The 55430-nt window shown below is 72.4% G+C and carries 52 protein-coding genes and 2 pseudogenes (1 of these 54 cut by a window edge); 23 read left to right on the plus strand and 31 right to left on the minus strand.

The genetic code is table 11. The annotated features are described in order from the left end of the window. Nucleotides 1-206: 206 nt before the first annotated feature. Nucleotides 207-686 (plus strand): peptide deformylase, encoded by a 480-nt coding sequence (gene def / locus FHS22_RS12730; protein WP_184941351.1) that lies wholly within the window; start codon nt 207-209, stop codon nt 684-686. Between the two features lie 100 nt (nt 687-786). On the opposite strand, the gene mshC is transcribed toward def, so the two are convergent. From mshC to FHS22_RS12755, 5 genes are all read right to left on the minus strand, one after another. Next, nucleotides 787-2010 carry a cysteine--1-D-myo-inosityl 2-amino-2-deoxy-alpha-D-glucopyranoside ligase gene (mshC, locus tag FHS22_RS12735; protein WP_184941353.1) on the minus strand — a complete coding sequence of 408 codons (1224 nt, stop codon included), beginning with the start codon at nt 2008-2010 and terminating at the stop codon, nt 787-789. A 90-nt stretch (nt 2011-2100) separates the two neighbouring features. Then, nucleotides 2101-2817, minus strand: a complete 717-nt coding sequence (locus tag FHS22_RS12740) for an NRDE family protein (RefSeq protein ID WP_184941355.1) — start codon at nt 2815-2817, stop codon at nt 2101-2103. A gap of 64 nt (nt 2818-2881) precedes the next feature. After that, nucleotides 2882-3643, minus strand: coding sequence for an SCO1664 family protein (locus FHS22_RS12745; RefSeq protein WP_184941357.1), 762 nt, complete (start codon nt 3641-3643; stop codon nt 2882-2884). Next, on the minus strand, nt 3640-4200 hold the full coding sequence (locus FHS22_RS12750; RefSeq protein ID WP_184941359.1) for a DUF3090 domain-containing protein: 561 nt from the start codon (nt 4198-4200) through the stop codon (nt 3640-3642). Before FHS22_RS12750 ends, FHS22_RS12745 begins: the two co-directional genes overlap by 4 nt. Nucleotides 4201-4210: 10 nt before the next feature. Continuing rightward, on the minus strand, nt 4211-4909 hold the full coding sequence (locus FHS22_RS12755; RefSeq protein WP_184941360.1) for a histidine phosphatase family protein: 699 nt from the start codon (nt 4907-4909) through the stop codon (nt 4211-4213). A gap of 65 nt (nt 4910-4974) precedes the next feature. On the opposite strand from FHS22_RS12755, the gene FHS22_RS12760 reads away from it, so the two are divergent. Together FHS22_RS12760 and FHS22_RS12765 are read left to right on the plus strand one after the other, a co-directional pair. Further along, entirely contained in the window at nt 4975-5919 is a 945-nt protein-coding gene (locus tag FHS22_RS12760) for an aldo/keto reductase (RefSeq protein ID WP_184941362.1), read from the plus strand. A gap of 173 nt (nt 5920-6092) precedes the next feature. Beyond that, a complete protein-coding gene (locus FHS22_RS12765; protein WP_184941364.1) occupies nt 6093-6962 on the plus strand; it encodes a hypothetical protein in 870 nt (289 codons plus the stop codon). A gap of 89 nt (nt 6963-7051) precedes the next feature. Here the strand turns inward: FHS22_RS12765 and fabI are convergent, their stop codons facing one another. Both fabI and FHS22_RS12775 read right to left on the minus strand, forming a co-directional pair. Then, nucleotides 7052-7816, minus strand: a complete 765-nt coding sequence (fabI, locus tag FHS22_RS12770; RefSeq protein WP_184941366.1) for an enoyl-ACP reductase FabI — start codon at nt 7814-7816, stop codon at nt 7052-7054. Nucleotides 7817-7934: 118 nt separating this feature from the next. Further along, nucleotides 7935-8639 carry a beta-ketoacyl-ACP reductase gene (locus FHS22_RS12775; RefSeq protein ID WP_184941367.1) on the minus strand — a complete coding sequence of 235 codons (705 nt, stop codon included), beginning with the start codon at nt 8637-8639 and terminating at the stop codon, nt 7935-7937. A gap of 77 nt (nt 8640-8716) precedes the next feature. Here FHS22_RS12775 and FHS22_RS12780 point away from each other — a divergent pair, with 77 nt between their 5' ends. After that, nucleotides 8717-10216 (plus strand): TldD/PmbA family protein, encoded by a 1500-nt coding sequence (locus FHS22_RS12780; RefSeq protein WP_184941369.1) that lies wholly within the window; start codon nt 8717-8719, stop codon nt 10214-10216. Nucleotides 10217-10269: 53 nt separating this feature from the next. Then, nucleotides 10270-11637 (plus strand): metallopeptidase TldD-related protein, encoded by a 1368-nt coding sequence (locus tag FHS22_RS12785; RefSeq protein WP_184941677.1) that lies wholly within the window; start codon nt 10270-10272, stop codon nt 11635-11637. Nucleotides 11638-11698: 61 nt separating this feature from the next. Here the strand turns inward: FHS22_RS12785 and FHS22_RS12790 are convergent, their stop codons facing one another. After that, nucleotides 11699-12793: a linear amide C-N hydrolase gene (locus FHS22_RS12790; protein ID WP_184941371.1), complete on the minus strand. Its 1095-nt coding sequence runs from the start codon at nt 12791-12793 to the stop codon at nt 11699-11701. 75 nt (nt 12794-12868) lie between these two features. Continuing rightward, nucleotides 12869-13081, minus strand: a complete 213-nt coding sequence (locus tag FHS22_RS12795) for a dodecin (RefSeq protein WP_184941372.1) — start codon at nt 13079-13081, stop codon at nt 12869-12871. 98 nt (nt 13082-13179) lie between these two features. Here FHS22_RS12795 and FHS22_RS12800 point away from each other — a divergent pair, with 98 nt between their 5' ends. After that, nucleotides 13180-13467, plus strand: a complete 288-nt coding sequence (locus tag FHS22_RS12800) for a DUF3099 domain-containing protein (RefSeq protein ID WP_338047728.1) — start codon at nt 13180-13182, stop codon at nt 13465-13467. Between the two features lie 215 nt (nt 13468-13682). On the opposite strand, the gene FHS22_RS12805 is transcribed toward FHS22_RS12800, so the two are convergent. The 7 genes from FHS22_RS12805 to FHS22_RS37300 all read right to left on the minus strand — a co-directional run bounded on the left by FHS22_RS12805 (nt 13683) and on the right by FHS22_RS37300 (nt 19062). Then, nucleotides 13683-13934 (minus strand): DUF6457 domain-containing protein, encoded by a 252-nt coding sequence (locus FHS22_RS12805; protein ID WP_338047741.1) that lies wholly within the window; start codon nt 13932-13934, stop codon nt 13683-13685. A gap of 2 nt (nt 13935-13936) precedes the next feature. Then, complete coding sequence (gene mobA, locus FHS22_RS12810; RefSeq protein WP_184941378.1) at nt 13937-14548, minus strand: molybdenum cofactor guanylyltransferase; 612 nt, start codon at nt 14546-14548, stop codon at nt 13937-13939. A gap of 49 nt (nt 14549-14597) precedes the next feature. Then, nucleotides 14598-15266 (minus strand): GAP family protein, encoded by a 669-nt coding sequence (locus FHS22_RS12815; protein ID WP_184941379.1) that lies wholly within the window; start codon nt 15264-15266, stop codon nt 14598-14600. A gap of 122 nt (nt 15267-15388) precedes the next feature. Further along, nucleotides 15389-16378, minus strand: coding sequence for a GTP 3',8-cyclase MoaA (gene moaA, locus FHS22_RS12820; protein WP_184941381.1), 990 nt, complete (start codon nt 16376-16378; stop codon nt 15389-15391). Between the two features lie 160 nt (nt 16379-16538). Continuing rightward, complete coding sequence (locus tag FHS22_RS12825; protein ID WP_184941383.1) at nt 16539-17000, minus strand: hypothetical protein; 462 nt, start codon at nt 16998-17000, stop codon at nt 16539-16541. Continuing rightward, a complete protein-coding gene (locus tag FHS22_RS37295) occupies nt 16997-17572 on the minus strand; it encodes a sigma-70 family RNA polymerase sigma factor (protein WP_221473583.1) in 576 nt (191 codons plus the stop codon). Before FHS22_RS37295 ends, FHS22_RS12825 begins: the two co-directional genes overlap by 4 nt. Before the next feature lie 59 nt (nt 17573-17631). Further along, on the minus strand, nt 17632-19062 hold the full coding sequence (locus tag FHS22_RS37300) for a S8/S53 family peptidase (RefSeq protein WP_221473584.1): 1431 nt from the start codon (nt 19060-19062) through the stop codon (nt 17632-17634). Between the two features lie 88 nt (nt 19063-19150). Here FHS22_RS37300 and FHS22_RS39215 point away from each other — a divergent pair, with 88 nt between their 5' ends. Continuing rightward, nucleotides 19151-21754 carry a CHAT domain-containing protein gene (locus tag FHS22_RS39215; RefSeq protein ID WP_184941384.1) on the plus strand — a complete coding sequence of 868 codons (2604 nt, stop codon included), beginning with the start codon at nt 19151-19153 and terminating at the stop codon, nt 21752-21754. Between the two features lie 90 nt (nt 21755-21844). Here FHS22_RS39215 and FHS22_RS12840 read toward each other — a convergent pair whose 3' ends face one another. Beyond that, the gene (locus FHS22_RS12840) at nt 21845-22798 is read right to left on the minus strand and encodes an NAD(P)-dependent alcohol dehydrogenase (protein WP_184941386.1); all 954 of its coding nucleotides are present in this window, start codon (nt 22796-22798) and stop codon (nt 21845-21847) included. 702 nt (nt 22799-23500) lie between these two features. Beyond that, nucleotides 23501-24196: a TetR/AcrR family transcriptional regulator gene (locus tag FHS22_RS12845; protein WP_184941387.1), complete on the minus strand. Its 696-nt coding sequence runs from the start codon at nt 24194-24196 to the stop codon at nt 23501-23503. A 109-nt stretch (nt 24197-24305) separates the two neighbouring features. On the opposite strand from FHS22_RS12845, the gene FHS22_RS12850 reads away from it, so the two are divergent. The 4 genes from FHS22_RS12850 (at nt 24306) to FHS22_RS12865 (ending at nt 26086) form a co-directional block, all read left to right on the plus strand. Further along, nucleotides 24306-25040 (plus strand): SDR family oxidoreductase, encoded by a 735-nt coding sequence (locus FHS22_RS12850; RefSeq protein WP_184941389.1) that lies wholly within the window; start codon nt 24306-24308, stop codon nt 25038-25040. Continuing rightward, nucleotides 25040-25318, plus strand: coding sequence for a hypothetical protein (locus FHS22_RS12855; protein WP_184941391.1), 279 nt, complete (start codon nt 25040-25042; stop codon nt 25316-25318). The genes FHS22_RS12850 and FHS22_RS12855 overlap by 1 nt, the downstream gene beginning before the upstream one ends. A gap of 27 nt (nt 25319-25345) precedes the next feature. Further along, a complete protein-coding gene (locus FHS22_RS12860) occupies nt 25346-25552 on the plus strand; it encodes a tautomerase family protein (protein ID WP_184941393.1) in 207 nt (68 codons plus the stop codon). Nucleotides 25553-25735: 183 nt separating this feature from the next. Further along, nucleotides 25736-26086, plus strand: a complete 351-nt coding sequence (locus tag FHS22_RS12865) for a hypothetical protein (RefSeq protein ID WP_184941395.1) — start codon at nt 25736-25738, stop codon at nt 26084-26086. Between the two features lie 484 nt (nt 26087-26570). On the opposite strand, the gene FHS22_RS12870 is transcribed toward FHS22_RS12865, so the two are convergent. The 3 genes from FHS22_RS12870 to FHS22_RS38960 form a co-directional block, all read right to left on the minus strand. After that, nucleotides 26571-27602, minus strand: coding sequence for a hypothetical protein (locus FHS22_RS12870; RefSeq protein WP_184941396.1), 1032 nt, complete (start codon nt 27600-27602; stop codon nt 26571-26573). A gap of 228 nt (nt 27603-27830) precedes the next feature. Further along, complete coding sequence (locus tag FHS22_RS12875; RefSeq protein WP_184941398.1) at nt 27831-28793, minus strand: NAD(P)H-dependent flavin oxidoreductase; 963 nt, start codon at nt 28791-28793, stop codon at nt 27831-27833. A gap of 470 nt (nt 28794-29263) precedes the next feature. Next, entirely contained in the window at nt 29264-30577 is a 1314-nt protein-coding gene (locus tag FHS22_RS38960; RefSeq protein ID WP_184941399.1) for a pentapeptide repeat-containing protein, read from the minus strand. 245 nt (nt 30578-30822) lie between these two features. Here FHS22_RS38960 and FHS22_RS12885 point away from each other — a divergent pair, with 245 nt between their 5' ends. The 4 genes from FHS22_RS12885 (at nt 30823) to FHS22_RS12900 (ending at nt 35216) form a co-directional block, all read left to right on the plus strand. Next, entirely contained in the window at nt 30823-31353 is a 531-nt protein-coding gene (locus tag FHS22_RS12885) for an RICIN domain-containing protein (protein ID WP_184941401.1), read from the plus strand. Between the two features lie 174 nt (nt 31354-31527). Next, a complete protein-coding gene (locus tag FHS22_RS12890; protein WP_184941403.1) occupies nt 31528-31806 on the plus strand; it encodes a hypothetical protein in 279 nt (92 codons plus the stop codon). Between the two features lie 294 nt (nt 31807-32100). Next, on the plus strand, nt 32101-33774 hold the full coding sequence (locus tag FHS22_RS12895) for a methyl-accepting chemotaxis protein (RefSeq protein WP_221473585.1): 1674 nt from the start codon (nt 32101-32103) through the stop codon (nt 33772-33774). A gap of 509 nt (nt 33775-34283) precedes the next feature. Continuing rightward, entirely contained in the window at nt 34284-35216 is a 933-nt protein-coding gene (locus tag FHS22_RS12900; protein ID WP_184941404.1) for a hypothetical protein, read from the plus strand. A gap of 143 nt (nt 35217-35359) precedes the next feature. Here the strand turns inward: FHS22_RS12900 and FHS22_RS39590 are convergent. Then, nucleotides 35360-35503: pseudogene (locus FHS22_RS39590) on the minus strand (winged helix DNA-binding domain-containing protein); the annotation flags it as partial. After that, on the minus strand, nt 35500-36486 hold the full coding sequence (locus FHS22_RS12905) for an MDR family NADP-dependent oxidoreductase (RefSeq protein WP_184941406.1): 987 nt from the start codon (nt 36484-36486) through the stop codon (nt 35500-35502). The pseudogene FHS22_RS39590 and the gene FHS22_RS12905, both read right to left, overlap by 4 nt. A gap of 61 nt (nt 36487-36547) precedes the next feature. On the opposite strand from FHS22_RS12905, the gene FHS22_RS12910 reads away from it, so the two are divergent. Both FHS22_RS12910 and FHS22_RS12915 read left to right on the plus strand, forming a co-directional pair. After that, nucleotides 36548-37582, plus strand: a complete 1035-nt coding sequence (locus tag FHS22_RS12910; protein WP_184941408.1) for a helix-turn-helix transcriptional regulator — start codon at nt 36548-36550, stop codon at nt 37580-37582. Between the two features lie 140 nt (nt 37583-37722). After that, nucleotides 37723-39099: a DUF3500 domain-containing protein gene (locus FHS22_RS12915; protein WP_184941410.1), complete on the plus strand. Its 1377-nt coding sequence runs from the start codon at nt 37723-37725 to the stop codon at nt 39097-39099. Between the two features lie 554 nt (nt 39100-39653). Here FHS22_RS12915 and FHS22_RS12920 read toward each other — a convergent pair. After that, entirely contained in the window at nt 39654-40130 is a 477-nt protein-coding gene (locus FHS22_RS12920; RefSeq protein WP_184941412.1) for a GyrI-like domain-containing protein, read from the minus strand. 294 nt (nt 40131-40424) lie between these two features. Here FHS22_RS12920 and FHS22_RS12925 point away from each other — a divergent pair. From FHS22_RS12925 to FHS22_RS12935, 3 genes and pseudogenes are all read left to right on the plus strand, one after another. After that, nucleotides 40425-40685, plus strand: a pseudogene (locus FHS22_RS12925) (YciI family protein); the annotation flags it as partial. Next, nucleotides 40682-41206, plus strand: a complete 525-nt coding sequence (locus tag FHS22_RS12930) for a sigma factor (protein ID WP_338047729.1) — start codon at nt 40682-40684, stop codon at nt 41204-41206. The pseudogene FHS22_RS12925 and the gene FHS22_RS12930, both read left to right, overlap by 4 nt. A 303-nt stretch (nt 41207-41509) precedes the next feature. Next, on the plus strand, nt 41510-42319 hold the full coding sequence (locus FHS22_RS12935; protein ID WP_184941414.1) for a class I SAM-dependent methyltransferase: 810 nt from the start codon (nt 41510-41512) through the stop codon (nt 42317-42319). Between the two features lie 90 nt (nt 42320-42409). Here the strand turns inward: FHS22_RS12935 and FHS22_RS12940 are convergent, their stop codons facing one another. Together FHS22_RS12940 and FHS22_RS12945 are read right to left on the minus strand one after the other, a co-directional pair. Further along, entirely contained in the window at nt 42410-43177 is a 768-nt protein-coding gene (locus tag FHS22_RS12940; protein ID WP_184941685.1) for a response regulator, read from the minus strand. Nucleotides 43178-43188: 11 nt separating this feature from the next. After that, entirely contained in the window at nt 43189-44400 is a 1212-nt protein-coding gene (locus FHS22_RS12945) for a sensor histidine kinase (protein WP_184941415.1), read from the minus strand. A 183-nt stretch (nt 44401-44583) separates the two neighbouring features. Between FHS22_RS12945 and FHS22_RS12950 the strand changes: the two genes are divergently transcribed. Beyond that, nucleotides 44584-44997 carry a MarR family winged helix-turn-helix transcriptional regulator gene (locus FHS22_RS12950; RefSeq protein ID WP_184941417.1) on the plus strand — a complete coding sequence of 138 codons (414 nt, stop codon included), beginning with the start codon at nt 44584-44586 and terminating at the stop codon, nt 44995-44997. A 104-nt stretch (nt 44998-45101) separates the two neighbouring features. Here the strand turns inward: FHS22_RS12950 and FHS22_RS12955 are convergent, their stop codons facing one another. Both FHS22_RS12955 and FHS22_RS12960 read right to left on the minus strand, forming a co-directional pair. Further along, entirely contained in the window at nt 45102-46184 is a 1083-nt protein-coding gene (locus tag FHS22_RS12955) for a lipocalin family protein (RefSeq protein WP_184941419.1), read from the minus strand. A gap of 375 nt (nt 46185-46559) precedes the next feature. Continuing rightward, the gene (locus FHS22_RS12960) at nt 46560-48329 is read right to left on the minus strand and encodes a sensor histidine kinase (RefSeq protein ID WP_184941421.1); all 1770 of its coding nucleotides are present in this window, start codon (nt 48327-48329) and stop codon (nt 46560-46562) included. Between the two features lie 318 nt (nt 48330-48647). On the opposite strand from FHS22_RS12960, the gene FHS22_RS12965 reads away from it, so the two are divergent. Next, nucleotides 48648-49058 carry an STAS domain-containing protein gene (locus FHS22_RS12965; protein WP_184941423.1) on the plus strand — a complete coding sequence of 137 codons (411 nt, stop codon included), beginning with the start codon at nt 48648-48650 and terminating at the stop codon, nt 49056-49058. A gap of 123 nt (nt 49059-49181) precedes the next feature. On the opposite strand, the gene FHS22_RS12970 is transcribed toward FHS22_RS12965, so the two are convergent. Together FHS22_RS12970 and FHS22_RS12975 are read right to left on the minus strand one after the other, a co-directional pair. Next, entirely contained in the window at nt 49182-51713 is a 2532-nt protein-coding gene (locus FHS22_RS12970; protein ID WP_184941425.1) for an ATP-binding protein, read from the minus strand. 166 nt (nt 51714-51879) lie between these two features. Next, nucleotides 51880-52803 (minus strand): LysR family transcriptional regulator, encoded by a 924-nt coding sequence (locus FHS22_RS12975; RefSeq protein ID WP_184941426.1) that lies wholly within the window; start codon nt 52801-52803, stop codon nt 51880-51882. Between the two features lie 73 nt (nt 52804-52876). Between FHS22_RS12975 and FHS22_RS12980 the strand changes: the two genes are divergently transcribed. After that, nucleotides 52877-53857: a DMT family transporter gene (locus FHS22_RS12980; RefSeq protein WP_184941428.1), complete on the plus strand. Its 981-nt coding sequence runs from the start codon at nt 52877-52879 to the stop codon at nt 53855-53857. Nucleotides 53858-54102: 245 nt separating this feature from the next. On the opposite strand, the gene FHS22_RS38965 is transcribed toward FHS22_RS12980, so the two are convergent. Further along, nucleotides 54103-55430 carry the 3' portion of a helix-turn-helix transcriptional regulator gene (locus tag FHS22_RS38965; RefSeq protein WP_184941430.1) on the minus strand. Its footprint extends 514 nt past the window's final position, so only the last 1328 of its 1842 coding nucleotides appear in the window; its start codon lies off the right edge, out of view — the gene reads right to left on this strand; its stop codon occupies nt 54103-54105.

A 55430-nucleotide genomic window follows, 5' to 3' on the forward strand; every position in this document is an offset into this window, starting at 1 on the left:
TCGGTCCCGAAATCTAGGAGGAAGGGATTACGCACGTTCACTCAATGTGATGGTGCGGGGTTACGTGCACCTAACCGCTGTAATGCGCAATGCATACGCCGCACGCCCGCAACATGCCGGAAACATGACCGGAAACCCAGGCCGGATTGAACACGGCCGACAATGGGAATCATCCGCACGCCGTTTCGTCACCTCGGGGAGTGCGCGTGACCGTTCAGCCGATCCGCCTGTTCGGCGACCCCTCGCTACGGACCGTAGCCGAGCCCGTGACCACCTTCGACCGCGAGCTGCGCGGCCTGGTCAAATCCCTGACCGCCACCATGCGCGCCGGTGCGGGCCGCGCGGGCCTGGCGGCCCCGCAGATCGGCGTCCCGCTCCGGGTCGTCGTCTACGAGTTCGACGGCCGCTCAGGCCACCTGGTCAACCCCCGCCTGGAGCTGTCCGAGCGGAAGATCACAGCCGACGAGGCCTGCCTGTCCGCCCCCGGTCTGTGGTGGCCGCTGGAGCGTTCCTACCTGGTCACCGCGCGCGGCCGCGACATGTTCGGCAAGCCCGTCACCGTGCGCGCCCTCGGTGTGCTGGCCCGGGTCCTGCAGCACGAGGCCGACCACCTCGACGGCGTGCTGCTCGCCGACCGCCTGTCCGAGGAGGAGCGCGCCCGGTTCCTGCAGGCCGCCTCCTCCTGAGCGGCGGCCTCTCCGCGCGGGCGGTACGGGAGCCGGGCGGCCGCCGTACCGGCTGTCCGGGACGGCGCGACCGGCCGGGGCCGGTCGCGGTCCGGCCGGGCTACAGCCCGACGCCGAGCAGGGCGTCGGTGACGTCCCTGACGAGGGCGGGCGCCTGCGGGTCGGTGCCGCCCTCCGACAGCGCCCGTTCGGCCCAGCCGTCGACGGCGGCCAGGGCGCCGGGAGCGTCCAGGTCCTCGGCCATCCGGGCGCGGACCTCCCGCAGCAGGCCGTCCGCTCCGGGACCGGTCTCCAGCCCGACCGCCGAGCGCCAGCGCGCCAGCCGCACCTCTGCGGAGGCCAGCTGGTCGGCGGTCCACTCCCAGTCGGCGCGGTAGTGGTGCGCGAGCAGGGCCAGCCGGACGGCCATCGGGTCGGTCTCCTTGCGGAGCCGGGAGACGAAGACCAGGTTGCCCTTGGACTTGGACATCTTCTCGCCGTCGAGGGCGACCATGCCGGCGTGGACGTAGGCCTTGGCGAAGGGCCACTCGCCGGTGGCGACGTGGCCCTCGTGGGCACCGCACTCGTGGTGCGGGAAGATCAGGTCGGAGCCGCCGCCCGCGACGTCGAACCCGCTGCCGAGGTTGGCCAGGGCGATCGCGGTGCACTCGATGTGCCAGCCGGGCCTGCCCGGCCCGAACGGTGAGGGCCAGGACGGCTCGCCCGGACGCTCGGCGCGCCAGAGCAGCCAGTCGAGCGGGCTCTTCTTGCCCTCGCGGCCGGGGTCGCCGCCGCGCTCGCCGAACAGGGAGAGCATCTGCTCCTCGGGGTAGCCGGAGACCGCGCCGAACTTGGGGGCCGCGGCGACGTCGAAGTAGACGTCGCCGCCGAGCTCGTAGGTGGCCCCCTTGTCGCGCAGGCGCTCGATCAGCTCGGCGACCTGGCCGATCACCTCGGTGACGCCGACGTACTCGCGCGGCGGGAGGATCCGCAGCGCCTCCATGTCGGTCCGGAAGAGCTCGATCTCGCGCTCGGCGAGTTCCCGCCAGTCCTGGCCGGTCTGCTCGGCCCGCTCCAGCAGCGGATCGTCGACGTCGGTGGCGTTCTGGGTGAAGTGCACCTCGTGCCCGGCGTCCTGCCAGACGCGGCCGACCAGGTCGAAGGCGAGGTAGGTGTTGGCGTGCCCCAGGTGGGTGGCGTCGTAGGGGGTGATGCCGCAGACGTACATCCGCGCGGTGGGGCCGGGCCGGGTGGGGACGACCTCTCTCGCGGCGGTGTCGAACAGCCTCAGCGGAACACCAACACCGGGAAGCCGAGGGACCTTCGGCGCAGACCACGATCTCATGCAGTGAGCCTATCCAGCAGACAGACCGCCCGGATCACCCCGGGGCGGTGGATACACGACACCCAACTGCAACCGCCGGGGCGGTCCCGGTCATTCCGGCAGGACGCGGCGGAAGGACTCCGGATCGCGGGGATCACCGGTGAAGTCGTAGCGCATCCCGCCCGGGGTCAGGGCGAGCAGGGTGACCGAGAGGGAGCCGTAGGTCCTGCCGTCGGGGAGCTCGCGACGGACGATCATCGCCCGCGGATCCTCCGCCGCCAGTCCCGCCCCGGTGGCGAGGAAGGCCCATTCCCGCCAGGGGCCGTCCAGCGTTGCGGGGCGGGCGGCCTTGGCGAACAGGGGGCGGAAGAACGCGACGCGCTCGTTCTCCTCGCCCTGCTCCCAGCCGCTGTTGACAATCATGTGGGTCCCGGCCGGGAGCCGCTCGTGGCGGAGCCCGGTGCCGTCCCAGTGCCACAGGCGTGCCCCGCCCGCCTCGGCCAGCACGAGATGGAAGGGGTCGTACCGGCCCAGGTCGAGGTCGGGCAGGCGCCCTTCCGCCGCGACCAGCAGCGGGAGCTCGCCCCGGGAGCGGCGGCCGGAGGCGGGGGCGAGCACGCCGTGGCCGTTGAGCAGCGCCCCGGCCCGCCCGGCCGCGGGGTCGACCGCCAGCCAGGTCCCGCCCGCCTGGAGGTCGCGCCCGCCGACCAGCCCGGGCCAGTGCTCGGCAGGGGGGAGCCAGGGGCGGCCGGTGAACTCGTCGCGGACTCCGACCAGGATCAGGGGGATCTCGGCGTCCGGCTCGATGCTGACGGCGACCGTGCACATGCCCGGCAGGTTACGCCCCCGCCGCAGGACGCTCGCGGACGGGGGGCCGTCAGATGGGGGGCCGTCAGATGGGGGGCCAGGGGATGGCGGGCCAGTCCTGCGAGGGGCGGGGGTGCACGCCGGTGTCGAGGAGCCGCCGCACGCGGGCCCAGGTCGCCTCGACCTCGGCGAGGGTGACGAGCTCCCGCAGGCGGCGGCCGAGGCGGCCCTGCTCCAGATCGCGCTCCAGGCGGGCCAGGACGTTGACGGCCTCGCGGGGCAGGGGCTTGCCCCGCCACTGCCACAGCACGGTGCGGAGCTTGTCGTCGGTGGCGAAGCAGACGCCGTGGTCCACCCCGTAGACGTGCCCGTCGGCGAGCGGCAGGAGGTGACCGCCCTTGCGGTCGGCGTTGTTGACGACGGCGTCGAACACGGTCATCCGCCGCAGGGCCGGCTGGCGGCCGCGGATCAGGGCCATCAGGTCGGCCTCGGGATCGGTGTCGATCCACAACTGGCACATGCCGGGGCCGAAGGGGCCGTCGCGGTAGACCGTCGGCGGGACGATCCGCCAGCCGGTCGCGGCCGAGACCTCGAAGGCGGCGACCTCGCGGGCGGCCAGGGTGCCGTCGGGGAAGTCCCAGAGCGGCCGCTCGCCCCGGACCGGCTTGTAGACGCAGGCGGCCGCGAGCCCGCCCAGCCGGACCGAGCAGTAGAGGGTCATGTTCGTCGCCTCGACCAGGCGGCCGGCGACCTCGAGATGGCCGTCGCGCAGCAGCCGCAGCGCCGTCTCGTCGTCCAGCCCCCTCGCGGGCGCCGCACTCAGTGTGGGTTCGCTCTCCGCGCTCATCCGCCTCCTCCACCCGGTGAAGCGCTCTTACCCCGGTAACCGTTGAGCCGCACGCAGATATGCCCCTCGGCGTCGAGCGGCTGCCCGCACAGCGGGCAGGGCGGGCGCCCGGCGGCGACGAGGGCCAGCGCGCGCCTGCTGAAAGCCCTGGCCTCGGCCGGGCCGATGCGGACCCGGAGCATCGCCGGCTCGGCGAGGGGCGGCTCGAACTCCTCCTCGTCGGGGACGGCCTCCTGGGCCTCGATCACCACCTGGGAGGCCTCCGAGTCCCAGCCGAGGGTCATCGTGCCGACCCGGAAGTCCTCACTGATCGGCACGTCGAGCGGCGCGGTGTCGGCGGGACCCGCGGGGGCGGCGGGGATCTCGCCGCCGAGCCGCACCACCTCGTCGAGCAGGTCGTCGAGACGGTCCGCGAGGGCGGCGACCTGGAACTTCTCCAGTCCGACGGTGGTCAGGCGGCCCTGCCCGCGCGCCTGCAGGAAGAAGGTCCGCGCACCGGGCTGCCCCACGGCACCGGCGACGAACCTCTCGGGTGGGTCGTAGTCGAACACCGGCATGTCTCCGACCTTACGTGGTCCCGGATCCGCCGCCGACTGCGGCGTCGCTCCCGGTGGTGTTTTCTCCCCCGCCGGCGTTCTCCGAACCTTCGGCAGGCCTCAGTCCGGTCACATCTCCGCCCACGTCGTTGAGCCTGAGGACGAAGGGGCGCATGGGGGTGTAGCGGATGACCGTGAGCGAGGCGGGATCGGCCGCGATCCGCTGGAACTGGTCCAGATGGAGGCCCATGGCGTCGGCGACGAGCGCCTTGATGAGGTCTCCGTGGGTGCAGACGAGGTAGACGGCGCGGGGCCCCAGCCGGTCGTTCCACTCCCGTACGGCCGTCACCGCGCGGTACTGCACCGAGGATAGGGATTCTCCCCCCGGGAACGTCACCGCGCTCGGGTGCGCCTGCACGACCGGCCAGAGCGGGTCCTTGGCGAGCTCGGCGAGCGGGCGGCCGGTCCAGTCGCCGTAGCGGCACTCCCCGAACCGCTCGTCGGTCAGCGGCTGCGCGGCGCGGCCCGCGGCGACCGCGGCCGCGGTCTCCTGGCAGCGCTCCAGCGGGCTGGAGACGATCGCGTCCAGTTCCAGGGGCGCCAGCCGTACGGCGAGCGCCTCGGCCTGGGCCCGGCCGGCCTCGCTGAGGTGCACACCGGGGGTCCAGCCGGCGAGCACCGGACCGGTGAGCGGGGTCAGACCGTGTCTTGCCAGCAACAGCGTCGTCACGGCACCAAGTCTTGCAGCAGTCGCTCCCTCATTTTTAACCACCCTGGCGGTAACCTGGCCTGATCATGGAGCATCGCTATGTCGGCCGGAGCGGCCTGTCGGTGTCCCGCCTCGGGCTGGGGACGATGACCTGGGGCCGGGACACCGGCGCCGAGGAGGCCGCGGCCCAGCTCCGCACCTTCGCCGAGGCCGGCGGCACCCTCATCGACACCGCCGACGTCTACACGGCCGGTGAGGCCGAGCGGCTGCTCGGGCGGCTGATCCGCGACACGGTGCCGCGCTCGGAGCTGGTGCTGTCCACCAAGGCGGTGCTCACCCCGGCCGGGCGGCGCCCGCGCGACGCCTCCAGGAGGCACCTGGTCTCCGCCGTCGACGCCTCCCTGAGCCGCCTCGGGGTCAACGAGGTGGACCTGTGGCAGGTGCACGCCTTCGACCCGGAGGTCCCGCTGGAGGAGACCATGGCCGCGGTGGACGCGATCGTCTCCTCGGGCCGGGCGGCCTACGCCGGGGTCTGCGACTACACCGGCTGGCAGCTCGCCGCGGCGGCCGTCGGCCAGCGGGCCGTGCCCGGCAGGGCACCGATCGTCGCCGCCCAGGTCGAGTACTCCCTGCTCGCCAGGGAGCCCGAGCGCGACCTACTGCCCGCGGCCGAGCACGTCGGCGCCGGGGTCCTGGCCTGGTCGCCGCTGGGCCGGGGGGTGCTCACCGGCAAGTACCGCACGGGCATCCCCGCCGACTCCCGGGCCGCGACCCCGCACTTCGCCGACTTCGTCACGCCGTACCTCGACGAGCGGTGCCGCCGGGTCGTGGAGTCGGTCACGACCGCGGCGGAAGGGCTCGGCGTCTCGCCGCTGGCGGTGGCCCTGTCGTGGATCCGGGACCAGCCCGGCGTGGCCTCCGCCATCGTGGGCGCGCGCACCCACGCCCAGCTGGCGGGGATCCTGGAGACCGAGGACCTGACGCTGCCGGTGGCGATCAGGGAGGCGCTGGACGACGTGTCGGCGGACTGATGGAGACCGGGCCCCGCGGTCGAACGAGAGTCTTTCTCGCGTGTCACTAGTCGATACCGAATCGCAACTTTCCGTGGAAAACCCCGGCCTCCACACAAAACTGTCATTCAGGTGACAGGAGGGGTCGGCCGGGTAGCGGCGAGGTTCCGTCATTGACGCGCGGAGGGGGAAAGGTGCGATCTGCGATCTCGGCCGGGGCGCTGGCGCTGGCGCTGGGCGGGGGGATCCCCATGATCGCGGGAGTGCCCGCAGACTCCGCCCGGCAGCCCGACTGCGGCAGCGGCGGCGGGCTGCTGGGCGGGCTCACCGGCGGGATCTGCCAGGTCGTCGACACCGCCACCGACGTCGTCGACGGGCTGACCGGAGACGCCCTGGACCCGGTGACGGACGGTCTCGACGGCACCGCCGAAACGCTGAACGACACCGCGGGCGGCGGATCGGAGGAGAGACCGGAGCCGAAGGCCACGGCCTCCGCCGGTCCCGGCGCAGCGGAGGGGTCCGGCGGGGAGCCCGCCGAGGAGAAGGGCCTGCTGCCCAAGGTCCTCGGCGACACCTGCCTTCCCCTGGTGGCCTCCGCCTCGTGCGACGACTCCGGGTCCGCTCCCCCGCCGGAGCAGGAGGGGCGGCCGGACTCCTCGTCCGAGTCCGGCTCCACCCGGACCGGCAAGGCGGAGAAGGAAGAGCGGAAGGAGGAGGAGAAGGAGGCGGTCCCGCCGTCCCCCGCCGCCTCCCACCGGCCCGAGCCCCGGACGCACACCACGGAGGTGAGCGATCCGGTGCTCCCCGAGCCTCCCGTGATCGACATCGAGTCGCCCCGGCTGGACCCGCTCCTGCCCGGGCCGCTCATCCAGGAGTTCCAGCAGCGGCTGCCCAGCCGGCAGACCGTCACCCCCACCCGGCGGTCCGACCCGCTGGGGACCATCCTCACCACGGCCCTGCTGGCGGCCGCGATCCTCGCCATCCGCATGATGTACGGCAAGCGGGCCGCCGAGAAGTCCATCCCCTTCGAGCCCCTCAGGGCGGGCCGGCACCGCGTCGCCTGAGACCGGCGCTCCCCTCCCGCGCCGGCGGCGCTCTCCGCGGCACCCGCCGTACCCGGGCGGCCCGCAGGGCCGCCGAGCCGCCGTACGGCCTACGCGCCGATCGCGTGCACGCCGCCGTCGACGTGCACGATCTCCCCGGTGGTGGCCGGGAACCAGTCCGACATGAGCGCGAGGCAGGCCTTGGCCGCGGGCACGGTGTCGGCCAGGTCCCAGCCGAGCGGCGCCTTCTCCGGCCAGCTGTCCTCGAACTCCTTGAAGCCGGGGATGCTCTTGGCCGCCATGGTGCGCAGCGGTCCGGCCGCGACGAGGTTCACCCGGATGCCGTGCGGGCCCAGGTCGCGGGCGAGGTAGCGGGCGCAGGACTCCAGGCCCGCCTTGGCGACGCCCATCCAGTCGTAGACGGGCCAGGCCCTGGTCGCGTCGAAGTCCAGGCCGACGACCGCGCCGCCCTCCTTCATGAGGGGCAGGCAGGCGACCGCCAGCGACTTGAACGAGTAGGTCGAGATGTGGACCGCGGTGGCCACGTCCTCCCACGGGGTGTTCAGGAAGTTGCCGCCCAGGCAGCTCTGCGGGGCGAAGCCGATGGAGTGCACCACGCCGTCGAGGCCGTCGAGGTGCTCGCCGACGCGGTCGGCGAGCGAGTCCAGGTGGTCGGTGTTCTGCACGTCCAGCTCGATCACCGGCGGCGGCTCCGGGAGCCGCCGGGCGATGCGCTCGACCAGGCTGAGCCGGCCGAAACCGGTCAGCACGATCGTGGCGCCCTCCTCCTGGGCCAGCCTGGCCACCGAGAAGGCGATCGAGGCGTCGGTCAGGACGCCGGTGACCAGGAGTCGTTTGCCTTCAAGGATTCCCATGCGTGCCGTCCTCGTGGGTGTGGGGTCGTTTGTTCCGACGGGCAGGGCCTGCCCGTCGCCCGCCCTCCTGCCGGAGGGCGGCGGCCCGCTCCCCGGGGGCGGGGGCGGGGATGCGTTCTCAGTGGCCCATGCCCAGGCCGCCGTCGACGGGGATCACGGCCCCGGTGATGTAGGCGGCGTCCGGGCCCGCGACGAAGGCGACCACCTTGGCGATCTCCTCGGGGGTGGCCTGCCTGCCGAGCGGGATGTTCTTGCGGATCTGCTCCTGGTAGGCCTCGTCCAGCGCGGCCGTCATGTCGGTCTCCACGAAGCCGGGGGCGACGACGTTGACCGTGATGCCGCGCGAGCCCAGCTCGCGGGCGGCCGAGCGGGCGAAGCCGATCATCCCGGCCTTGGAGGCGGCGTAGTTGCTCTGCCCGGCCGAGCCGAGCATCGCCACCACCGAGGAGATGAGCACGATCCGGCCGCGCTTGAGCCGGAGCATGCCGCGGGTCGCCCGCTTGGCCACCCGGTAGGCGCCGGTCAGGTTGGCGTCGATGACGTCGGTGAAGGTCTCCTCCTTCATCATCGGCAGCAGCGTGTCCTTGGTGATGCCGGCGTTGGCCACGAGCACCTCGACCGGGCCGTGCTCGGCCTCGGCCTTCTCGAACGCGGCGTCGACGTCGGCCGTGCTGGTCACGTCGCACCGCACGCCGAACAGCCCCTCGGGGGGCTCTCCGGAGCGGTAGGTCACGGCGACGGCGTCACCGGCCTGGGAGAGTTCGCGGGCGATCGCGAGGCCGATGCCGCGATTGCCGCCGGTTACGAGAACAGAGCGAGCCATGGAGCCGACGCTATCGGCTACCCGGCGGTAGTCCTCTTGTCCGTGAGGGACAAGATCACAGGGTTAGGATCGTCGACATGCGCCAGATCGATCCCGACTTCCTCGCTCTGCCCATGAGGCGGATGGCGGACGCGGCCCTGCAGCGTGCCCGTGACCTCGGTGCCGAGCATGCCGACTTCCGGCTCGAACGCGTCCGCGCGGAGACCCTGCGTCTGTCGGACGCCAAGCTCGAGGGCTCCATCGACGCCGACGACCTCGGCTATGCCGTACGGGTCGTCAAGAACGGCACCTGGGGCTTCGCCGCAGGCATCGAGCTCACCCCGGAGGCCGCGGCGAAGGTGGCCGAGCAGGCGGTCGAGGTGGCCGTCATCTCCGCGGCCGTCAACCGCGAGCCCATCGAGCTGGCCCCCGAGCCGGTCCACTCCGCTGTCACCTGGGTCTCGTCCTACGAGGTCGACCCGTTCGACGTGCCGCTTCCCGAGAAGGTCGCGCTGCTGGCCGACTGGTCGGCCGGGCTGCTGAAGGACCCGCGGGTGGACCACGTCCAGGCCTCGCTGATGCAGGTCAAGGAGCAGAAGTTCTACGCCGACACGGCCGGCACCTCCACCACCCAGCAGCGGGTGCGCCTGCACCCGGTGCTGGAGGTCATGCGGGTCGAGGGCGGACTGTTCGACTCGATGCGCACGATCGCCCCGCCGGTCGGCCGGGGGTACGAGTACCTCACCGGGACCGGCTGGGACTTCCCCGCCGAGCTCGCCTCCCTCCCCGAGCTGCTGGCCGAGAAGCTCAAGGCCCCCTCCGTCGAGGCGGGCGTCTACGACCTGGTCGTCGACCCGTCCAACCTCTGGCTGACGATCCACGAGTCGATCGGGCACGCCACCGAGCTCGACCGCGCCCTCGGCTACGAGGCGGCCTACGCCGGGACCAGCTTCGCCACCTTCGACCAGCTGGGCAGCCTGGTGTACGGCTCGCCGGTGATGAACGTGACCGGCGACCGCACGGTCGAGCACGGCCTGGCCACCGTCGGCTACGACGACGAGGGCGTGGCCACCCGGGAGTTCGACATCGTCTCCGGCGGCATCCTGACCGGCTACCAGCTCGACCGGCGCATGGCCCTGATGAAGGGCCTGGGCGCGTCCAACGGCTGCGCCTTCGCCGACTCCCCCGGTCACATGCCGATCCAGCGCATGGCCAACGTCTCGCTGCAGCCCGCGCCGGACGGCCCCTCGACCGAGAAGCTGATCTCCCGGGTGGAGCGCGGCGTCTACATCGTGGGCGACAAGAGCTGGTCGATCGACATGCAGCGCTACAACTTCCAGTTCACCGGGCAGCGGTTCTACCGCATCGAGGACGGCCGGCTGGCCGGGCAGCTGCGCGACGTCGCCTACCAGGCGACCACGACCGACTTCTGGCGCTCGATGGAGGCCGTCGGCGGCCCGCAGACCTACGTGCTGGGCGGCGCGTTCAACTGCGGCAAGGGCCAGCCCGGCCAGGTCGCCCCGGTCAGCCACGGCTGCCCGTCGGCGCTCTTCCGCGGCGTCCGCGTCCTCAACACCGTGCAGGAGGGCGGGAAGTGAGCGAGCGGGACGACAAGCAGAGCACTCCGGCCAACGCCTCGACGAGGAGCGGTATGACTCCCCAGGAGATGATCGAGAAGGCCCTGGAGCTGTCCACGGCCGACGACACCGTCGTCATCGTGGACGAGGGCTCCAGCGCCAACCTGCGGTTCGCGGGCAACACCCTCACCACCAACGGCGTCGCCCGTTCCTCCCAGCTGACCGTGATCTCGATCGTCGGCCGGGGCGTGGGCGTGGTCTCGCGGGCGGCGGTCCGCCCCGACCAGCTCGCCGACATCGTGGCCGCGGCCGACCACGCCGCCGAGGACGCCCAGCCGTCGGAGGACGCCCGGCCGCTGGTCCCCGGCACCGTCTCCGCCGACTGGGACGTCCCCGCCGAGCCCACCGCGATCGGGGTCTTCGGCTCCTTCGCCCCCGCGCTGGGCGAGGCCTTCGCCGCCGCCGAGGCGGGCGGGCGCAGGCTGTACGGCTTCGCCGAGCACATCGTCACCACGACCTTCGTGGGCACCTCCACCGGAGCCCGGCTCCGGCACACCCAGCCCACCGGCCGCCTGGAGCTGAACGCCAAGTCGCCCGACATGAAGCGCTCGGCCTGGACCGGGGTGGCCACCCGCGACTTCACCGACGTGGACGTGACGGCGCTGGACGCCTCGCTGGCCCGGCGGCTGGAGTGGGCGAAGAACCGGATCGACCTGCCCGCGGGCCGGTACGAGACGCTGCTCCCGCCGAGTGCCGTGGCCGACCTGATGATCTACATGTACTGGACGGCCGGGGCCAGGGACGCCCTGGAGGGCCGCACCGTCTTCTCCAAGCCCGGCGGCGGCACCCGGGTCGGGGAGCGGCTCTCCTCCGTCCCGCTCCGGCTGTACAGCGACCCGGCCGCCGCGGGCATCGCGTCCGCGCCGTTCGTGGTCGCGCACGCCTCCAGCCGGCAGAGCTCGGTCTTCGACAACGGCCTGCCGCTCGCGCCGACCGACTGGATCGCCGACGGCACGCTGGCGCGCCTGGTCCAGACCCGGCACTCGGCCGAGCTGACCGCGCTGCCCGCGACCCCCGCGATCGACAACCTGGTCATGGAAGGGCCGGACGGCGGGAGGTCCCTGGAGGAGATGATCGCCTCGACCGAGCGGGGGCTGCTGCTCACCTGCCTGTGGTACATCCGCGAGGTCGACCCGCAGACCCTGCTGCTCACCGGGCTGACCCGCGACGGCGTCTACCTGGTGGAGAACGGCGAGGTCGTCGGGGAGGTCAACAACTTCCGTTTCAACGAGAGCCCGGTGGACCTGCTCGGCCGCGTCACCGAGGTCGGGGCGGGCGAGCAGACCCTGCCGCGCGAGTGGAACGACTACTTCACCCGCACGGTCATGCCCGCGGTCCGGGTGCCGGACTTCAACATGTCGACGGTCAGCCAGGCGAACTGACGCCCGTGGGCGGGGGCCGTCGCCCGGCGGTCCCCGCTCCCCCGCTCCCCCGCTCCCCCGGTCATCCCCGGCGGAGCGGAATGGTGTGCACCCGTTCCCAGCGCTTGCCGGTCACCACGCGGGCGGTGCCGTCGGCGAGGTCGTAGACGACCGACCAGCGGGTGTGGCCCTGGGCCACCCGCCGGAGCAGTTCCATCCCGTCCCGCCAGGTCCGCGCCCCGGCGAGGCCCGCGTCCAGCTCGCGGTAGCGGTTGTCGGCCGTGCGCGCCGGCTTCCCGGTGCCGGTCATGGTGAAGTTGGTCAGCACGCGGTCCTCGATGACGTTCATCCGGCCCCGGGCGTACTCGACGACGGCGGACCTGCCGGCGGCGTCGGCGATCAGGTAGTGGAGCTGCGGGTCGGAGCCGAAGTCGACGTCGTAGCGGCGCATGATCGCCACGGCCTCGTCCACGGTGGCGGCCCGGTCGAGCATCAGCCGGATGATCCGCACGCTCCCGACGTCGGGCCGGTCGGCCGATCCGGGCGGGACGCCGCCTTCGGGGACCTGCGCCATGCCGACGGCCAGCCCCTTTTCGTTGACCCCGTCGAAGGGCAGGAGCACGGCGTGGGCCATCCGCCGGCGGGTGACCGGGTCGGACAGGTCGGGCGGCGCCGTGCTGCCGAGCGTGTAGAACAGGTCCGCGATGGAGACCGAGGCGTGGCCGCCGGGCGGGTCCGCGTGCACGACCATCGCCGGATGGGGGCCCCAGTCGAAGTTCCGCCCGAACAGGGGCCGGTCTCCCGGCCGGGCCGCGGGCAGCGCGAACAGCGAGCACGCCCAGGCACCGGCCGGGGCGGCGAGTTCCTCCTCGGTGAGCGGCGCCTCGGGGTCGTAGGAGCCGTGGAAGGTCATCTCGTACAGCGGCAGGTCGTCCACCCGGCGCAGGCTCCCGACCGTCCGCCGGATCTCCGCGGCGCTCTGGGTCAGGGGCGGCCCGTGCGGCGCGGCCTGGCTCTGCGCGGGAGCGGGGCTCTGCGCGGGGACGGGGCCCTGGGCCGGTACGGCCTCCGTCCGGGCCGGCGCGGCGTCGCGGGTGACGGGTTCGGAGCAACCGGCGCCCAGCAGCACGGCCACCGCGACCGGCACGGCCCACACCCTCCGGCGGAAACCCTCCATGGGGACCAGTCTGCCGTCCGGCCGCCCCGCCGTACAGATCGGAGGCCACGGCCCCGTCCGGATCAGCCGGTCCGGTCAGCCGTCCTCGAGGCGGAAGCCGACCTTCATGCCGACCTGGAAGTGGCCGATCTCGCCGTCGACGATGTGGCCGCGGACCTCGGTCACCTCGAACCAGTCGAGGTGGCGCAGGGTCTGGGAGGCTCGGCGGATCCCGTTGCGGATGGCCGTCTCGAGGCTCTCACCCGACGTGCCGACTATCTCGGTCACCCGATACGTTCGATCTGTCATGTTCTCTCCTTACCCGGAAGCCAGGAGCGCATGACCGTTCGCGGCCGATCGATCAGAGGTCTACGGTGGAAAGTGTGAAGGGGTGGCACAGAAGTCCGGTGGTTCACCAGGTGACCGACGCCCGGCCCTCGCTGAGCGAGGACATCGGCAGGCGCGAGCGGAACTACCTGATCAAGATGGGGATCCGGCTGCTCTGCCTGGTCCTCGCCTTCACCGTGCCCGCTCCCATGCCCGTGAAGATCCTGCTCTTCGCCGGTGCCGTGTTTTTGCCGTACGTTGCCGTGATCGGAGCCAACGCCCCCCGGCGCGGGGCTCCCGCCGACCCGGGCATGACCGGGAACGGACAGAACGAGATCCCGCTGCACCGACGCGAGATCGGGTCGTGACTAAGTCTTGACGCATCTCAGGGGTTGTAGGTGTACGCTTTAGAAAGTGCCCTGGTCCCCCGTCGGGGCACGTGCCGGCGTTCCGGGCCCCCGTCGGAACGCCGATGAAGCGGCGCCGGGTGGTTTGCCCCCGTAACCACCCGGCGTCGCCCTTTTCTCCAGCCGATCGCGGCGCCTATCGCCCCCGGCCCCTGCCGACGCCCGGCCCACGTGGCCTACGTGTCGCCCAGCGTCTCGGTGGTCGCCCGCTCCCAGTTGCCCGCCATCCTGACCAGCCGCTCCACCGCGTCGGGCGGGGCCGTTCCCGCCCCCTGCGCCAGGCCCAGGAGGTAGGCCGTCAGCGGCGCGGCCGGGCGGGCCACGCCGTGGGCGACGTCCTTGGTCAGGTCGAGCAGCATGTCCCGGTCCACCTTCGCCGGGTCGATGCCGAGCTCCTCGCACACCAGCGCGGTCCACTCCGCCAGCACGTTCAACTCCTGCTCCTCACATGCTCCAGATCGTCCACCGTGTCGCAATCGAACCACGGCTCCCCGGCCAGGTGGAGCGGGACCGGGTCGAGCGGGCCGAGCAGGCCGTGCAGCGACCGCCCCCGGTAGCCGGCGAGCGCGCCGGCGAGCACCGCCGTACGCCAGGCTCCGGCCAGCCACTGCATCCGCCCGCCGTCGTCGACGAGCACCGCACCCGCCGCACCGGACCCGCCCGCCCCGCCCGCGCTACCGGACCCGCCCGCGTCAGCCGGCCCGCCTCCGGCTCCCGCCGCGCCGAGCAGGGCCGCGACGTGCCCGGCGGTCAGGAGCGGCAGATCCGCGGCGAGCAGCACCGTCCACGGCGCCGTCACCTCGGCCAGTCCGGCCCGCAGGGCGGGGACCGGACCGCCTCCCGGCGGGTCCTCCCGGACGAAGAGCGCACGGTCCGGCCCGGTCCTCGGGGGGCCCACCACGATGAGCCGACCGGCCTCCCGCACGGCCTCCGCGACCCGCTCGATCATCGGCACACCGCCGACCGCCATGCCTGGCTTGTCCCGCCCGCCGAGCCGGGAGGCCCGCCCGCCGGCGAGGATCAGCGCGTCGTAGCCGCTCATGCATCCGAGGCTAGCCGCAGGGCGGGCCGCACCCCGCACCGGACGGACCCTAGCGCTGCAGATGGGATACCGCGTCCAGGGCCAGCATGACTCCGACGATGCCCATCGCCCAGCCGACCGCCGACGCGGAGTTCTTGAGCAGCCATGCGCGCAACCTTTCGAGCCTGCTCTCCAGCCGCCCGCCCGCGACGGCGCGGACGCCCATGAGGGCCAGCGCGGGAAGGACCATGACCGCGACGTAGGCGGCGAGCACGGGAAGCCACAGCGCGGAGGGCAGACCGGCCTTGGTGAGGAGGCCGATGGCGGCGAGGTAGGGGACCATGGTGGCGACCTCCACCACCCCGGCGGTGAGCGCGAGCAGCAGCATGGCTCCGCGGCCGCCGGGCCGCGGCTCCCACAGCGGCTTGTAGTCGCGCTTCTTGGAGTCGAACCGCCAGCTCAGCGCGGAGAGACCCACGCCGGCGGCCAGCTGGACCCAGGAGGCGGTGCGGCTGTGGAGGGCGTCGTGGAAGGTGGTCAGCAGGGCGTCGAGGCCGAGCATGAGGCCGACGCCGACCAGGAAGTAGAAGCCGGCGATCGCGGCGAGGTAGACCAGCAGGCGGCCGGTGGTGCCGCGTCCGCCGGTGAGGAGGAGGACGAGCGGCACTCCCAGGGTGCCGAAGCTGGTGCTGTCGACGAGGGCGAGGGCCGCCAGCCCGAGGAGCAGTCCGACAGACATGCTCCGATCATGCGGTACCCCGGGCGGCGGACGCCTCCTTCCCAGGGCCCGACCTGCCGTACGCCTTTGTGTGTAGTACGGCAGGCGGTCCCCCGGCGTGACCGCGATCCGTGGAACGGCCTCTAGCCGCCGATGGCGGACATCGGGCGGGACGGCTGCAGGAACGACGGATCGTCGATGCCGTGCCCGGCCTTCTTGGTCCGGACGGCGGCCGTCCAGCGCTCGGCGAGCTCGTCGTCGGAGGCGCCCGCGCGCATCGCCCCCCGCAGGTCGGACTCGTCGGTCGCGAACAGGCAGTTGCGGATCTGGCCGTCGGCGGTGAGCCGTACCCGGTCGCAGGCGCCGCAGAACGGCCGGGTGACCGAGCCGATCACGCCGACCCTGGCCGGGCCGCCGTCGACGAGGAACAGCTCGGCGGGGGCACTGCCGCGCTCGGCCGGGTCGGCGTCTGTGAGGTCGAAGGCGTCCTTCAGCGTCACGAGGATCTCGTCGGCCGTGATCATGTTCTCCCGGCGCCAGCCGTGCTGGGCGTCCAGTGGCATCTGCTCGATGAAGCGCAGCTCGTATCCCCGCTCCAGGCAGTAGCCGAGCAGCCCGACGGCCTCGTGGTCGTTGATCCCGCGCATCAGCACCGAGTTGACCTTGACCGGCCGGAGTCCGGCGGCGTCGGCGGCGGCCAGGCCGTCCAGGACGTCGGCCAGCCGGTCGCGGTGGGCGAGCTTCTTGAACGTCTCACGGTCGAGGGTGTCGAGCGAGACGTTGACCCGGTGCAGACCCGCCTCGGCGAGCGGGGCGGCCAGCCGGGCCAGTCCGATGCCGTTGGTGGTCAGCGAGACCTGGGGCGCTGGGGCGAGGGCGACGGTGCGGGCCACGATCTCGACCAGCTCGCGGCGGAGCAGCGGCTCACCGCCGGTGTAGCGGACCTCGGTGATGCCCAGCCGCTCCACCCCGATGCCCACCAGCCTGACGATCTCCTCGGCGGTCAGCAGCTCCGGCTTGGGCAGCCAGTCGAGCCCCTCGGGCGGCATGCAGTACGAACAGCGCAGGTTGCACCGGTCCGTAAGGGAGACCCGGAGATCGGTCGCCACCCGCCCGAACGAGTCCTGCAACACGAGGCGTCCCCTCCATCCATCGGACCTGACAGGGGGCCAGCCTAAGGCCGTCTCCCGGTCTCGCCCAAACATACGTTCCATCCGCTGACAACAGCTCAGCCCGGTGGATGATTCCTCGTCCGATCCTCCAGCCCGGCCGCCCGCGCGCCGCGGGCGGCGGTCACACGGTGAGCCACTCGGTGGTGATCACGGCTCCGCCGGCCCGGCAGTGCAGGCTGAACGGGCCGGCGGCCACCCGGTCGCAGACGAAGCGGCCCGCGGCGTCGGCCGTGAGCGCCGCCGCCGGCGACCGGCCTCCCAGCAGCTCGATCTCCGCGGGCTGGGGTGGGAGCAGCTGGCCCACGAGGCGCCCGGCCGTGATCTCCAGGTCGAGCGTGAGCCCGTTTCCCCGGAAGGTGAGCAGCCGCGGCCGGTCCGTCCCGCGGACGGGCGCCGACTGGGTCAGGGAGTCGAAGACCAGTTCGGCCAGCTCGGCCTCGATCGAGGCCAGCGCGTACGCCTCGACCGCCGCCTGGAGCAGGTGCGCGGGCACCGGGTCGATGATCCCGGCGGCATGGCGGAGCACGTCCTCGATCGCGTCGTCCCCGGCCCGGCCCCCGCCGGGCGTCTCCCCGCCGTTCACCGCACGCCCCTTTCGGCCAGACGGGCACGGAGCCGCCGCAGGCAGCGCTGCCGGATCGGGCCGATGCTCCCGACGGCGATGCCCAGCGCCGCCGACACCTCCCGGTAACTGGGCGGCGGCGAGGCCATCAGCACGCGCAGCAGCCGCCTGCAGTTCTCTCCGAGCTCCTGGAACGCCGCCCAGACCTGCCGGATCCGCTCCGCCTCGGCCTCCGCCTCCTCCGAGTCGATCACCGCCTGCTCCGGCGTCCGGCCGTCACCGGCCCGGTCGAGGATCTCCGGGTCGTCGGTGGGCGAGAGACGGCGCGCCGATCGGATCACCTTCAGGCACTCGTGCCGGGCCGTGCTGGCCAGCCAGGACCCCACGCCGTCGGGCTCGCGGATGCGCCGCAGGTGCTGCGCCAGCCGGAACCAGGTGGTCTGGTAGACCTCGTGCCCGTCGGCCTCGGCCAGGCCGTGCGCGCGGACGACGGACCAGACCAGCGGGCTCAGGCCTTCCACCAGCGCTTTCCAGGCCGCCGCGTCTCCGTCGGCGGCCGCCTGGAAGAGCCTGCCGACCGAGTCGCGGTCCACGGCGCCACCCTTCGTGTCCGGGAGGTCATAGTACGTCACGGAAGCGGCGCGCAGGAGGGTCAGGAACGAGGCAGCCTCACCACCGGAGTCGGGTGCCAGGTGGGCGGCCGGAGGGCGGGCACGCAGGCTCCGCGGACCTCGGCGCGCCCCGTGTCGGCCGCGAGGAGCTCCCTCGCGGCGGCCCGGGGGCCGGTCTCCTTGTTCGCCGTCATGTAGTCCGCGATCATGGCGACCACCAGAGGGGTGGCGAAAGAGGTGCCGCTCCACTGCGCCAGGCCGTCGAACAGGGCCGTCTCCACCCTGGCCGGCGTAGGGAGGCGCTCCTCGCTGAGCTCGCCGACGTGCTCGGGGTACCGGCAGGTGCAGGCGTAGGAGAAGCCGTACCGGCACCGGTCGAAGGTCGAGTGCTGGTAGGTGTAGGGCACGGGGTCCCGCGTCCCGGTGAAGGAGCCGGTCAGGCGCTCCCCGGGCGCGTACACCGTGACCCACGGCCCGTGGTTGCTGAAGCAGGCCCCGGCCTCTCCGTCGCTCCGCAGCGCTCCCACCGACACCACCGCGTCCTCGTACCCCGGCAGCGCGGCATAGGCGGCCGGCCAGAACGGCGAGGCGCTCGCGTTGTTCCCCGCGGCGGCCACCAGCAGCGTCCGCGGCTGCGCGCGCAGGGCCTCCATGAACGGCTCCAGCCCCTTGAGGGTGCGGTGGCATCCGTTCGGCGTCCCGGCGGAGAGGCTGATGATGTCGGGCCACCCCTGCTCCACCGCTTCGAACAGCTTCTCCCCGAGCTCGTGCTCGCGGATGGCGCCGGCGTCGTGGAGCGTGTTCCGGACGGTGATCCTCGCGCTGGGCGCCACCGCGGCGACCAGCCCGGCGATGAACGTGCCGTGGCCGACGTACTGCTTGAGGACGCCTCCCGGGCCGGTCTCCGCCTGCCTCAGGTCGCCGGTGGCGTGCTCCTCCCACCAGTGGGCCCGGTAGTCGTGCACGAGGCCGGTGTCGACCACCAGGACGGACACCGCGCCGTCCGCGGGCAGGGCGCCCCGGGCCACCGCGGGATTGGGAGGCAGCGCGGGCGGCACCGGCACCGGCTCGTCGCCCGGGCAGCAGTTCACGGCGATCGACACCACGTGGTTGCGGCTCACCAGCCGGCGGCCCGCCCGGTCCTCCAGCCGGCGCAGGGCCCGCAGGGCGTCCGACACGTTCCGGTCGCTCCACCGGTCGCCCGCGGACGGATCCCCGACCTGGATCCGGGAGACGCCGCCCGGATTGTCCTCGGGCCCGACCCGGCGCACCGCCTCCTCCCTGCCGGGCGTCTCCCGGAACCTGTCGGTGACGGCGTCGACGACGAGACGGGCGTCCTGCCCGTCGAGGGCCAGGACATGGCCCTTCTCGTAGAGGAAGTCGGGGGCGTCGTCCGGACCGGCGGCGAGGGGGATGTCGGGCATCGCCTGCTGGATCTGGTCGAACTGTTCCCGGAATCTGTCGGGCGCCATGGCGTGGTCCTCCAGGGGAGCGGATCGGTCGTCAGTCAGAGTCCCGCGGTCCCTGGCTGATACACCTCCCCACCTCTAACATCGATCCGTGACCCGGGGAAGCCCGCCGATCCTCGACCTGCTCCCCCTCGTCTTCGCCCGCCCGCGGGAGGCGGTGTCGAGGGCGCGGGCCGTGCTGGAGGGCGGGCCCACGGCCCACGACGCCTCGGTCGCCCACCAGGTCCTGGGAATCTGGGAACGGGACTTCGGCGATCTGCACGCCGCGCTCGGCCACCTGCGGCGCGCCCGCGACCTGGCGGCCCGCTCCGGCTCCTCCGACCGGGAGGCCGACGTGCTCGCGACCCTCGGCGCGGCCCTCGTGCACGCGGGGAGGACGCGGCGCGGGCTGGAGACGCTGGAGCGGGCGGTCGAGCGGGGCACCGGTGCCACGCTCGCCCGGGTGCTGTTCCGGCGCGGCTACGTCTGGTGGGTCCTCGGGCGCCACCGGGAGGCGCTGCGGGACCTGAGGCGGGCCACGCCCGTGCTGCGCCAGGCCGGCGACGTGGTCTGGACGGCCCGCGCGCTCACCCTCCGCGCCACGGTCCACCTGGCGATGGGCTCGGTCGAGCGGGCCGCGGCCGACTTCGACGGCGCGGAGCGCCTGTGGGCCACCACCGGCCAGGAGCACGACAAGGCCGACGCCGTCGAGAGCCGGGGGCTGGCGGCCTTCCGCTCCGGGGACGTCCCGACGGCGCTGCGCCTGCTCGACGAGGCCTCCCGGCGCTACACGGCGCTCGGCACGCCGATGTTCATGCTGAGCATCCGCCGCTGCGAGGTCCTCATGGCGGCGGGGCTCGCGCGTGAGGCCCTCGACGAGGCCGACGCCGCGACGGCCGCCCTGGACGGCATCGGCGGGCAGACCACACGCAGGGCCGAGCTCCTGCTCACCGCCGCGCGCGCGGCGACCGCCGCGGGAGACGCGGAGGCGGCGGTCGCGCGGGCGGCGGCGGCCGTCCGCCTGTTCGCCAGCCAGCGCCGCCCGTGGTGGGAGGCCCACGCCCGTCTGGTGCTCGCCGAGGCCCGTGCCGCCGGCGGGCGGCTCTCGGGACGGCTGATGGGGGACGCCGCCGCGGTGGCGGCGCGGCTGTCGGAGCTGGGCTCCCCGAGCGCCGTGGAGGCCTCACTGCTCGCCGGCCGTACGGCTCTCGCCCTGGGATGGGCGGCCGACGCCGAGCGCCACCTGGCCGCCGCCGCGCGCGGGCGGTTCAGGGGGCCGGCGTTCGCCCGGGCCGGCGGGTGGGCGGCGCAGGCGCTCCGGGCCGAGGCCGCGGGATCCGGCAGGGGCGTGCTGGACGCCTGCCGGCGCGGCCTGGACCTGCTCGACGAGCACCGGATGACGCTGGGCGCCTCCGAACTGCGGGCCCGGGCGACCGCGCAGGGGGCGGAGCTGGCGGCGCTGGCCCAGCGGGCGAGCCTGCGGTCGGGCTCCCCGCGGCGGCTGCTGGTCTGGAGCGAGCGGTGGCGGGCCACCGTACTGGCCGTTCCCCCCGTCCGCCCTCCCGCGGACCCCGCGCTGCTGCGGGACATCACCGCCTTCCGGGAGATAACCGGCCGGGCGGAGGCCGCACGGTCGGCGGGTGCGCCGGTCCCCGCGCTGGAGCGCGAGCGGCGCCGCCTCGAAAGGGAGATCCGCGCCACGACCCTCCACATGCGCGGCGCGGGAGAGGGCGGCGGGCGCCGGCTCGACGTGCGGCGGCTGCTCGACCGGCTCGGGGACGGCCGGCTGGTCGAGCTCGTCGCGGTCGACGGCGAGCTGCACGTCCTGCTCTGCGGCCGCGGACGGGTGCGCAGGTTCCCGGCGGGACGGCTCGCCGACGCGATGGCCGAGGCCGACCACGTACGCGCCGGGCTCCGGCGGCTCGCCCACCCGGGAGCCGCCGACCGGCTCGCCGCCCTCGAAGCCGGTGGCCGCCGGCTCGAGGAGATCCTGCTCGGCTCCGCCGTGCGGCACCTCGGGACGGGGCCGCTCGTGATGGTCCCGCCCGGCAGGCTGCACGGCGTGCCGTGGGCGCTCCTGCCCGCGCTGCGGGAGCGCGCGCTCAGCGTGTCCCCGTCCGCGGGCGGCTGGCTCCGCGCCCGCGAGACCGAACCGCCCCCGGCGGGCCCGCCGGTGCTCGTCCGCGGTCCCGGGCTGGCGACGGGCGGCGCGGAGGTGCCCCTGCTGGCGGGCCGGTACGGCGAGGCGACCGTGCTGGAGGACGGCACGGCGTCGGTGCCCGCCGTACTCCGGGCGATCGACGGCTGCCTGCTCGCCCACGTCGCCGCGCACGGCGACTTCCGCGCCGACAACCCGATGTTCTCCTCGCTCCGCATGGACGACGGGCCGCTCATCGTGCACGACTTCGAGCGCATGCACCGGAGCCCGTACCGGATCGTCCTGTCGAGCTGCGATTCCGGCCGGCTGGCCCCGGTCGGGGCGGAGGAGCTGCTCGGCCTCGCCACGGCGCTGCTGCCGCTGGGCACCGCGGGGATCGTGGCGAGCTGCGTCCCCGTCAACGACGAGGCCGTGGTGCCGCTGATGCTGGCCCTGCACGAGGGGATGCGGACCGGGCGGACGATGGCCGAGGCCCTTCTCGAGGCGCGGCGGGCGCTGCCGCGGGACGCCGTCCACCAGGCGACCGGGTGGGCCTTCTCCGCGATCGGCGCGGCCTAGCGCTGTCCTGCCGGGTCGGCCCGTCACTACCGTTCGGGCGGGCCGGTGGTGTTCCGGTATCCGCAGGGTGCCGATCCCGGCGCCCCGGGGTCAATCAACCGTGATGACGAGCTTTCCGGGCGCGTTGCCCGCCGCCAGGTCGCCCACCGCGGTGGAGGCCTCCGCCAGGCAGTACGTGCGCCCGACGGCCGGTCGCACGGCCCCGGCCTCGATGAGGTCGCGCAGCACGTTCAGGTCGGCGGTGCGGGTCAGCGCGATCAGCGCGTCCAGGCGCTGGCGCGTGAACGGGGTGATCAGCCGGACGGCCAGCATCCGGCCGAGCCCGCCGAACCACCGGCCGCCGCCCTCGCCGCCGACGATGACGAGCCGGCCGCGCTCGGCGAGCAGCCCGCGCAGCAGGGCCAGCGGCCGGATGCCCGCGATGTCGATGATCACATCATACGTCCCGGTGAGCGGCTCGCGCGTGTAGTCGATGACGGCCTGGGCGCCCAGCGACCGGACGAGGCCGGCCTTGGCCGTGCTGCACACGGCGGTGACGCGGGCGCCGCCGGCGACGGCGAGCTGCGTCGCGAAGCTGCCCACTCCGCCGCCGGCGCCGATGACCAGCACCTTCTCGCCGGCGGTGATCCGGCCGACGGCCCGCAGCGCGGTCACCCCTGACACGGGTACGGCCGCCGCTTCGGTGAAGCTCAGGTTGGCGGGCTTGCGGGCGAGCCTGCCCGGGCGGGCGAGCGCGAACTGCGCGTACGCGCCGGTCGCCGCGCCGTACACCTCGTCGCCGGGGCGGAGCGCGGTCACGTTGGCGCCGACGGACTCCACGACGCCGGCCGCGTCCATGCCCGGCACGCGGTTACGGGGCCGGCGCAGGCCGAGGCCGAGGCGGCCGACGAGCGGCAGCCCGGTCATGACGTGCCATACGCCGTAGTCGACGCCGGCCGCGTGCACCCGGATCAGCACATCGCCGGCGCCGGGCACCGGGATCGGGACCTCGCCGAGGCTCATCGTGTGCGGCGGGCCGTACTCGTCCTGGACGATCGCCTTCATGAGGGGTCTCCTTCGGTGTCGGGGTACCCGGCTTCACCATGTCCGGAATCGCGGCAGGCCGTGATCCCGGCAGACGAGCCGAGCGCCGAGGACGGCGCGAACGCCGGGTGGACGGTGTCGACGGTCCGGAAGCGGCGTAATGCGGCGAAGGCCGCGCCCGCTCCTCATGTAAAACAAAGCTGACATCGACCAATGTAAAGCAGGATAGACACAACGTCAAAATTTATTTACATGCACGGGCGGCCGCGCCGTGGCGCCCGGCGCAGGAGGTCGTCGGGCGGTCGCGCTCTCCCACGCGGAGAAAGCCGTCGCCGCCCACCCCGGGTCGTTTCATGCGGGCGCTTCAGACGGCAGGGCATACGCACCGGCCCATGGAACGCATCCGAGGCGGAAACGCCCTGGACGCCGAAGACCCGGCGCGTTGCCGCACAGGCGATCGCCTATGCAGCAGGTGCGGGCCGTACGGCACCGGGCCGTGCCCTTCCGGCCGAGCCCGCGGCCCCGGACCTCCTCCACCGGGACGCCCGGGCGCACGCCGAAGGAGTGGAGAGCGGCCCCGCCGTATCACTGGACGCCGAGGCGGCCCGCCCGCCGACCGCGCGGATCCGCTCCTCCATCGCTGCCGCACAGAAGGCCGGCAGCAGGTTCCGGGCGGCGACGCCACGGATCCAGCGGTCCCGGGAGACTCGATCGCTCACCTGGTCAGGGCTGTGCGATGCGCTCGAGCCATCGCTGCAGGAGAGCGGTTTCGACCGGTTCGAGGGCCTCGATACCGCCGAGCTGGAGTTGTGCGCGGAGGCGCAGGGCGGCGGTCCGCAGAGGGTCGGCGTCCTGCCGGGCGGACGTCTCGGTGAGCACGTGCGAGAACACGGCGTCGCGCATGCGGCGGGACGGCGCGGGGTCCTCGAACAGGGCCGGTCTGGCGATGTGGTCCAGGGCGGTCCCGATGTTCGCTGACAAGATCAGCTGGGCGGCGGCCCGCGGCTCGAGCTTCAGCGCGCCCGCCGCGGCGCACCGTGTGAGCGCCGCCACCAGCAGGTCCGTCACGCGATCTCGCGCCGTCGAGTGCGACCACGGCCGCGGAGTGAACATCAGCTGGTAGAGGGCCGGGTTCGCCTGCGCGAACGCCATGTGGCCGTCCCAGCCGGCGTGCAGGTCGGCGACCGGGTCGCCGGTCCGCTCCTGGGCGGCCTTGAGCGCGGCGTACCGCTCGTACCCGTGGTCGGCGACGGCGTCGAGCAGCCCGCGCTTGTCACCGAACAACCGGTAGAGCACGGGCTGGCTCACGCCGACCGCCTCGCAGACCGCGCGTGTCGCGATCTCGTGGTCCGAGGACGACGCCAGTTGCCGCTCCGCGGCCTCGATCATCGCCGCTCGGAGCGGGTCCGTCTCTGCCATGCGATCAATGATACCGCCAGAGGCTAGCGATGGTACGAAGCTGTGCTACCGTCGTGACGTAACATCGATACGGACAATCCGTATCGGCGATAAGGCCAAGGGGTTTTCCATGAGTGATCAGCGTGTGGCCGTCGTCAGCGGCGGCTCCCGCGGGATAGGCAAGGCGATCGCGGTGGCGCTGGCGGCGCGCGGCCGTGCGGTCGTGGTGGGGTTCCAGGGGGCGGCCTCCGCCGCGGCGCAGGTGGTCGAGGAGATCACGGCGTCCGGTGGCCGGGCGGTCCCGGTCCAGGCCGACGTGGCCGACGAGGGCGCCGTCGCGGCGATGTTCGACGCGGCGGAGGAGTCCTTCGGCGGGGTCGACGTGGTCGTCAACTCGGCGGGGCGGATGTCGCTGTCCCCGATCGCCGACCTCGACCTGGACGAGCTGGACGCCCTGCACCGCACCAACATCCGCGGCGCGTTCGTGATGGCCCGGGAAGCCGCGCGCCGCGTGCGAGCCGGAGGCGCGATCGTCAACCTGTCCACCTCCGTGGTCGGTCTGCAGTTCCCCGCCTACGGGGCGTACGCCGCGAGCAAGGGCGCCGTCGAGGCGATGACGCTGGTGCTCGCCCGGGAGCTGCGCGGACGGAACATCACGGTCAACGCCGTCGCGCCCGGCCCGACCGCCACCGAACTGTTCCTGGACGGCAAGGACGAGGCGACGATCCGGCGGCTCGCCGAGCAGCCGCCGCTGGAGCGGCTCGGCACCCCCGAGGACATCGCCGAGGTCGTCTGCTTCCTGGCGAGCCCGGCCGGGCACTGGATCAACGGGCAGGTCGTGCGCGCGAACGGCGGGATCATCTGATGGCCGCCGTGAGACAGGCCATCGCCGTCACCGGGGCCTCCAGCGGCTCCGGCCGGCCGACGGCTGCGGCCCCGGCACGAGGCGGGCACGCCGTCGGCACCGTCCTGGACCGGCACGTCCTGGACCGGCACGTCCGCACCGACATCGCCCGCAACGCGGAGCACACGGCCCTGGGCTCCGCCGGGGCGTTCACGGCCGAGGACGTCGCCGCCGGCCACGACGTCAACGTCCTCGCACCCCACGGGCCGACCGCACCGTCCTCGACCGCCTCGCTCTGAACCACCACCACACGAAAGGTGATCATCATGCCGTTCGCCAACCTCAAGGTCCCCGCCGACACCCTGACCCCCGAGTCCAAGAAGAAGCTCATCGACGCCGTCACCGACGCCTACGCCGCCGTGTACGGCGAGCGCGCCAGGGCGACCACCCTGGTCCTCCTCGAGGAGGTCCCCGATGGCGGCTGGGGCCTCGGTGGCGGCATCCTCACCGCCGAGATGCTCGGCCGTAGCTGACCCGCCCCAAGGGCCGGGCCACTCTCACGGCCCGGCCCCGCACATCGAGATGCAGGTACGGCGGACCCGGCAGGGTGGCCGGCGCCGTCAGGCACCGGGCCCGGAGGCCACCAGCGCAGAGTGCCCGGACACGGAAGTTCCGCGAACACCATGGATCACGCGCGGTGAGACGATGAACACACGATGACGGCTCCGACCACGACGGCCGAGTGGCGATCCTTCTGCCTGGACCGCGGCCTGCGCTACGACGAGACGATCGCCCGAGGCCTGGACTTCACCGTGCTGCGCATGCACGGCCCGGACGGCGAACCGCTGGCGGTGCGCGTGCCGCACGGCCGCTTCTCTCGCGACGTCAACGACCCGCACGTCGATCAGGGCGCGGCCGAGCTCGCCGCCGGGCCCGCGTTCGCGCTCTACCGGCTGGATGCGGCCGTGATGCTGGCGCTGGTTTTCACATCAGAGGCACCGCATCCGGTCCTTGGCGCGCGGTGGACCGCACGGGCAGCCGCCCTCGCCGCGGAGATCTCCGGCTGAGAACGCGGCGTGGCCGCGTACGGCTCACCGGGCTGTTGCCCATCAGGAGGGGAGCGGCCGTGGACCGCGCGCAATCCAGCGGGCGGCCTCGTGATTGCAGATCACGGACAGAGGCTTTACATCGTAGATTCATCGGGTGAGCGGTACCGGTCGGCATCTGGCCGGAACCGCCCTCGGGGCGCTCGCCCGTCCCTCCGGAGGGGAGGATCACACGCGCGTGGTGATCCCGGATCGGGTCATGATCCCCAAGGAGGGGCCCGAGCGCGTCCCTGAGCGTCTGGGAGCCCGTACTCGGCCCCACCCCCGACTGGGGTGAGACGCTCTCAGACGCTCTTGGGAGTTCCGTTAACCGCATCCGTTGCGCGGGGCGCGTCCTGCTCAGGCGGACTTTCCCGTGCCTTCTGAGGAATAACCCCGCAGTTCCCTGGCCCTCCATGCGGCGGCATGGCCGTGCACGGCGGCTTTGCGTGATCCTCCGGTTCTGTCAGGGGGCGATCGCTTCCCTTGGGACGCATACGGGCCGGGTCCGGGACTGGTAGGAGACGGCGGCGATGGCCAGCGCCCAGCCGTATCCGCCGAACGCCAGCGATGCCGCTCCGCCGATGCCGAACAGGCCGTCGCCCAGGATGCCCGCGCCGGCGAGGACCCCGCTTCCGGTGCCGTACAGGGCGAGGGTCGGGGCGAGCAGCCAGACCGGTGCCAGCGGCAGGAACCGGGGCACCCGCCGACCCGCCAGCCACAGCGTCCAGCGGGGGAAGACCATGCCCCACGGCCGGACGAGTCCCAGCAGCAGGAACACGGCGAGTCCGACGCCGCAGACTCCCGCCAGCACCATGGACCAGGTCGGCCGGAATCCGCCGGGCTCGATTCCGGGGACACCGGCCGCGCCGAGGGCGTGCAGGGTGAGGTAGGGAAGGAACGCGCAGCAGCCGGCGTAGGCGATCCGCCGCACCGCGGGGGGCGCCGCGTGCGGCACGGGATGCCGCCGGCCCGCCACCTGTGGTGAATGGGCCCGGCCGCACCGGGGACAGACCCCGGCGCTGCGGCGGGCATGCGCCAGCGCGGTGGCCACGAACAGGGCTCCCACGACGGCCAGGCACAACCGCTCGGCGAAGGTCACCCAGTCGCTGTTGCCGTGGCGGTCGGTGACGGTGCCGGTCAGGACCAGCTGGATCAGGTTGAGCAGCACCCAGCAGCTGCCTGTCAGGGCCAGCGCCGCCACGCCCCACGCGCCGGCCGACACGGCACCGGGCGGCACTCGTACGCCCCAGGGGCGTACGGTGGCGGCTGCGACCACGGACCCGGTGAGCAGCACCGCCGCGCCCGGCCACGTGACGTCGGGCAGGCCGAGGTCCGTGACGCCGAGGAACGAGCGGTACCCCGTGAGCGCGGCCACCAGCAGCACGCAGCCGTACACGGCGGCCGCCCCGCTCGCGGTGCTCCCCGGCCACGACCCCCACCGCCGCCACCATCTGATCGACGGCGCGGCCGTGTGGTCGTCGGGACGGCTCCTCATGCGGACCTCCGCGGGCTGGAGAGGAAGACCTTGAAAGTCTGCTCCCCCGGCCCTTTGATTTCGCTGAGGGACGCTGAGGACTCCCTCAGCCACGCCGGGTGCCGCATGCAGCGGCCGGCCGCCTGCTCGCCTTCCGAATGCCGCGGTCACTCCGGATCCACCACCGGCGCGGCTCCGCCCGTGCGCGGGTGCTCCCCGCAGGTCGGCCCTGCGGGGAGCCGCCACCGGTCAGTGCCTTCCGGCTCTGTTGAGCGCGTCCTCGGCCTGCGCGACCAGGGTGACGACGAGATCGGCTGCGCAGGGCCGATCGGTGATGAGGTCGACGGCCTCACCGGCCCAGACCGGCAGCGGGGGTATGGCACCTCGTGCCAGATCGTCCTGGTAGTCCTGGCCGGCCCGGGGGTCCGCGGCGAGCTCGGCCTCGCGGCCGCGCCAGCGATCGAGGTAGGGGTGGCCGAGGGTGCGGGCGGTGTACTTCGATGACCATCGAGAGCCGCGGACGATGTCCAGCACGCTGCTGCGCTCGGTGTCCTGCCCGTGTCCTTCGACGATCGCCTTGGTGATCGCGGGATCGACCAGGGCCTCGGCGGTGGCCTGGAAGCGGGTGCCGAGCAGGGCGCCGGCAGCGCCCAGGGCCAGGGCCGCGGCGATGCCGCGGCCATCGGCGATCCCCCCGGCCGCCAGCACCGGCACCGGCGCGGCCAGATCCACCACGACAGGGACGAACGGCAACGTGGAACGCCCGCGCCGGGCACCATGGCCACCGGCTTCGGTGCCCTGCGCCACGATGGCATCGGCGCCCAGATCCACAGCGCGCCGGGCCTCCTCCAGGTCGGTGACCTGAATGATCAGAAGCGCTCCCGCTTGACGGATGGAGTCGATGAACGGGCCGGGATCGCCGAAGGACAACATGACCGCCCGGGGACCGTATGCCAGCGCACGCTCTACCGCACCGACGTCGACCGCCCAGCTCAGGAACCCGATGCCCCACGGCTGGCCGGTGCCCGCGGCCACGATCGACGCCTCGCGATCCAGCCATTCGCGTTCCCCGTTCCCGGAGCCCAGCATTCCGAGCCCTCCGCCGCGGGAGACGGCCGCCGCCAGCGCGCCGCCGGCCGACCCGCCCATCGGCGCCAGCATGATCGGATGCCGCACCCCGAACAGCTCCGTGAATCGCGTCGACAACGCCATGGCCGCACCTTCGCTTCTGTATCGACGGGGCCTTCATCGACAGCAGGTTCTCCTGGTCTTCCTGTGAGCAGGCTGAGAGAGGTTCATAGATGTCCCAAGGACGAGATGACCGGCGGCCCTTTCCGGGGACGGGCCGAGTGCCCGTCATGGATGCGGCCCTTCCCGCCGCAACCGGGCGGAACTCCGATCCGGTCGGCCCGGGGCCCTGAAGTGGGGAAGCGGTCGCGGGATCGGGTATCAGCCGTAGAGCGGTGCGATTTGATCACGCCGCATGGTCACTCTCGAGGCCTACTTCCACGCCATCGCACAGGCCGCGGGGGGCGTCTCCTCCCCGGCGGGTGCCCCGCCCCCTCCTCGCCGCCCTGCCGTACTTGCGCGCCCTGATGGTCACCGCCCACGTCCGCCTTCCAACCGGCGCGCCACCGACGAGCCGGGCTGGACGCCCCGCTACGCCTCCTGCCGCGACGGCCTTAGCTTGCCTGCGCCCCGTCTTGGCCGTTCCCCTCGCCTGCGGCGCTTTCCTGGCGGGCCAGGACGGTGCGGCCGTCCGGGCCGGTCACCGTACGCCAGCCTGGCGGCCACACATGATCCTGGTGGTGGGCGATCGGGGTCCATTCGGCCTTGTTCATCCTGGATCCGGTGAACCCGGTGACGGCCGCCCCGTCGAAGGAGGTGTCCCCGGTGAAGGCCGCCTCGTCGAACCGGGCGAACTCGGTGAAGACCGCCTCGTCGAACCGGGCGTTCCCGTGAAAGGTCGCCGTGTTGAACATAGCGTGGTCGGCGAAGGCCGCCTCGCTGAACTGGGTGTCGCCGGTGAAGGTCACCGCGTGGAATATGGCCTGCCCGGTGAAGGTCGCCCCGTCGAAGTCGGCGTCCTCGGTGAAGGCCGCCCTGCTGAACCATGCGTCCTCGGTGAAGGTCGCCCCGTAGAAGGAGGTGTCCCCGGTGAAGGCCGCTCCGTCGAACGTGGCCGGGCCGGTGAAGACCGCCCGGTCGAAGGAGGTCTCCCCGATGAAGGTCGCCTCGCTGAATTGGGCCTCGGCGAGGTGCGTCTCGATGAGGTCGAGGTCGAGGAGGGTGGCGCTGGTCAGGTTGATGCGCATGCCGGGCCAGTGGCGGGAAGGGGCGGGGAGGTCGGCGCGCTGACCGGAGCGGCGTTCGTCGCGCAGGTGCTCGGCCAGGATGCTCTGGGCGGTGAGGCGGACCTGTTGTTCCCCTTCGGGGGCCGGGCCGGACTCGGAGGCGGTCTGCCAGGGTCCCGGCGTCGAGGGGGCCGGTTGCCGGGGGCCGGGGCTCCGGGGCGGGGTGTAGGGCATCCGCAGGTAGGCGCAGATGACGTTGACGATGGTCTGGCGGTGGCCGGGGTTGTCTTGGGCCAGGCGCTCCAGGGCGTACAGGCCGGCCAGGCGTACGGCAGGCTTGTCGTGGCCGAGCTGCTCGGCGGCTTTGGTGTACAGCTCGGTGACCCGGCGTTCGGTGGCGTCGTGGGTGGTGTGGGCGGTGGTGATCTCCTGGTGGCGTTGGCGGCGGAAGGCCAGGGCCAAGGTGATGGCGGCGCCGACACCGGCGCCGGCGGCCAGCGCGGTGCGCAGGGCCTCGCCGCGCACGCTGCCGGCCTGTCCCGGTGGGGCCGCGGGCAGGCCGCCGGTCAGCAGCCACCACATGGTCGCGGCCACCGTGCCGGCGACCAGCAGCACCGCGGGCAGGATCCACCAGGCGGCGGCGCGGGGGGTCGGCGGGGGGTCGGGCGGCAGGGCGGTGGGGCGGCGCGGCAACCAAGGCATGCGTTCATTTCATCCGGTCACCGGCGGGTCCGGCCAGGTGTTCACGGCCTTTCCGGTAACCGGATGACCTTGTGGCGCGCCAACGCGGACCGGGTACGGGGCGAGGTGTCCGATAGCGGACGAGGCCATGGAAACAGGTGGGAATCGGGCTGATAATCCACGCGTACGGCGATGCAGAACGCCCCGTCTCACCGCTCCCCCGAGGCACCGGGGCACGTCATGCCGGAAACGTCGAAAGGCAGAAGATGCGTTCGTCGAAACGTGCTGCGGCGGTGCTCTCCGCCGCGGCCCTGCTGCTCCTCCCCGCCCGGCCCGCGGAGGCCACCACGACCTTCACCTTCGGCAACCTGCACAGCGGCAAGTGCCTGGAGGTGGCGTACTCCAGCACCGCGGACCTCGCGAACGTCGACCAGTACACGTGCCACAGCGGGAACAACCAGAAGTGGTACATACAGCCGGTCGGCGGAGGATGGCAGACCCTGGTCAACGTCAACAGCGGGAAGTGCCTGGACGTGCTCGGCTGGAGCACCGCCGAGTTCGCGACCGTCACCCAGTACACCTGCCACGGCGGAGCCAACCAGAAGTGGCAGCTCGTCGAGATCCTGGTCGGCCCCGGGCAGCCGAACAACAGGATGATGCTGCGCAACCAGAACAGCGGCAAGTGCCTGGAGATCCTCAACTACAGCACCGCGGACTTCGGGGAGGCGGTGCAGTACAGCTGCTACCAGGGCGCCAACCAGGTGTGGGTGTCGCCGCAGTGGTTCTGGCCCACCTGATCATCTAGTACGGCGGCACCGCCGTCCGGGGCCGAGCGGATCCCGGACGACGGCGTCCGGGTGACGCCTGGGGGTGCGACCGGAAATGATCACTGGGTCGGGTAACGCACTTCAGGTTCCGCTGCGAGGGGCCGGCCGCCCCGGACCCGGGCGCGTTCGCGGCGTTGGGCGGCCATGGCGTTCCACGTGCCGACGGTGAACGCCACCCGGAACGAGTTCACCGAGAGCGGGCCGATCAACGTGCCCGAGTCCGGCAGCGTCACCGCCGAGGAAGGCCTGCGCGCCCTTCTGATCATCGACGCCTGCCCGCGGGTTCGGGACGGCGTGCCCCACCCGCCGGTGCTGCGTGCCGAGGAGCACGGCGGCCACGGCGCCGGCTCGGCCGGAGACCAGGAGCAGGCACTGCTCGCCGATGTGCCGGCTTTCGTCCTGCACGTGGCCGACGGATCGTGATGACGACACCTCTTCGAAGACTGCCCCTGTGATTCGCCCCGCGACCTTGGTCGTGTTCCCGCGGCCAAGGCCGATGGCTGAAGGCCAGATCTCTGGGTGGGTCGAGGTCCGCCCGGAACAGCCGGGTCGCGATCGAGTCGGAGTCGACACACCGGCAGGCGAGCGGGCAGCGGTGTGAACACCGGCTTCTCAACCCCTTCTGTCACCGAATACCTTCGGCTCCGCTGCCTTCGGCCGATATCCAAAGAGACATCCGAGTCCGGGTGCACATGGCTAAGAGAAAGGAGCGCCAGCATGTCCACTACTCAAGGCCGACGACTGCGGCAGTCGACCATCAACAAAGCGGCCATCGGAACCCTCGTCCTGCTGACCGGTCTGCTGGTGCTTGCGGTGATGCTCGTCAGCTCCGCTGTGACGGCGGAAAAGCGCGCCTACGACCGGCAGGCCCAGTTCAGGTCCTTGGGTCTGCAGTTGCAGTCCGCCTCGGACCATCTCACCAGCGAGGCGCGCATGTACGCGGTCACCGCCGACCGCGCGCACCTGGACAACTACTGGAACGAGATCAACGTCACCAAGACCCGCGACAAGGCCCTCGCCCGGCTCAAGCAGCTCGGCGCGAGCCAGGAGGAGCTCGCGCTCGTCGACCAGGCCAAAGCCAATTCCGACGCGCTGGTCAAGACCGAGTCCCGATCCCAGCGACTGGTTTTGGAGGCGTCCGGGACCGCTGTGGCCGACATGCCGCCGGCCATCGCGCAGACCGAGCTGGATGCGGCCGACGCAGCGCTCAGCCCGGCGCGCAAGCTCCAGGTCGCGCGCACCATCATGTTCGACGCGACCTACGCCGCCGACAAGGCGATCATCACCGGCCCGATGGACGAATTCCAGAAGCTGCTGAACGACCGCTCGGCCCGGGCCGTCCAGGACGCCAACAGCACAACCGACACCTCGATCCAGCTGCTGATCGGCCTTGCCGTACTGCTGCCCATCGCGATGGGCGCGGTGTTGTTCCTGCTGCAGACAAAGGTCGGCGGCGTCATCGTCGCCTACACCGCCTCCCTGCGCATGCGCGACCACAACGATCTGACCTTCCAGCTCACCCCGGCAGGCACCCAGGAGCTGTCCGCGCTGGCCGGGGCGTTCAACGACGAGCTGGCACGCAAACTCGACCTGGTCCGCACGATCGCCGGCAGCGCCGACACGCTGGCCTCCTCCTCGCAGGAGCTGTCGACCACCAGCGAGCTGGTGGCCGGCAGCGCCGATCGGGCGAGCGGTCAGGCCGCCGTCGTCAGCAGTACGGCTGAGCAGGTGGCGCACAACGTGCAGACCGTCGCCGCAGCGGCTGAGCAGATGGGCATGTCGATCCGGGAGATCTCCCAGAACGCCAACGAGGCCGCCCGGGTCGTCGGCGACGCCGTCGCGATCGCCGAATCGACCAACCGGACCATGACCAAGCTGGGCGAATCGTCACAGGAGATCGGCGAAGTCATCAAGGTCATCACCTCGATCGCCGAACAGACCAACCTGCTGGCGCTGAACGCCACCATCGAGGCCGCCCGCGCCGGCGACGCCGGCAAGGGCTTCGCGGTCGTCGCCAGCGAGGTCAAGGACCTGGCCCAGGAGACCGCCAAGGCCACCGAGAACATCGCCGGCCGGATCGCGACCCTGCAAAGCGACAGCCGGGGTTCCGTCGAGGCGATCGCACAGATCACCGAGGTGATCAGCAAGATCAACGATTACCAGACCACCATCGCCAGCGCGGTCGAGGAACAGACCGCCACGACCAACGAGATCAACCGCAGCGTCACCGATGCCGCAACCGGCACCAGCGACATCGCGGCCAACATCGCCGGAGTGGCCGAGGCCGCGCAGAATGCGGCCGACGGTATCGACGAGGCCAAACGCGCCACGGCCGAACTGGCCCGGATGGGCGGTGAGCTGCAGTCCGTGATCGGGCACTACCGGTACTGAGCCTGGCAGCACCCGGGCTGAGCGACAACGAAACGGCCGGTGGGTGACGGCGGTCCGACGACCGCCGTCACCCACCGGCCGTCCGGCTGAGGCCCGCCCTGCTCACCGCTGCCCAAGATGATCGGGATCCCAGTGATCGGCGCGAGCGCCGAAGTGCCCCGTGCCTGCGGGAGGCGGCGGGGCTACGCTTGAGGGCAGACTGGAGTTGCCCCGGTTCGGCGCTGACGGTGAGCGCCGGCGCTCGGCGCGCTGCACCTCGGCGTGGGCGCGGCGGACGCCGGCCAGGTCGCGGCGGTGCCGCTCGGCCTGGCACGACAGCACGACGCCGGTGGCCACCATGGTCGGGACGAACACGAGCGCGCCGACCCGTACCCGGCCGGTGACCGGTAGCCGCCGACCGCCTCGGAATCCGCCGCCTCGGAGATGATCCGGCTGCCAAGGAGCTCGCGCACGCACGCTACAGTCACCCGGAAAAGATCGTCTGCGCTCACCCACCTTGGATGTCCGGCATGCACTCCCTCATCATCGCCCTGACCCTGGCCGGCGCACCCGCCATCGCCCCGGTCCACACCGCCGAGCCCGACCCGGTGGCGGGCCTGCGGTTCCTGCTGGCCCGCGGGGCCGGCGCAACGACGGAGTTCTACGGCAACACCTCCACCGACCTGGAGCGGCAGGTGCAGTTGAGCAACGGCCGGACCACCATCATCACCACCGGCATGGAAGTCAAGGGCACCGGCAAGGTCAAGCTGGGGCGGGCCGGCGTGATCGCCTCAGAGCACACCCGGCACATGAGCATCGGCGGCGAAAAGCAGCTGATGGTGGAGGCGGCGGCCACCGACCCCTACTTCGCCGGCGTGCTGCGCGCGGCGGGCAGGCTGCGTCTCATCAGCGTGGGCGGCTGGCAGTACCAGCTGGCGCCGGGGGCCGCATCCTGGGTGCGCGTCGGCCGCGCCGGCGGCGCCGCCGCCGCTTACGGCGATCAGTTCATCAACGTCTTGGAGCCGGCCACGCTGCGCACGCTGCTGGCGGCCGCCGGAAGCAAGGACGTCACGCCCTGGCTGAAGGACAGCACCAGCGGGCGCAGGCAGCGGATCTACACCCTGAGCGGGACGATCACGCTCAAACAGCTCTACCGTGTCTCGCCCAGTTTCCGTGAGGCCGCGGGGACCGCGGATTTGGGCACCTCCGAGGTGGACTGGACCTACATGTATGACGACCGCGGATGGCCCTACCGGGTCGTTTGGAGCTTCAACCTGCACCCAGACCTGCGCTCCAAGGTCGCAGGGTGGGGAGAGGGCCGGATCGATCAGGCGCGCCTGGGCACGCAGTACCGCAACTGGGACAAGCCGATGACGATCATCGCGCCCAAGGCGAGGCCGGGACGAGGACTGGCCGTCGATGAGTTCAGCGACGTGCTGAGCGCCCCGGCGCGCCGCAAGTAAGTCGGCCCGATCACCGCCCTGCAGGATGTCGTCGGCTGCGGCGAGGTGCATCGTGCTGCGCAGGAGGCCGGAACGCACCACTCGTCCCTCGGAGAGCAGGGTGTGAGGTCGGCGTGGGTGAAGTGGCGGATTCGGGTCCACAGGCCGGCGTAGGGCCAGTTCGGCTCCTGGGCCTGCATGGCGACCAGGTGGCCGATCACGTTCAGGGCCGTCAGGTCGGCCCGCTCCAGCAGGAACTGCCGCCGGAGCAGGGCCCGGTTGAGCGCTCGGCGGGACAGGGTGGTCATGCCAGCCGTACCGAGACGTTGCCTCGGTACTCGCCCCGCAGCATGGCCAGGAATGCGCCGGGCACGCCGTCGATGCCGGTCTCGACCACGGTCCGCGGGTAGACGAAGCGGCTCTGGTCGAGCGCTGTGCGGAAGTGGTGGTGCCAGGCGGCGATCTGGTCGGGCGTGTGGTGGCAGGAGAACGGCAGCAGCTCGACCCCTCTGGCCCGGGCGGCATCGCGGTCGGGCTCGGGGAAGCGGTCGGCGGCGGCGCCGAGCTGGGTGGACAGCGAGCCGCACAGGGCGAACCTGGCGCCCGGCGCGGCGACCTCGAGCGCGGCGTCGTACAGCGCACCGCCCACGGTGTCGAAGAAGACGGTGATGCCCTCCGGGGCCAGTTCCTTGAGCGCGGCGATCGGGTCGTGATGGTAGTCGAAGGCGGCGTTGAAACCGAGCTCATCCACGAGGTAGTCGGCCTTGGCCTGGCTGCCCGCGCTGCCGATCACCTTCTTGGCTCCCAGGTTGCGGGCGATCTGTCCGGCCAGTGAGCCGACGCCTCCGGCCGCGCCGGAGACGAACACGATGTCGCCCTCGCCGACCTCGGCCACGTCCGCGACACCGCAGTAGGCGGTCGGGCCCTGGCCCAGGTAGTAGCTCGGGTCGGGATAGACGTCCGGGTCCAACTTGACGTAGGAGGCCGCCGGTCCCGCCGAGTGCGTGCTCCAGCCGCTCATCGACTGGACCAGGTCGCCCTCCTGCAGCTCGGGGCCGGCCGAGCTCAACACGGTGCCGATCGCCATGACGCCCACCCGCTGGCCAGGCCGCCGAGCCGGAATCGGAAGGCGGCAGTCGGCGCGCATGAGTTCGAGGTAGGTGGCAGCCAGACCCAGGTAGTCGGTACGGACCACGACCTCGCCCTCGATCTGCTTGTGGGCGACGGTGAAGTGCTCGGGACCGGGGACGGCGGCGATCTGGGCGGTCAGCTGGATCTCGCGAGTCATCATGGCGACCACCATAGTGATGCTTCCGGTCACTTTTTGACCGGAAGCATCACATAATGGCGATATGGCCAACACCAGCTCCCGCACGCTCACGCTGCTGTCGTTGCTGCAGACGCACCGCCACTGGCCAGGGGCGGATCTAGCCGATCGTCTCGGCGTGTCAGAACGCACGCTGCGCCGGGATGTCGATCGTCTGCGTGAGCTGGGGTATCCGGTACGGGCCTCCCGGGGCACCGACGGCGGCTACCAGCTGGAGCCCGGGGCCGTGCTGCCGCCACTGGTGCTCGACGACGAAGAAGGGGTCGCGCTGGCGGTCGGCATGGGAGACGCGGCGCAGAGCGGCATCGCGGGGCTGGAGGAGGCGGCGGTGCGCGCGTTGACCAAGGTGGTGCAGGTCCTTCCGCCCCGTCTGCGGGCCAGGGTGAACGCGCTGCGCGCGATGACCGTCTCGGCGGCGTCCACCGGGCCGGTCATCCCCGCGGAGGTGCTGATGCTGACCGCCCAGTCCTGCCGGGATCAGGAACGGCTGCGCTTCCACTACACCACGCGCGGCGGCACGCAAACCGAACGCGAAGTGGAACCCCATCGCCTCGTCGCGCTCGCAGGCCGCTGGTATCTGCTGGCGTATGACCTGACCAGGCATGACTGGCGCAGCTTCCGCCTGGACCGGCTGGCACGGCCGCGCAGCACCGGCGCCCCTTTCCTGCCGCGACCGCTTCCCGGCGGGGACGCCGCCGCGTTCGTCCGCACCGCGGCTCAGGTTCCGACCGCTCACACCGTCGTCGTGCTGGTTCACGCACCCGCAGAACACGTGCAGCGGATGGTCGGCCAGTGGGGTGAGATCGAACCGGTCGCCCACCATCGATGCCGGCTCACGATGATCTCCACCAGCCTGGACTGGCCCACGCAGGCGCTGGGCAACCTCGGCACCGAATTCGAGGTGCTCGAACCGCCGGAGCTCGTCGATCACTTGAGAGATTGGGGCACACGCTTTCTCAACGCCGTCGACAGATCGGCAGCCCCCGCCGACCCCACGCTCCCGAAGGTGCCCCCGGTCCCCACGCAGGTCGATCCGCCCCCTCGCCGGGTGTCGGGATGAGACGGTTCACCGACAGGCCGCCCACCAGGCCCCGGGCGACGGACACCGGAGGATGAAAATGTTGGTCGACGGATACAGTGCCTTGTGTGACGAATAACTCACTTAATGTAACTAGCACTGGTTTCAGTCGGCGGATATTCATGAACCGGGCTCTGCTGCTCAGTGGCGCGGCCGCCGTAGCGGCGATGACCGGTTGCTCGTCGGACAACACGTCCACGACGCCGACCGGCAGCACCGCCACCCCGTCAGCGGGCGGGCCAGGGGCACCCGGTGGCGGCGGCACCATGGTGTCGTACACCGACTTCAAGGGCGTCACCACCGACGGCACCGTCGTGCCGGACCTGTTCGCGGTGCACTCCACCGGCGTGTCCACCGCCGCGGTCGTCGCCGCGGGCACCGCTTTCGTCGCGGCGCTGACCGACGCGCAGAAGGCCGAAACCCTCTACGACGTCACCGCCGACCAGTGGCTGAACTGGTCCAACATCCACAATTTCAGCCGCAACGGCGTGCGGATGAAGGACATGACCGCCGCCCAGCAGAAGGCCGCCCTGGCGGTTCTGCAGGCCGGACTGTCAGCCGAGGGCCTGGCGCTGAGCAACAACATCCGCAAGCTCAACCACGTCACCGGCCGGCTGATGGGCCGGCTCGACCAGTTCGACGAGGACCTGTACTTCATCACCGTCATGGGCACCCCGTCGCAGACAGAACCGTGGGGCTGGCAGTTCCAGGGCCACCATCTGGTGCTGAACTACTTCGTCCTCGGCGACCAGGTCGTCATGACCCCGACGTTCCTCGGTTCCGAGCCGCGGGTGGGCTACTACGACGACGGCACGAAGATCGAACTTTTCACCGAGGAACTCGCCGCCGGCGTCGCGATGATCAACGCCCTGGACGCCTCGCAGAAGGCCGAGGCGATCACCGCGGCGACCAAGGGCGGCACGGTCAACTCGACCGAGGCCGGCAAGGACAACGCCGTGCTCCCGTACGCGGGCATCAAAGTCAGCGAGCTGACCACAGCGCAGCAGACCCGGCTCCTCGACCTGGCGAACCTGTTCGTCGGCAACATGGACACCGGCCACGCCGCGGTGAAGATGGCCGAGATCAAGGACAAGCTGGCCGAGACGTACTTCGCATGGCAAGGACCCACCACCGCCGACGGGGCGTTCTACTTCCGCATCCAGAGCCCGGTCATCCTGATCGAATTCGACTGCCAAGGCGGCGGGCCCGCCTCCGGCGCCGTCGAGGCCGCGCTGGTGCCGGACAACGCCACCAAGACCGGGGTCGTATCCGGCAACACCCAAGGCGGCGGCCCCGCGCCCGGCGGCTCCGGCGGCCCGCAGCCCGGCAGCGGTCCCCCCGGTGCCGACGCCAGCGGCGGTGCAGCCCCCGGCGGCGGTGGCGGGGGCGGTTCCCGCAACCACATCCACGCCGTCATCCGCACACCCAACGGCAACGACTACGGCTTCGACCTACTCAAGGAACACCTCGCCACGCACCCGCACCCCTCCGCCACCTGAGGAACCGCGAGCCCGCGCCGAGGGACCGTAAGACAGCGACGAGGCTTCCGGTCGGGGCATCGGATCTTGGCCGACTGTGTCTTACCGGGAGCCTCCTCTCATCCGCCACCGTTCCGCACGAACCCGTCGCGCCCTGCGCCGTCAGGACGGAGAGGACTCACGGGTTCATCGCCGCGGCGGCCGGAGCTGCGGCACCGCCCTCCATCCGGCGGGTCGCGCGATGCAACGTCGGGATCGGCTCGAACGCCGGACGGGCTTGCCGCCCGGTGTGCGATGCGCTCCGCGAGCCGACCGATCGGGCCGAGCCTGTGCGGCACGGGTGCGTCAGGCGTCTGCGAACATGAGATCCACGCGACGCAGTGCCGGCATCTCCCCATGATCGGCTTCTACCGTTGTCGATCGCGGTTGCTCAACGGGCCTGCCCGGCTTCGGCCCGGACGTACAGTCGCCGACACCCCGCCCCAGCCGGACGAGGACGGGGTCCGGTGGGCCGGGCGCGCGGTGTCTGCGGCCACAAGCGGGCACCCGACGCTCGCTTGTGGCCGGTCATCCCGTCAGCGGTCAAGCCGGATCGCCAGCTGGGTCTGCCAGCGGGTCTTCATCCGCTCCGTCCGCGGGTCCGTGCGGTAGAGCTCGTAGCGGCAGCCGAACCGGTCACCGGCAGGGTCCTCCACGCAATCCATCGCCAGGTCGTTGCCCCGGATCCATTCCAGGAGAGTCCGGTTGGCCCGCCGCCCGTGACCGACATAGGTCATCGTGGCGTAATCTCCGGCCGGCAATACCCCGGGCAGGACCCGTCCGTCCGGTTCCACGGCGGCACCGGTGACGATCCCGACCTCGACGTGCATCTCCCCGGCCATATCGATGACGTGCAGCCTGAAAAAAGTGTCCCCCTGGTCGAATCGGGCATGAAGCTCCTTCATGAGCCGATCCCGCACCAGGAACATGCCTTTGAACGGAGTGACCGTCCGAATGCCCGCATAGTTCCGTTCGGGCAGGGCGACGACCTTCGGGGCCTCAACGATCTCCATCACTGCATCTTGCCCTACGCGGGGAGCCGGGGTGAGTGCGTAAGCGCCGACGCCCGGCGAACCGCATGATCACCTTTGGCCCCTCGAAAGGAACGCGTAGGGCGGCCAGGGGCCGGCGGCTGCGGATCCCGCACCGGATCCACGAGGACCCGCTACCGGCCGGCCGGGCGCCCGCGGTATGCGACGGACTGAAGTCCCTGCCACCGGACCACGCTGTCTTGACACCACAGGAGATGATCTTCAGATGCAGTACCTGACGACAAGAGCGATCCCGGCAGCACGGACAGGCGGCCCGCCATCAGCACGTTCAACGAACGACTGATCGCCGAGGGCTACTGGGTTTTCGCGGGCGGACTCACGGACCCCGACGCGGCCACGGTCATCGACAACCGGGGAGAGCAGGCGGTGTTCAGCGACGGGCCTTTCGTGGAGTCGAAGGAGTACCTCGCCGGCGTCTGGGTGTGGGAGGCCCCCGATCTGGATGCGGCGCTCACGCTCGCCGCCGAGGCGTCGAAGATCTGCGATCGGAAGATCGAGGTGCGGCCGTTCCGGTGAGCGACGTCGAGGAGGCGATCACCCGGGCCCACCACGGCGGGTGGTCGCGGGTGGTGGCCGCCCTGACCAGGCGCTTCGGTGACCTCGACATCGCCGAGGAGGCAGCGGCCGAGGCGTTCACGACCGCCGTCGAGCGGTGGCGTGCCGACGGCGTACCGCCCAACCCGGGCGCGTGGCTGACCACCACCGCCAACCGCGAGGCCATCGACCGGGTCCGGCGCGAGAACAAGCGCGGCGACAAGCAGAAGGAGGCGCAGATGCTGTACGACCAGGCCCCGCCTGAGCCGCTGGGCGCCATCGACGACGACCGGCTCCGGCTGGTCTTCACCTGCTGCCACCCGGCGCCGGCGGTGGAAGCACGCGTGGCGTTGACGCTGCGCATGGTCGGCGGTCTGACCGTACCCGAGATCGCCCGTGCCTTCCTGGTGCAGGGGACCACCATGGAGCAGCGCATCACCCGCGCGAAGGCCAAGATCAAGGCGGCTCGCATCCCCTACCGGATGCCGTCCGCCGACGATTGAAGAGCTCACGTGCTGATCGTGGTCGCGCAGCAGGCCGGCCTCGAACTCGGCGAAGGCGTCCGGGATGGTGAAGAACCGGGATGATGAAGAACATCATGCCCATCGGGTCGGCCGGGTCGCAGACCGTCCCACCGCGCGGCAGCCGGCCATGCCGGTGGGAGGGAGCAGCCTTCGCTGACGGATTCGGGCAGCAGCCGATGGTCAACGGATGCGGAGATGTCCGCGGGAAGTGACAGCGCACACTGCTGCCCACGCAGCGGACCGACCATGCCGCGCCCGCCGGCGGCGGGTTAGGCTGCGATCATGGAACGTGTAGCAGACGTGCCCGAGAATCCCGCGCCGTCGGGGCCCGCCTGGGTTTCGACCGCGACCCGGGCCGCAGATCCGACGGCCCGGGTGAACGACTACGACGGCTTCGCCGAGGCGTACTCGGCGGAAACCGAGAACAGCTTCATCAACGCGTACTACGCACGGCCCGCGATCACGGCCCTCGCCGGAGACGTGGCCGGCCGCCGGGTCCTGGACGCCGGCTGCGGCTCAGGCCCCCTGACCGCCGCACTGCGCGAGCGCGGCGCCGTCGTCACCGGCATCGACGCCAGCGCCGGGATGCTGGCGCTGGCCCGGCGGCGGCTCGGCGACGACGCGGACCTGCACGTGGCCGACCTGAGCGAGCCCCTGCCGTTCACCGACGGCGCGTTCGACGACGTGGTCGCGTCGCTGGTGCTGCACTACCTGCAGGACTGGGGGCCGGCGCTGGCCGAGATGCGGCGCGTGCTCAGGCCCGGCGGCCGACTGGTCGCGTCGGTGAACCACCCGTTCGTGGACTACGTGTTCCAGGACCCTCGGCCCGACTACTTCGCGACCACCAGCTATACCGACGAGTGGACGTTCAACGGGCGGTCCTTCCCGATGGTCTTCTGGCGCAGGCCGTTGCACGCGATGACCGACGCCTTCACCGCCGCCGGTTTCCACCTCGCCACCATCAGCGAGCCGCAGCCCGACCCGGCCGCCCGCGAGCTGTTCCCCGACGATTTCCATGACTTCTCGACCAAAATCAGCTTTCTGTTCTTCGTCGCCGAGGTGCCACTGCCGGCTGCGGGCGCGGACGGCTAGCTGTTCTGTCCCGTGAGGTTGGGTACGCGGCTTCCGCCCGGCACCCGCTCCTCCATGGGCACCGGCTCCGCGAACAGATCCCGCACCTGCCTACAGAGGCCGGTACGGATGGACGGGCAGGGACGCGTCGTCGTTCGGAGCGGGGCTGACCGGTGACCGGCGGCCATCCTGGTTGGTGATGAGCCCGCCTTCGTAGGCGGCGATGACGAGCTGGGCCCGGTCGCGGGCGTGCAGTTTGGCCAGGAGGCGGCCGATGTGGGTCTTGACCGTGCCGACGGTGAGGTGCAGATGCTCGGCGATCTCGGAGTTGGACAGTCCTCTGCCGATGAGGGTGAGCACCTCGCGCTCGCGCCGGGTGACGTCATCGAGGCTCCGCACGGCCGGGGCGGGGTGGGGGCCCTGCAGGAATTCGGTGATGAGCCGGCGGGTGACGGTGGGTGCGAGCAGCGCCTCACCGGAGGCGACGACGCCGATGGCGGTCAGGAGCTCATTCGCCGCCGCGCTCTTGAGGAGGAAGCCGCTCGCGCCGGCCCGCAGCGACGCGTACACGTACTCGTCCAGATCGAACGTGGTGAGGATCAGCACGCGGACGCCGGCGCAGGCGGGGTCCGCGCAGATGCGCCTGGTCGCCTCGATACCGTCCATGTCCGGCATACGCACGTCCATGAGGACGACGTCGGGCCGGTGGCGGCGGGCCAGGAGCACGGCTTCGGCACCGGTGCCCGCCTCGCCCACGGCGGCCAGCCCCGGTGCGGTGTCGATGAGGATTTTGAGGCTGTCGCGGATCAGCACCTGGTCCTCGGCGAGCAGGACCCGGACGGGCGGGGACGGATCGTGCGGGGCGGCGCCGACGCTCATGTGGTCGGTGCTCACGTCACGGTGCCGTCCGGTTCGTAGGGCAGTCGAGCCGACACGCGAAAACCTCCTTCGGGCCGGGGCCCCGCATCGAATGTGCCTCCGTACATCCTGGCCCGTTCCCGCATGCCGATCAAACCGTGCCCGCCGCGCCCGTCGTGGCCCGGGCGCGGCGGCCGGCCGTGGCGAGGGCCGTCGTCGACGACCTCGATCACGGCTTCCCGCCCGTCGACGTCCACGGTGACCGAGCAGCGGGTGGGGCCCACGTGGGTGATCACATTGGTCAGGGCCTGCTGCACGATCCGGTACACCGACATCGCGACCGCGGCAGGCAGCGCGGTCTCCCGGGGAACGGTCAGCTCCACCTCGACCCCGGCCGAGCGGGCGTGGGCGGCCAGCTCGGGCAGGTCCGCCATGCCGGGCGCGGGCAGCGGGGCCTGCCGGGGATCGTCGTCGGCGCGCAGCAGGTCGAGTACCCGGTGGATCTCGGTGAGCGTGCTCCGGCTGGTCTGCTCGATGACGGCCAGCGCGGCGCGGACCTCCTGCGGGCGGGCGTCGGCGACGTGGTTGGCGACGGTGGCCTTGACGGCGATCAGGCTCATGCTGTGGCCGATGACGTCGTGCAGTTCCCGGGCGATGCGCCTGCGCTCGTCGGTCACCGCGGCGTCGGCGAGGTGGCGGACGAGGCGGGCGGTGGTGTCCCGCTTCCAGCGCACGACCGCCCCCACGGCCCATGCGGCGGTCAGGAGCACACCGATCACACCGATCTCGATCGGCCAGGCCGGCGGTATCTCGCTGGGCGTGGCCGCGGGGGCGAGGCCGGGGAACACCTGCGAGTAGAAGACCGGGACCGCGGTGGCCGCGGCGGACAGGCAGGCCGCCAGGCCCGCCGCCGACCAGGCGATCGAGGTGGTGGCGGCCACCAGGTACAGCACGAGCACGGTCGGCACGAACGACACCCAGATCGCGCCCGCCGCGATGGCCCCGGCCATGGTCGCCGCCGCGGCCGTGGCGCACGCGAGGGCGAGCGCGGCCCACGGCCGGCGCCGCCGGACCGCGATCGGAAAGCTCACGATCGCCGCCATCGGCCAAGCCGACCACTCGGGCCAGTGCGACGACGGTCCCGGCGGGTCGACGACGGCGTACCTGATGAGCAGCGCCACGGCGACCGCCACCGCCGCGTCGATGACGTCTCTTCTTCCGTACCGCCGTTCAGCCCATTTCATGGTGGGACGGTATCGCCTCACTGGATCATGCGGCGTCCGACCACGGTCGGATATCCGCATCCGTCCCGGGCCGCCGGCCCGCACTGCTCACTCCCCGGGCCGACGGGTGGGACGCGGGGACACGCTGAGCGATCCGGCCCCCCAGTAGTTTGTAATACAAATAATGGCGAGTAGCGTGGGCACATGACTTCCGACGCCCTCGTGGACGCCCTCGTCCGCAGCACCTTCCAGGTGGCGGGCGTGCTCACCCGCATCGGAGCCGAGCGCGACCTCTCACTCACCCAGCTGCGGGCCCTCGGCATCCTGCGTGACCGCCGCCCGCGCATGACCGAACTCGCCGTGTTCCTCGGTCTGGACAAATCGACCCTGTCCGGCCTCATCGACCGCGCCGAACACCGAGGGCTGGTGGCCAGGGGCAGGAATCCCCAAGACCGCCGCGTCGTCGACGTGTTCCTCACCCCCGCCGGCCAGGAACTGGCGGAGCAGGTGTACGGCGAGGTCCGACGCGCACTGGCACCTGCGATAAACCGGCTCGACCCGCAGGACCGCGACCGACTCGTCCGGCTGCTGCACGCCGCCCTGCACTCCCCCGGCTGAGACCGTCTTCTCCCCATGGCCCATCCCGATGGCCCACCCCGGGACCGGTGTTCGATCCCGGGGTGATGTCGGACTGCGTCAGGCGAGGACGGCTCCGCCGCTGATCAGGAGTTCCACTCGCCGGTCATCTCGACGTAGTTCTCGCCGCGGACCCTTTTGCCGTTGTACTTACCGGTGAAAGCCGCTGTGGCCTCCAGGTAGCCGCTTCCGTCGGGAGTCTCGATCTCCTGGTCCGGATTTCCGGTGATCCGCACGTCGAGTTCGGAGCGCAGGGCGGGGATGCGGACGCGCCAGCGAGTGGGATACGTCTGGCCGGTGGCCGGACTGGTCCACTGCCGGGAGGCGCCCTGCGCGAGCGGCTCGACGTCGACCACGTCGTAGGAGCCGTCCGGATGGAGCACCGTCGCCCAGCTGTCCTTGGATCCGGCGCCGATCGTGTCCCAGACGGCGACCTTGTCGCCGTTGGGCATGCTGAGGTTCATCCACGTCCACCGGGTCAGCGACGTCGGCATCTCACCCCATTGCCTGTCCAGCCAGGAGGTACCCCTGACCTCGTGCTTCTTACCGTCGACGACGAGCGTTCCGGACGTCCGCATCTCCGGGAGCGCGAACTCGTAGTTCGGTACGCCGTCGGCCAGGTTGAAAACGCCGGTCGACGCGTAGTTCATGGCGGGGCCGGTGGGCACCAGCCGGACATCGAGAGATCCCCAGGGCGTCTCGACCTGCACCGACTGGCGGACGGAGTCACCCGTCCAGCTCAGCCCTGGCGCCTTGATGTCGAGTTCGCCCTCGCTCCACCGGTAGTCCTTCGGCTCGACCATCGCGTCGTAGTCCTTGTACCACCCGGTGGTCTTGTTGATCACCGAGAACGTCCAGCGGTACGCGGCCTCACTCCTGTTCGGGAGGATGCGCGTGTGGACCTGAAGACCGAACTCCTGGCCGTTCGCCTTCACCGAGCCGGTGAAGTAGATCGAGTCGAACCAGGTCGGCTCAGGCCCGGGCGTGTGCCGTCCCAGGTCGGTCGCGGGATCGACCAGGGCAGGGATCCCTGACGCGGCGGTGCGGGCGGTCGGGGTTGCGGACAGGGCGGCCGCCGGGGCCGAAGAGCCGGCGAACGCGCAGAACGCCAGGGCCGCTGCCGCGGTGACCGGGGCTGCCACCCGGCCTTTGGTCCCGAATGCGGGCATGAGGATTCCTCCTTGCATCAGGGGAGGACGAGACCGTCGCTCATCCACCGGCGCCGGCCGGAAAAAGCCGCAGACGATCACCATCGCAGCGGAATCGCTCCCGGCCGGGCCATTGGTTTGTATTACCAACAACTTCATAATGGTTGGTAATACAAACCAATGTCAAGCGCTCCGAGGACCGCGCAGCCGGCGAACGGCTCGCCGGGGCGTCGGTTCGCCGGCCGCCGAGGGCGCCCAGCCGGCGGACGCGCTCGTCACATGTCTCGTCTCGGAAGTCGGAGGAGTCGGAAGTCGGAGGAGCTGGCGGCACACTCGCCGACGCTGCGGTGCACGCGGAGTCGCCGCCGACCGATCAGGCGGCGTGCGGCCGCAGGCTCATCCATCCGCGGGACCGCCCTGGCCGGTCGGCAGCCTGACGGTGACGGTGCGGCAGTGGTCCCCGCCGCCGTCGGATGTCCGCCGTTCACCGGCGTCCTGACCGTTACCGGCCGTCGGGAGGTACAGGGTGAAGACGGAGCCCTCGCCCGGGGTGCTGGCGGCCGTGACGGTTCCGCCGTGGGCCTCGGCGATGGTCCTGGTCAGCCACAGCCCCAGCCCGACGCCCTGGATGGCGTGCTCGTGGGCGTAGCGGGCGCGGTAGAAGCGCTCGAAGACCCGCGGCAGCTCGTCGGCGTCGATGCCGACGCCGTGGTCGGCGACCGCGATCACCGCCTGCGCGCCCTGCGACGAGGCGTGCGCGGTGACCGACGTTCCGGCGGGCGAGTACTTGACCGCGTTGGACAGCAGCGCGCCGATCGCCCGCACCAGCAGCTCGCGATCGGCGACGACGGTCTGCACACCGGCGTCCACCCGCACCTCGACGGTGTGGCCGCTGCTCCGGGCCTGGGCGCCGACGGTGCGCACCGCCTCCTCGACGGCCTGGCGCACCGCGACCGGAGCCGCGTCCACGACCAGCTCGCCGGCGGTCAGGGTGTTGACCGCCAGCAGGTCTTCGACCAGGTTCTGCAGCCGGCTCGCGCTGCGCGTTCCTGCCTCCACCATCCGTTGCTGCTGAGCGTTCAGCGGGCCGACCTCGCTGTCACCGAGCAGTTCCAGATATCCGGCCAGCGTGGTCAGCGGGGTGCGCAACTCGTGGGAGACGGTGGCGACGAAGGCGTCCTTGGCCGCGTCCAGCTCCCGCAGGCGGGCCACGGTGGCCTGCTCGGCCTCGTAGGCCTGCCGCAGCGCCTGCTCGGCCTGGCGGCGCTCGGTGATGTCGTGGACGAAGGCGTGAAAGGCCCACTCGCCCCCGTTCTCACGGGTGGTCCACACCACGATCTCGATGGGGAACTCGCTGCCGTCGGACCGGACACCGGCCAGCTCCAGCCTGCGGCCCAGCACCTTCGACCGGCCGGTGGCCAGGAACCGGGCCCGCCCGGCCTGGTCGGCCGCGCGGTAGCGCTCCGGCACGATCGTCTCGTGCACCAGCCGGCCCAGCACCTGCTCGTGGGAGCGGCCGAACATGTGCGTCGCCGCGGCGTTCCATTCGGTGATGTGCCCGGCGGCGTCCATGGAGATGAAGGCCTCCACGGAGGCGTCGATCATCTGCCGCAGCCGGCTCTGACTGGTCCGGACGGCCTGGTGCACGGTACGGCGATCGGCCACCCGGCCGAGCTGGTGGCCGACGGTGGCCATCACCCGCAGCAGTGCCTCGTCGCGCGCCATCACCCGCTCGGAGAAGAACTGCAGCACCGCCGCGACCCCGTCGACCGCCAGGACGGGGAAGGCGAACGCCGCCCGCACGCCCGGGTCACGGCCCCGCAGGACGCGCACCGCCAGCGGGTCGGCGGTCAGATCGCACGACCAGACCGGCTGCCCGGTGGCGGCGACCTGGCCGACGACACCGACCCCGGGAGGAAAGCGGGTGGTCTCGGCGATCTCCCGCAGCATCGGGAAGTCCTCGATCGGCCCGACCCAGATGCCGGCCGAGACGAACGCCTCGCCGTCGGCCGGCACGCACAGATGCCCCAGCGACCAACCGGCCACCTCGCACACCGCCGACAGGGTCGCGTGCGCCGCCTCCTGCAGGTCGTCGGTGGCGCCGGCCACCGCGATGACATCGTCGAGCAGCGCGACCAGCGCCACTTCCCGCTGCGTACCCGTCACGCCGCCGCCCCCTTTCCCAGCCGATCACCCGCAGGCCGACCGGCGGCTCACCTCGAATCTATCGTTCGTGCAGTCACGCGATCACGAAGAGGCACCGCCGGGGGCGGGGTGGCCGCCGACGCGACTGCCGCGGCGGGGCGGCTCACCGGGCCGGCTCGCCCTGCGCGGCGGCGTGCGGGGTAAGCGACGAAGCGGGCGCCGTCGCCGGTTCCGCGGCCGGCACCGGACGAAGCGTCTTCCCGGTGTTAGAAACGCCGCGGTATCGGTAAAAGAGCAAATGCCTGCCCTGGAACCCGCAGGCGGGAGGAAGGCTCCGCCATGCTGTTCGCGCCCGATCACGGCCCGGCGCTCACCGTCTGGGCCGGCCTGTACAACGACGCGGTCGTCCTGCGCGCCACCGGCGCCCTGGACGCGGCCGGTGCCCCGGTCCTGCACGAGCACCTGCAGCGCCTGTGGGACCTGCCCGACCTGCCGGTCCTCATCATCGACCTGGCCGAGACCGCCTTCTGCGACTCCGCCGGCCTCGGCGTGCTGGTCACCGCCCTGCAGCGCAGCGAGACCCGGGGCACCCGGCTGATGCTCGCCGGCGTCGGCGGCGTCGTGGCCCGCGTCCTGGCCGTCACCGGCCTGCGCACCACCTTCACCGTCCACTCCGACGTCGCCGACGCCCTGCGCGCGGCCACCCGCCGCACCGCCCGCCCCGGCAACGAACACCTCAGCTCCGCGTAGACCCGCTCCCCGGACAGCCGCCGCGCGACAGGCCTTCGCCTCGAAGGCCTGTCCATGCGGCAGCGCCGGAGGCGGTCTCCCCCGGTGCCGGAACGGCCGGTGAGCCGTGCTCCGGTGCGGGCATCAGCCCGGTTCCGGCGGGTCCACGGGCAGGCGCACGGTGAAGACGGTGCCGCCGCCGTCGCGGGGTGAGGCCGTGATGGTGCCGCCGTGCGCGGTCACGATCGCCTTGGTGACGGCCAGGCCCAGGCCGGTGCCCTTGATCCCGGCGGCTTTGGCGGTGGAGGCGCGGAAGAACCGGTGGAACAGCTGCCCGTACTGCTCGGCGGGAACGCCGATACCGGTGTCGGCGATTTCGATCATGACCGATCCGCCCGCGCAGGCGCTGCCGTCGGCGGACCGGGCGGTGACGGTCACCGTCCCGCCCGACGGGGTGTACTTGATCGCGTTCGACAGCAGGTTGTCGACCATCTGGCGCAACCGCACCGGATCGGCGTGCACGCGCAGCCCCTGGGCCAGCTCCGCGCCGACGGTCAGCTTCCTGGCCTCGGCGGCGGGCCGGTGGTCGTCGAGGGCCTCGCGCAGCAGACCGGTCAGCGCCAGGGGCCGCGGGTCGATACCGACGTGCCCGGCCTCCAGCCGGGCCAGATCGAGCAGGTCGTCGACCAGGCACTGCATGTGGGCGCTCTTGCGGTCGATCACGTCGGCGAAGGTGCGCTGCCCGTCGGTCAGGTCCGCATCCTCCAGCAGCAGCTCGACGTAACCGCGGACGGCGCCGATGGGATTGCGCAGCTCGTGGGTGACCAGGGCCATCAGCTCGTCCTTCATCGCGTCCAGCTCCCGCAGGCGGCGCACCTGCTCCTGCTCGGCGGCCAGCAGGCGTTCGCGTTGCTCGGCAAGCCGGTGGCGTTCGGTGATGTCGGTGGAGATGCCGTCGACCAGCGACCTCGTCCCTTCGCGGCGCGGCATGCCCCGCATCCAGATCCAGCGGGTGACGCCGTCCAGGCCGATGAGCCGGTATTCGACCTCGGCCCGGCGGCCGGAGGCGACGGCGGCTTGGAAGGCGGCGACGGACGGGTGGTCGTCGGGGTGGATCTGCCGCATGACGGTCTCGAACGCGCCGCTGCCCGCAGGCGGCGGACCCCCGAGCAGTTTGGCGAAGTTCGGACCGGCCTTCAGGCAGCCGACCCCGCCGTCCGGGCCGATCTCCGCGGTCCACACATCATCGTCGAGCTGAGCGATGACCTGCTCGAACCAGCGTCGGCTCTCGGCCAGCTCCAACGTCAGTTCCTCGGCGCGGCGGCGCTCCATGTACCGGCCGACGTGGGCGCAGACCCCGTCCAGCAGGGTGACCAGGTCCTCGTCGGGGCTCTGCACGGTGTCGGAGAAGAAGGCCAGCACCCCTCCCGCCTCTCCCGCCCGCCCGCCGCTGCAGACCGGCAGGCCGACGGCGGCGTGCAGACCGGCCTGCAACGCCTCGCGCTTGCGGACGAAGTCGCGGTCATCGGCCGACAGGTCCGCCAGCCACATCGCGCGTCCGCTGTCCCACACCAGGCCGGCCAGCCCTCTGCCCCGCTCGAAGGTGAGCGGCTCGGCGCCGGTGAAGACCGCCGCCTCCCGCCCGGGCCGCACCCAGGAGGCGATGCGTGTGATACCGCTCCCGCCGGGCTGGACCTGCCAGTACTCACCGCAGGTCCAGCCCAGGGCGCCGGTGACCGCGGCCAGCACCCCGGCGGCCGCCTCCCGGCTGGAGGCGGCCTCGGCCAGCACCTGCACCACCGCCTGCTGGATCTGACGCAGTACCCCGAGGCGCTTCTGGTCGGTGATGTCGTGCAGCAGCGCGTCGTACAGCAACCCGTCGTTGCCGGCCGCGGTGCGTACGAGCATCTCGACGGGGAACTCCCGCCCGGACCGGTCGACCGCTGTCAGTTCCAGGCGCTGTCCGGCCGATCCGCCCTCTTCCCACACCCGGCGCAGGATCCGGTCCCAACCGGCGCGCAGCCGCCGAGGGCAGATCAGCTCCTCGACCGGCCGGCCGAGCGCCTCGATGGGCGACCAGCCGAACAGGCGCTCGGCCGCGGCGTTCCACGCCATCACCGCCCCGGCGGCGTCGAAGGACAGGGCCGCCTCCGGCACGCGGTCCAGCGCCGCCTGAGCGTGCGCCAGCCGTACCGCGATCTCCGCCTCCACCATCGCGGCCAGATCCTCCAGTGTGCCGAGTTGCTCGGCGCTCCACTGCCGGGGCCGGTCGTCGATCACGCACACCGCGCCCAGCACCTGGTCGCCCTCGGTGTGCAACGGCATCCCCGCGTAGGACAGCAGCTGCCCGCCGCCCACCGTCACGACGTCGCGCCAGCGCTCGTCGGCTCGGGCGTCCGGCACGATCAGGGGCGTGCCGGTGGCCACGATGTTCTGGCACAAGGACTGCGACAAGGGGCTGTGCTGGACCGTCCACGGATCGGCGGGGCCGGCCGCGCTGACGACGACCTGGCGGTCGGCGGTGATCAGCGACACCATGGCCACCGACGTCTGCAGCCACCGGGCCGCCAGCCGGGTCACCCGGTCCAGCAGCGGGACGTTCGTCGCCTCCAGCAGGCCGGTGGCACGCAGGGCCTGCAGGCGGCTCCGGTCGTGGAAACGGTCGGCTACGCGCATCTCCCTCACCCCCAAATAGGTTTCGTACCCATTTGGGGTTTTTGTTCGCCTTCGTCTTCCGCCTCTTCACGCGGCGTCTCCACGACCGGGGCCGTCACGGCGGGAGCGCGTCGGCCGGTACGGCTCCGCGGTGCGCCACCGCCACCGGACCTCCCCGCCCGCGGTGTCACGGGAGTCGGCCGACTCGGCGCACCTGATCGGTCACGGCTCCCAGGAGCGCTCTCAGCGCGGGAGCCGTCGGGCCTTCCCGGGTGACGGCGACGAGGCGGCGCCGGACGACGGCTTCGGCGACGTCGCGGATCGCCAGCGCCGTGTCCGCCGCCGGCAGTGTCAGGACCGGCAGCAGCCCGACGGCTCCCGTGGTGCGCACGAGCTCGAGCTGGATCTCCGCGTCGTTGGAGCGGTGCCGCACATCGGGTTCGTAGCCGCCCAGAGACCGGCAGGTCCCCACCACCATGGCGTGGTGACCGGTGCCCGCGGCCGAGGCGACCCAGACCTCCTGGCGCAGCGAGGCCAGGGCGACGGGCCCTTCCCGCCGGGCCAGCGGATGCGCCGGCGGGAGCACCAGCTTGAGCGGTTCCTCGTGCAGCGGCGCGAAGCACAGCCCTGCCGGCCGGGGGCGCGGGTGGCCGTCGTACTCGTCGCTGATGACCAGGTCGACCGCTCCCAGGCGCAGCCCCGGCAGCGCCTGCTCCAGTTCGAGTTCGGAGACCTCCACGCGCACCAGCGGGTGCTCGGCCATCAGGCGGGCCACGGCGGGCACCAGCAGGCGGCGCGCCGCCGACTGCAGGCCGCCGGCGCGTACGGTGCCCCGGACCTCACCGCCCAGGGCCGCCAGGTCCGCCGCCGTCGCCTCGGCCGCCGCCAGCAGGACCCGCGCGTGCTGCGCCAGCAGCCGCCCGGCGTCGGTCAGCCGCACACCGCGCCCGGCCTTTTCGAGCAATCGCGCGCCGACCTCCTTCTCCAGCACGCTCAACTGCTGCGAGACCGCGGACGGGCTGTAGTCCAGGGCCGCCGCGACCGCGGCCAGCGTCCCGCGCTCCTCGAATTCGCGCAGCAGGCGGAGCCGTCGGAGATCGAACTCGATCATGCATGAATTCTAATGAATCAGGTCCACCAATCGTCGCTGGACGCGATGAGTCGTGACCGCTGATGCTGGAGGCATGGGTCCTGCGATGTGTCTGCTGTCAGCGGCGTGCTTCGGCGCCATGGCGATCTTCGGCAAGCTCGCCTACGCCGCGGGCGTCTCACCCGCGGCGCTGCTGCTGGTGCGCTTCGGCCTGGCGGCCGCCGTGCTGATGCTGCTGCTGCTTCTGCGGCCGGGGCTCCGCCGCGGCCCCTCACCTTCCGCTTCGGCGCCCCGTCCCGGTCGCGCGACCGCCGGTGTGCTGGGGACGGCCGTCGGACTGGGCGCGGTCGGGTATGCGGCGCAGGCGAGCCTGTACTTCTCGGCCCTGGAACTGATGGACGCCTCGCTGCTGTCCCTGGTCTTCTACACCTATCCGCTGCTGGTCACCGTGACGGCGGTCCTGCTCGGCCGCGACCGCCTGACCTCCGGACGGGTCGCCGCGCTGGCGGCCGCGTGCTGCGGAACGCTGCTCGTCCTGATCGGTACCGGCGGGCTGGACTTCAACCCGCTCGGCGTGCTCCTGGCCTTCGGCGCCTCGATCACCTACACCGTCTACATCCTGGTCTCCGACACCGTGGTGCACCGGCTGCCGCCGGTGGTGCTCTGCGCGCTGGTGATGACCGGAGCCGCCTTCACCCTGGCCGTCCGCGCCCTGCTCACCGGCGGCGTCGACCTCGGCTTCGGCGTACAGGGCTGGTGGTGGCTGGCGTGCATCGCCGTCGTGTCCACGGTCGTGGCGATGCTCACCTTCTTCGCCGGGCTGCGGCGCACCGGTCCTTCCACTGCGGCCATCCTGTCGACCTTCGAGCCGGTCGTCACCACGGCACTGGCCGCCCTCACCCTGACGGAGTTCCTCACGCCGGTGCAGCTCGTCGGCGGCCTGCTCGTCCTGTCCTCCGTCGCCGTCCTGCAGGCCCGCCCGGCCCGGGCCGGGCGCCGTGACCGAGAACCGCACCGGACGTCCGGGCAGCGCGCCGTGGACGCTCCGAAGGAGCCCGCGCCGTACACGAGGTGACCTCTCCTCGCTGCGCGTCCGGTCATCGTTCCTGTTCAGCTGCTCGCGCCACCGGCCGCGATGGCTCAGTGCCCCTTCGCCGGCGGCCGGCGCCACGCAGAAGCCCTCGATGTCGCCACCCAGCACCTCGTGTTCGCCCAGAACGTCGAGTGGAGGCTCGGCAAGCGGCCAGGGGCGGCTGCCGCGGTGTGCCGGCGTGGCGGGTGCCCCGGATCCCCGCCACGCCGAAGATGCGGGGAACGTCTCTAGAACAGGCGCTCCAGCCCGGCCCGGTCGCCGCCGCCCAGGCGCGTGTAGGCCCCGTACAGGTGGTTGGCCACGGTGCGGGTGGACAGGGTGAGCTGCTGGGCGATCTGGCGGTTGCTCAGACCGCCGGCGGCCAGGCTCACCACCTGCCGCTGCCGGGGGGTGAGCTCTCCCAGAGTGACGTCGACCAGCGCCGGGGTCCGCGCCCCCTGGCAGTGCCGTGCCAGGGCCGAGGCCCTGGCACGGGAGACGCGCGACGCCCGGTGGTCGCGGTGGGCCGCGGCCGCCTGCGCGAACGCCTCGGCCGCGTGGAGGGACAGGCCGCACTGCCGGAGCCGGTCCGCCACCCGGTCCAGGGCCTTGCCTTCGCACGAGATCAGCGCGGTCGCGTGCTCCGCCAGCAGCGCGGGGAGCGCTCCGGGCAGCCGTCCCAGCCGGTCCGCGACCAGGCCGGGGGCGCCCAGCCGTACGGCGTCGTGCAGGGCGAACGCGCAGTCTCCGGTGAGCGAGCGCAGCGCCCCGCCGAGGTCGCCCTCCGCCGCGAGCAGCCACGTACGGGCCGGTGTGGGCGTGCGATCGCCGGACAGCGCCCGCCGCGCGGTCTCCAGGTCGCCGAGGTAGGCGGCGGCATGGGCCAGTTCGGCCAGGCAGCCGGGGTGCCCGCCGTCGCGGCGCAGCCCCTCCCCGCTCCAGGACAGGGCCTCGCGGACCTCGCCCCGCAACCTGGCGAACCGGGCGCGGCGGGCGCAGAACTCCGGCAGCGCGGGCTCCTCCCAGCCGGAGTCCTCCTCGACCAGCCACTCCCCCGCGCCGCCGGGGAGCTCCCGGAGGTCCCCGGCGGTGACGCGGTCCGCCAGTTCGTCGCACTCCGCGGCCAGCGCGGAGGCGAAGTCCCGGTCGGTACGGCGGAGCCGTGCCGCGCGCAGCCGCCCGGCACGGGCGCGTAGCAGCGGACCGTGCAGGGGGTGGGCGAGACGGATCTCCGGGCGGCCGCCGACGGCGACGAACCGCCCGGCCTCCAGGCGCTCCAGCACGCACTCCGGCAGAGCCGGGGCCTGCAGCGGCTCGGCGAAGGCGAGCCGTTCCATCGCCTCCGCCTCCTCCGTGCCGACGGAGGCCGCCGAGGCCGCCGAGGCCGCCGAGGCCGCCGAGGCCGCGATGGACGCTTCTGCCAGCTCGCCCAGACGCGAGGTGACAGGCACCGGGCCGCGCCAGGTCCACAGGCCGTCCTCCATGCGCAACCGCCCGGCCGCGTGCACGGCGGCGAGCAGTTCGTGCAGCAGCCGCAGGTCGCCCTGGCACGCGCGGTGCAGCCGGCGGGCGGTGA

This window comes from Thiemannella venezuelensis (genome assembly GCF_014203605.1).
Lineage (GTDB): Bacteria > Actinomycetota > Actinomycetes > Streptosporangiales > Streptosporangiaceae > Planomonospora_A > Planomonospora_A venezuelensis.

Bases quoted from the DNA above. Each gene is read 5' to 3' on its own strand.
- FHS22_RS12980 (WP_184941428.1), top strand. From the start codon at position 52,877: ATGGGTCCTGCGATGTGTCTGCTGTCAGCGGCGTGCTTCGGCGCCATG.
- FHS22_RS12845 (WP_184941387.1), bottom strand. From the start codon at position 24,196: ATGGCAGAGACGGACCCGCTCCGAGCGGCGATGATCGAGGCCGCGGAG.
- FHS22_RS12780 (WP_184941369.1), top strand. From the start codon at position 8,717: ATGCGCCAGATCGATCCCGACTTCCTCGCTCTGCCCATGAGGCGGATG.
- FHS22_RS12850 (WP_184941389.1), top strand. From the start codon at position 24,306: ATGAGTGATCAGCGTGTGGCCGTCGTCAGCGGCGGCTCCCGCGGGATA.
- FHS22_RS12750 (WP_184941359.1), bottom strand. From the start codon at position 4,200: ATGCCGGTGTTCGACTACGACCCACCCGAGAGGTTCGTCGCCGGTGCC.
- FHS22_RS12920 (WP_184941412.1), bottom strand. From the start codon at position 40,130: ATGGAGATCGTTGAGGCCCCGAAGGTCGTCGCCCTGCCCGAACGGAAC.
- FHS22_RS37300 (WP_221473584.1), bottom strand. From the start codon at position 19,062: ATGGCGCCCGACAGATTCCGGGAACAGTTCGACCAGATCCAGCAGGCG.
- FHS22_RS12865 (WP_184941395.1), top strand. From the start codon at position 25,736: ATGACGGCTCCGACCACGACGGCCGAGTGGCGATCCTTCTGCCTGGAC.
- mobA (WP_184941378.1), bottom strand. From the start codon at position 14,548: ATGAGCGGCTACGACGCGCTGATCCTCGCCGGCGGGCGGGCCTCCCGG.
- FHS22_RS12935 (WP_184941414.1), top strand. From the start codon at position 41,510: ATGGAACGTGTAGCAGACGTGCCCGAGAATCCCGCGCCGTCGGGGCCC.
- FHS22_RS12745 (WP_184941357.1), bottom strand. From the start codon at position 3,643: ATGAGCGCGGAGAGCGAACCCACACTGAGTGCGGCGCCCGCGAGGGGG.
- FHS22_RS12785 (WP_184941677.1), top strand. From the start codon at position 10,270: ATGACTCCCCAGGAGATGATCGAGAAGGCCCTGGAGCTGTCCACGGCC.
- FHS22_RS12870 (WP_184941396.1), bottom strand. From the start codon at position 27,602: ATGAGGAGCCGTCCCGACGACCACACGGCCGCGCCGTCGATCAGATGG.
- FHS22_RS12815 (WP_184941379.1), bottom strand. From the start codon at position 15,266: ATGTCTGTCGGACTGCTCCTCGGGCTGGCGGCCCTCGCCCTCGTCGAC.
- FHS22_RS12855 (WP_184941391.1), top strand. From the start codon at position 25,040: ATGGCCGCCGTGAGACAGGCCATCGCCGTCACCGGGGCCTCCAGCGGC.
- FHS22_RS12875 (WP_184941398.1), bottom strand. From the start codon at position 28,793: ATGGCGTTGTCGACGCGATTCACGGAGCTGTTCGGGGTGCGGCATCCG.
- FHS22_RS12910 (WP_184941408.1), top strand. From the start codon at position 36,548: ATGGCCAACACCAGCTCCCGCACGCTCACGCTGCTGTCGTTGCTGCAG.
- FHS22_RS12965 (WP_184941423.1), top strand. From the start codon at position 48,648: ATGCTGTTCGCGCCCGATCACGGCCCGGCGCTCACCGTCTGGGCCGGC.
- FHS22_RS38960 (WP_184941399.1), bottom strand. From the start codon at position 30,577: ATGCCTTGGTTGCCGCGCCGCCCCACCGCCCTGCCGCCCGACCCCCCG.
- FHS22_RS12795 (WP_184941372.1), bottom strand. From the start codon at position 13,081: ATGACAGATCGAACGTATCGGGTGACCGAGATAGTCGGCACGTCGGGT.
- fabI (WP_184941366.1), bottom strand. From the start codon at position 7,816: ATGGGAATCCTTGAAGGCAAACGACTCCTGGTCACCGGCGTCCTGACC.
- FHS22_RS12900 (WP_184941404.1), top strand. From the start codon at position 34,284: ATGCACTCCCTCATCATCGCCCTGACCCTGGCCGGCGCACCCGCCATC.
- FHS22_RS12890 (WP_184941403.1), top strand. From the start codon at position 31,528: ATGGCGTTCCACGTGCCGACGGTGAACGCCACCCGGAACGAGTTCACC.
- FHS22_RS12840 (WP_184941386.1), bottom strand. From the start codon at position 22,798: ATGAAGGCGATCGTCCAGGACGAGTACGGCCCGCCGCACACGATGAGC.
- FHS22_RS12860 (WP_184941393.1), top strand. From the start codon at position 25,346: ATGCCGTTCGCCAACCTCAAGGTCCCCGCCGACACCCTGACCCCCGAG.
- mshC (WP_184941353.1), bottom strand. From the start codon at position 2,010: ATGAGATCGTGGTCTGCGCCGAAGGTCCCTCGGCTTCCCGGTGTTGGT.
- FHS22_RS12950 (WP_184941417.1), top strand. From the start codon at position 44,584: ATGACTTCCGACGCCCTCGTGGACGCCCTCGTCCGCAGCACCTTCCAG.
- FHS22_RS12955 (WP_184941419.1), bottom strand. From the start codon at position 46,184: ATGCCCGCATTCGGGACCAAAGGCCGGGTGGCAGCCCCGGTCACCGCG.
- FHS22_RS12915 (WP_184941410.1), top strand. From the start codon at position 37,723: ATGAACCGGGCTCTGCTGCTCAGTGGCGCGGCCGCCGTAGCGGCGATG.
- FHS22_RS12885 (WP_184941401.1), top strand. From the start codon at position 30,823: ATGCGTTCGTCGAAACGTGCTGCGGCGGTGCTCTCCGCCGCGGCCCTG.
- FHS22_RS12895 (WP_221473585.1), top strand. From the start codon at position 32,101: ATGTCCACTACTCAAGGCCGACGACTGCGGCAGTCGACCATCAACAAA.
- FHS22_RS12940 (WP_184941685.1), bottom strand. From the start codon at position 43,177: ATGAGCGTCGGCGCCGCCCCGCACGATCCGTCCCCGCCCGTCCGGGTC.
- FHS22_RS12775 (WP_184941367.1), bottom strand. From the start codon at position 8,639: ATGGCTCGCTCTGTTCTCGTAACCGGCGGCAATCGCGGCATCGGCCTC.
- FHS22_RS12790 (WP_184941371.1), bottom strand. From the start codon at position 12,793: ATGGAGGGTTTCCGCCGGAGGGTGTGGGCCGTGCCGGTCGCGGTGGCC.
- FHS22_RS12975 (WP_184941426.1), bottom strand. From the start codon at position 52,803: ATGATCGAGTTCGATCTCCGACGGCTCCGCCTGCTGCGCGAATTCGAG.
- FHS22_RS12945 (WP_184941415.1), bottom strand. From the start codon at position 44,400: ATGAAATGGGCTGAACGGCGGTACGGAAGAAGAGACGTCATCGACGCG.
- FHS22_RS12970 (WP_184941425.1), bottom strand. From the start codon at position 51,713: ATGCGCGTAGCCGACCGTTTCCACGACCGGAGCCGCCTGCAGGCCCTG.
- FHS22_RS12760 (WP_184941362.1), top strand. From the start codon at position 4,975: ATGGAGCATCGCTATGTCGGCCGGAGCGGCCTGTCGGTGTCCCGCCTC.
- FHS22_RS12740 (WP_184941355.1), bottom strand. From the start codon at position 2,817: ATGTGCACGGTCGCCGTCAGCATCGAGCCGGACGCCGAGATCCCCCTG.
- FHS22_RS12905 (WP_184941406.1), bottom strand. From the start codon at position 36,486: ATGATGACTCGCGAGATCCAGCTGACCGCCCAGATCGCCGCCGTCCCC.